60 protein-coding genes and 1 pseudogene (1 of these 61 only partly in view) are annotated in these 55197 nt (G+C 71.7%); 37 read left to right on the top strand and 24 right to left on the bottom strand.

Annotated features, from left to right (window positions below; genetic code table 11):
• A pseudogene (locus tag K8U61_RS25660) lies at positions 1-174 on the top strand (IS30 family transposase); the annotation flags it as partial.
• A 71-nt stretch (positions 175-245) separates the two neighbouring features.
• Here the strand turns inward: K8U61_RS25660 and K8U61_RS15490 are convergent.
• The 4 genes from K8U61_RS15490 to K8U61_RS15505 are packed head-to-tail and all read right to left on the bottom strand — an operon-like array spanning position 246 to position 5151.
• Complete coding sequence (locus K8U61_RS15490; RefSeq protein ID WP_224123948.1) at positions 246-1901, bottom strand: DNA repair helicase XPB; 1656 nt, start codon at positions 1899-1901, stop codon at positions 246-248.
• A gap of 17 nt (positions 1902-1918) precedes the next feature.
• Complete coding sequence (locus K8U61_RS15495) at positions 1919-2323, bottom strand: VOC family protein (protein ID WP_224123949.1); 405 nt, start codon at positions 2321-2323, stop codon at positions 1919-1921.
• Between the two features lie 10 nt (positions 2324-2333).
• Positions 2334-2858, bottom strand: coding sequence for a CGNR zinc finger domain-containing protein (locus K8U61_RS15500; protein WP_224123950.1), 525 nt, complete (start codon positions 2856-2858; stop codon positions 2334-2336).
• Between the two features lie 22 nt (positions 2859-2880).
• Positions 2881-5151, bottom strand: coding sequence for a helicase-associated domain-containing protein (locus tag K8U61_RS15505; RefSeq protein ID WP_224123951.1), 2271 nt, complete (start codon positions 5149-5151; stop codon positions 2881-2883).
• Positions 5152-5190: 39 nt separating this feature from the next.
• On the opposite strand from K8U61_RS15505, the gene K8U61_RS15510 reads away from it, so the two are divergent.
• The 9 genes from K8U61_RS15510 to K8U61_RS15550 all read left to right on the top strand — a co-directional run bounded on the left by K8U61_RS15510 (position 5191) and on the right by K8U61_RS15550 (position 15728).
• Positions 5191-6015 carry a PP2C family protein-serine/threonine phosphatase gene (locus K8U61_RS15510; RefSeq protein WP_224123952.1) on the top strand — a complete coding sequence of 275 codons (825 nt, stop codon included), beginning with the start codon at positions 5191-5193 and terminating at the stop codon, positions 6013-6015.
• A complete protein-coding gene (locus K8U61_RS25525; protein ID WP_224123953.1) occupies positions 6012-7115 on the top strand; it encodes an FHA domain-containing protein in 1104 nt (367 codons plus the stop codon). Before K8U61_RS15510 ends, K8U61_RS25525 begins: the two co-directional genes overlap by 4 nt.
• A complete protein-coding gene (locus tag K8U61_RS15520; protein WP_224123954.1) occupies positions 7112-8329 on the top strand; it encodes an RDD family protein in 1218 nt (405 codons plus the stop codon). The genes K8U61_RS25525 and K8U61_RS15520 overlap by 4 nt, the downstream gene beginning before the upstream one ends.
• A gap of 230 nt (positions 8330-8559) precedes the next feature.
• The gene (locus K8U61_RS15525; RefSeq protein WP_224123955.1) at positions 8560-10872 is read left to right on the top strand and encodes an immune inhibitor A domain-containing protein; all 2313 of its coding nucleotides are present in this window, start codon (positions 8560-8562) and stop codon (positions 10870-10872) included.
• Between the two features lie 91 nt (positions 10873-10963).
• Positions 10964-11374 (top strand): SRPBCC family protein, encoded by a 411-nt coding sequence (locus K8U61_RS15530; RefSeq protein WP_224123956.1) that lies wholly within the window; start codon positions 10964-10966, stop codon positions 11372-11374.
• 66 nt (positions 11375-11440) lie between these two features.
• Positions 11441-12001 (top strand): dihydrofolate reductase family protein, encoded by a 561-nt coding sequence (locus tag K8U61_RS15535; RefSeq protein ID WP_224123957.1) that lies wholly within the window; start codon positions 11441-11443, stop codon positions 11999-12001.
• Between the two features lie 235 nt (positions 12002-12236).
• The gene (locus K8U61_RS15540) at positions 12237-13844 is read left to right on the top strand and encodes an AMP-binding protein (protein WP_224123958.1); all 1608 of its coding nucleotides are present in this window, start codon (positions 12237-12239) and stop codon (positions 13842-13844) included.
• 17 nt (positions 13845-13861) lie between these two features.
• Positions 13862-15277, top strand: coding sequence for an ATP-dependent sacrificial sulfur transferase LarE (gene larE, locus K8U61_RS15545; protein WP_224123959.1), 1416 nt, complete (start codon positions 13862-13864; stop codon positions 15275-15277).
• Between the two features lie 55 nt (positions 15278-15332).
• Complete coding sequence (locus K8U61_RS15550; RefSeq protein ID WP_224123960.1) at positions 15333-15728, top strand: cold-shock protein; 396 nt, start codon at positions 15333-15335, stop codon at positions 15726-15728.
• Position 15729: 1 nt separating this feature from the next.
• On the opposite strand, the gene K8U61_RS15555 is transcribed toward K8U61_RS15550, so the two are convergent.
• Positions 15730-16458 (bottom strand): PASTA domain-containing protein, encoded by a 729-nt coding sequence (locus K8U61_RS15555; protein ID WP_224123961.1) that lies wholly within the window; start codon positions 16456-16458, stop codon positions 15730-15732.
• A gap of 27 nt (positions 16459-16485) precedes the next feature.
• Positions 16486-17907 (bottom strand): MFS transporter, encoded by a 1422-nt coding sequence (locus tag K8U61_RS15560; protein ID WP_224123962.1) that lies wholly within the window; start codon positions 17905-17907, stop codon positions 16486-16488.
• Between the two features lie 69 nt (positions 17908-17976).
• On the opposite strand from K8U61_RS15560, the gene K8U61_RS15565 reads away from it, so the two are divergent.
• Positions 17977-18753, top strand: a complete 777-nt coding sequence (locus K8U61_RS15565) for a DUF3027 domain-containing protein (protein ID WP_224123963.1) — start codon at positions 17977-17979, stop codon at positions 18751-18753.
• Here K8U61_RS15565 and K8U61_RS15570 read toward each other — a convergent pair.
• Positions 18750-19070: a DUF2530 domain-containing protein gene (locus K8U61_RS15570; RefSeq protein ID WP_224123964.1), complete on the bottom strand. Its 321-nt coding sequence runs from the start codon at positions 19068-19070 to the stop codon at positions 18750-18752. The two genes, K8U61_RS15565 and K8U61_RS15570, sit on opposite strands and share 4 nt — an antisense overlap.
• 211 nt (positions 19071-19281) lie before the next feature.
• On the opposite strand from K8U61_RS15570, the gene K8U61_RS15575 reads away from it, so the two are divergent.
• From K8U61_RS15575 to K8U61_RS15615, 9 genes are all read left to right on the top strand, one after another.
• The gene (locus K8U61_RS15575) at positions 19282-20715 is read left to right on the top strand and encodes an NCS2 family permease (protein ID WP_372454274.1); all 1434 of its coding nucleotides are present in this window, start codon (positions 19282-19284) and stop codon (positions 20713-20715) included.
• 74 nt (positions 20716-20789) lie between these two features.
• Complete coding sequence (locus K8U61_RS15580; protein ID WP_224123966.1) at positions 20790-21239, top strand: MarR family winged helix-turn-helix transcriptional regulator; 450 nt, start codon at positions 20790-20792, stop codon at positions 21237-21239.
• A gap of 10 nt (positions 21240-21249) precedes the next feature.
• A complete protein-coding gene (locus K8U61_RS15585) occupies positions 21250-22623 on the top strand; it encodes an MFS transporter (protein ID WP_224123967.1) in 1374 nt (457 codons plus the stop codon).
• Between the two features lie 133 nt (positions 22624-22756).
• Positions 22757-23131 (top strand): 30S ribosomal protein S12, encoded by a 375-nt coding sequence (gene rpsL, locus K8U61_RS15590; protein ID WP_011757353.1) that lies wholly within the window; start codon positions 22757-22759, stop codon positions 23129-23131.
• Between the two features lies 1 nt (position 23132).
• Entirely contained in the window at positions 23133-23603 is a 471-nt protein-coding gene (gene rpsG, locus K8U61_RS15595; RefSeq protein WP_224123968.1) for a 30S ribosomal protein S7, read from the top strand.
• Positions 23604-23677: 74 nt separating this feature from the next.
• Positions 23678-25789, top strand: coding sequence for an elongation factor G (fusA, locus tag K8U61_RS15600; protein ID WP_308043185.1), 2112 nt, complete (start codon positions 23678-23680; stop codon positions 25787-25789).
• A gap of 72 nt (positions 25790-25861) precedes the next feature.
• Positions 25862-27055: an elongation factor Tu gene (tuf, locus tag K8U61_RS15605; protein ID WP_224123969.1), complete on the top strand. Its 1194-nt coding sequence runs from the start codon at positions 25862-25864 to the stop codon at positions 27053-27055.
• 282 nt (positions 27056-27337) lie between these two features.
• A complete protein-coding gene (gene ilvA, locus K8U61_RS15610; RefSeq protein ID WP_224123970.1) occupies positions 27338-28591 on the top strand; it encodes a threonine ammonia-lyase IlvA in 1254 nt (417 codons plus the stop codon).
• 35 nt (positions 28592-28626) lie between these two features.
• Complete coding sequence (locus K8U61_RS15615; protein WP_224123971.1) at positions 28627-28956, top strand: hypothetical protein; 330 nt, start codon at positions 28627-28629, stop codon at positions 28954-28956.
• Positions 28957-28975: 19 nt separating this feature from the next.
• Here K8U61_RS15615 and K8U61_RS15620 read toward each other — a convergent pair whose 3' ends face one another.
• Positions 28976-30316: an aspartate aminotransferase family protein gene (locus K8U61_RS15620; protein ID WP_263427274.1), complete on the bottom strand. Its 1341-nt coding sequence runs from the start codon at positions 30314-30316 to the stop codon at positions 28976-28978.
• Here K8U61_RS15620 and trmB point away from each other — a divergent pair.
• Complete coding sequence (trmB, locus tag K8U61_RS15625; RefSeq protein WP_224123973.1) at positions 30315-31067, top strand: tRNA (guanosine(46)-N7)-methyltransferase TrmB; 753 nt, start codon at positions 30315-30317, stop codon at positions 31065-31067. The genes K8U61_RS15620 and trmB overlap by 2 nt on opposite strands.
• Here the strand turns inward: trmB and K8U61_RS15630 are convergent.
• Positions 31033-32052, bottom strand: a complete 1020-nt coding sequence (locus tag K8U61_RS15630; protein ID WP_224123974.1) for a LacI family DNA-binding transcriptional regulator — start codon at positions 32050-32052, stop codon at positions 31033-31035. The genes trmB and K8U61_RS15630 overlap by 35 nt on opposite strands.
• 71 nt (positions 32053-32123) lie before the next feature.
• On the opposite strand from K8U61_RS15630, the gene K8U61_RS15635 reads away from it, so the two are divergent.
• Positions 32124-33512 carry a GH1 family beta-glucosidase gene (locus K8U61_RS15635; RefSeq protein WP_224123975.1) on the top strand — a complete coding sequence of 463 codons (1389 nt, stop codon included), beginning with the start codon at positions 32124-32126 and terminating at the stop codon, positions 33510-33512.
• Positions 33513-33534: 22 nt separating this feature from the next.
• Here K8U61_RS15635 and K8U61_RS15640 read toward each other — a convergent pair whose 3' ends face one another.
• The 7 genes from K8U61_RS15640 to K8U61_RS15670 all read right to left on the bottom strand — a co-directional run bounded on the left by K8U61_RS15640 (position 33535) and on the right by K8U61_RS15670 (position 39717).
• On the bottom strand, positions 33535-34470 hold the full coding sequence (locus K8U61_RS15640) for a carbohydrate ABC transporter permease (protein WP_224123976.1): 936 nt from the start codon (positions 34468-34470) through the stop codon (positions 33535-33537).
• Positions 34467-35435: a carbohydrate ABC transporter permease gene (locus K8U61_RS15645; RefSeq protein ID WP_224123977.1), complete on the bottom strand. Its 969-nt coding sequence runs from the start codon at positions 35433-35435 to the stop codon at positions 34467-34469. The genes K8U61_RS15640 and K8U61_RS15645 overlap by 4 nt, the downstream gene beginning before the upstream one ends.
• Before the next feature lie 107 nt (positions 35436-35542).
• Positions 35543-36901, bottom strand: a complete 1359-nt coding sequence (locus K8U61_RS15650) for an ABC transporter substrate-binding protein (protein ID WP_224123978.1) — start codon at positions 36899-36901, stop codon at positions 35543-35545.
• A 365-nt stretch (positions 36902-37266) separates the two neighbouring features.
• Positions 37267-37977: a tetratricopeptide repeat protein gene (locus K8U61_RS15655; protein WP_224123979.1), complete on the bottom strand. Its 711-nt coding sequence runs from the start codon at positions 37975-37977 to the stop codon at positions 37267-37269.
• 26 nt (positions 37978-38003) lie between these two features.
• A complete protein-coding gene (locus K8U61_RS15660; protein ID WP_224123980.1) occupies positions 38004-38432 on the bottom strand; it encodes a VOC family protein in 429 nt (142 codons plus the stop codon).
• 9 nt (positions 38433-38441) lie between these two features.
• On the bottom strand, positions 38442-38903 hold the full coding sequence (locus tag K8U61_RS15665; protein ID WP_224123981.1) for a helix-turn-helix domain-containing protein: 462 nt from the start codon (positions 38901-38903) through the stop codon (positions 38442-38444).
• Positions 38904-38910: 7 nt separating this feature from the next.
• The gene (locus tag K8U61_RS15670; RefSeq protein ID WP_224123982.1) at positions 38911-39717 is read right to left on the bottom strand and encodes an RDD family protein; all 807 of its coding nucleotides are present in this window, start codon (positions 39715-39717) and stop codon (positions 38911-38913) included.
• A 42-nt stretch (positions 39718-39759) separates the two neighbouring features.
• Between K8U61_RS15670 and K8U61_RS15675 the strand changes: the two genes are divergently transcribed.
• Positions 39760-40755 carry a stage II sporulation protein M gene (locus K8U61_RS15675; protein WP_224123983.1) on the top strand — a complete coding sequence of 332 codons (996 nt, stop codon included), beginning with the start codon at positions 39760-39762 and terminating at the stop codon, positions 40753-40755.
• 108 nt (positions 40756-40863) lie between these two features.
• Here K8U61_RS15675 and K8U61_RS15680 read toward each other — a convergent pair whose 3' ends face one another.
• The 8 genes from K8U61_RS15680 to K8U61_RS15715 form a co-directional block, all read right to left on the bottom strand.
• On the bottom strand, positions 40864-41439 hold the full coding sequence (locus K8U61_RS15680) for a DUF1097 domain-containing protein (protein ID WP_224123984.1): 576 nt from the start codon (positions 41437-41439) through the stop codon (positions 40864-40866).
• Positions 41436-42713, bottom strand: coding sequence for an amidohydrolase family protein (locus tag K8U61_RS15685; protein WP_224123985.1), 1278 nt, complete (start codon positions 42711-42713; stop codon positions 41436-41438). The genes K8U61_RS15680 and K8U61_RS15685 overlap by 4 nt, the downstream gene beginning before the upstream one ends.
• Positions 42714-42803: 90 nt before the next feature.
• Positions 42804-44096, bottom strand: coding sequence for a DUF58 domain-containing protein (locus K8U61_RS15690; protein WP_224123986.1), 1293 nt, complete (start codon positions 44094-44096; stop codon positions 42804-42806).
• Complete coding sequence (locus K8U61_RS15695; RefSeq protein ID WP_224123987.1) at positions 44096-45067, bottom strand: AAA family ATPase; 972 nt, start codon at positions 45065-45067, stop codon at positions 44096-44098. The genes K8U61_RS15690 and K8U61_RS15695 overlap by 1 nt, the downstream gene beginning before the upstream one ends.
• On the bottom strand, positions 45064-46212 hold the full coding sequence (locus K8U61_RS15700) for a DUF4350 domain-containing protein (protein WP_224123988.1): 1149 nt from the start codon (positions 46210-46212) through the stop codon (positions 45064-45066). Before K8U61_RS15700 ends, K8U61_RS15695 begins: the two co-directional genes overlap by 4 nt.
• Complete coding sequence (locus K8U61_RS15705; RefSeq protein WP_224123989.1) at positions 46209-46805, bottom strand: DUF4129 domain-containing protein; 597 nt, start codon at positions 46803-46805, stop codon at positions 46209-46211. The genes K8U61_RS15700 and K8U61_RS15705 overlap by 4 nt, the downstream gene beginning before the upstream one ends.
• Entirely contained in the window at positions 46802-47779 is a 978-nt protein-coding gene (locus K8U61_RS15710) for a hypothetical protein (protein WP_224123990.1), read from the bottom strand. Before K8U61_RS15710 ends, K8U61_RS15705 begins: the two co-directional genes overlap by 4 nt.
• A 132-nt stretch (positions 47780-47911) precedes the next feature.
• Complete coding sequence (locus K8U61_RS15715; RefSeq protein WP_224123991.1) at positions 47912-48412, bottom strand: carboxymuconolactone decarboxylase family protein; 501 nt, start codon at positions 48410-48412, stop codon at positions 47912-47914.
• A gap of 472 nt (positions 48413-48884) precedes the next feature.
• Here K8U61_RS15715 and rpsJ point away from each other — a divergent pair, with 472 nt between their 5' ends.
• From rpsJ to rplE, 14 genes are all read left to right on the top strand, one after another.
• Entirely contained in the window at positions 48885-49193 is a 309-nt protein-coding gene (gene rpsJ, locus K8U61_RS15720; protein WP_008360994.1) for a 30S ribosomal protein S10, read from the top strand.
• A 10-nt stretch (positions 49194-49203) separates the two neighbouring features.
• The gene (gene rplC, locus K8U61_RS15725; RefSeq protein WP_224123992.1) at positions 49204-49866 is read left to right on the top strand and encodes a 50S ribosomal protein L3; all 663 of its coding nucleotides are present in this window, start codon (positions 49204-49206) and stop codon (positions 49864-49866) included.
• A gap of 80 nt (positions 49867-49946) precedes the next feature.
• Positions 49947-50555: a 50S ribosomal protein L4, sunset domain variant gene (gene rplD / locus K8U61_RS15730; protein WP_443680303.1), complete on the top strand. Its 609-nt coding sequence runs from the start codon at positions 49947-49949 to the stop codon at positions 50553-50555.
• On the top strand, positions 50552-50857 hold the full coding sequence (gene rplW / locus K8U61_RS15735; RefSeq protein ID WP_224123994.1) for a 50S ribosomal protein L23: 306 nt from the start codon (positions 50552-50554) through the stop codon (positions 50855-50857). Before rplD ends, rplW begins: the two co-directional genes overlap by 4 nt.
• 28 nt (positions 50858-50885) lie before the next feature.
• On the top strand, positions 50886-51722 hold the full coding sequence (rplB, locus tag K8U61_RS15740) for a 50S ribosomal protein L2 (protein ID WP_224123995.1): 837 nt from the start codon (positions 50886-50888) through the stop codon (positions 51720-51722).
• A 5-nt stretch (positions 51723-51727) separates the two neighbouring features.
• Entirely contained in the window at positions 51728-52009 is a 282-nt protein-coding gene (rpsS, locus tag K8U61_RS15745) for a 30S ribosomal protein S19 (protein WP_224123996.1), read from the top strand.
• Entirely contained in the window at positions 52006-52431 is a 426-nt protein-coding gene (rplV, locus tag K8U61_RS15750) for a 50S ribosomal protein L22 (RefSeq protein ID WP_224123997.1), read from the top strand. The genes rpsS and rplV overlap by 4 nt, the downstream gene beginning before the upstream one ends.
• Positions 52431-53267 carry a 30S ribosomal protein S3 gene (rpsC, locus tag K8U61_RS15755; RefSeq protein ID WP_224123998.1) on the top strand — a complete coding sequence of 279 codons (837 nt, stop codon included), beginning with the start codon at positions 52431-52433 and terminating at the stop codon, positions 53265-53267. The genes rplV and rpsC overlap by 1 nt, the downstream gene beginning before the upstream one ends.
• 5 nt (positions 53268-53272) lie before the next feature.
• A complete protein-coding gene (rplP, locus tag K8U61_RS15760; RefSeq protein ID WP_224123999.1) occupies positions 53273-53692 on the top strand; it encodes a 50S ribosomal protein L16 in 420 nt (139 codons plus the stop codon).
• Positions 53689-53934 carry a 50S ribosomal protein L29 gene (rpmC, locus tag K8U61_RS15765; protein WP_443680304.1) on the top strand — a complete coding sequence of 82 codons (246 nt, stop codon included), beginning with the start codon at positions 53689-53691 and terminating at the stop codon, positions 53932-53934. Before rplP ends, rpmC begins: the two co-directional genes overlap by 4 nt.
• Positions 53931-54200 (top strand): 30S ribosomal protein S17, encoded by a 270-nt coding sequence (gene rpsQ, locus K8U61_RS15770; RefSeq protein WP_224124000.1) that lies wholly within the window; start codon positions 53931-53933, stop codon positions 54198-54200. Before rpmC ends, rpsQ begins: the two co-directional genes overlap by 4 nt.
• Before the next feature lie 68 nt (positions 54201-54268).
• The gene (gene rplN / locus K8U61_RS15775) at positions 54269-54637 is read left to right on the top strand and encodes a 50S ribosomal protein L14 (protein WP_011757324.1); all 369 of its coding nucleotides are present in this window, start codon (positions 54269-54271) and stop codon (positions 54635-54637) included.
• 3 nt (positions 54638-54640) lie between these two features.
• Complete coding sequence (gene rplX / locus K8U61_RS15780; RefSeq protein ID WP_224124001.1) at positions 54641-55003, top strand: 50S ribosomal protein L24; 363 nt, start codon at positions 54641-54643, stop codon at positions 55001-55003.
• Positions 55003-55197, top strand: partial view of a 50S ribosomal protein L5 gene (gene rplE, locus K8U61_RS15785; RefSeq protein ID WP_224124002.1) — the 5' portion only. It continues 384 nt past the right edge of the window; only the first 195 of its 579 coding nucleotides appear in the window; its start codon is at positions 55003-55005; the stop codon falls past the right edge of the window. Before rplX ends, rplE begins: the two co-directional genes overlap by 1 nt.

Here is a 55197-nt window from a genome sequence, read left to right on the forward strand (position 1 = left end):
ACCAACCGGCTGCTCCGGCACTGGCTGACCAAGGGCACCGACCTGTCCCGGTTCAGCGCCGCTGACCTCCGCCGGATCGCCGCCAGCCTCAACGCCCGACCCCGCCCTACCCTGGACATGAAGACCCGAGCCCAAGCGCTGGACGAGCTGCTGACCAACCCGGCAGCAGCATGACCGTGGTTGCTAAGACCAGTTGACCTCGCCGCCGGAACCACAGCCATTTCGTCAGGTACGACGGTCAGGCGTCAGGCGCCGACATCCTCCGCGTCCACGATCCGGTAGGCGTAGCCCTGCTCGGCCAGGAACCGCTGACGGTTGGCGGCGAAGTCGGCGTCGACGGTGTCGCGGGAGACGATCGTGTAGAAGTGGGCGGTCTTGCCCTCGGACTTCGGGCGCAGCAGCCGGCCGAGGCGCTGGGCCTCCTCCTGCCGTGAGCCGTAGGAGCCGGACACCTGGATCGCGACCTCGGCGGAGGGCAGGTCGATGGAGAAGTTCGCGACCTTCGAGACCACCAGCAGCCCGACCTCGCCGGAGCGGAACGCGTCGAAGAGTCGCTGCCGCTCCTTCACCGACGTCTCGCCCTTGATCACCGGGGCGTCGAGGGCGGCGGCCAGCTCGTCGAGCTGCTCGATGTACTGCCCGATCACCAGCGTCGGCTGCCCCGGGTGCGAGGCGACCAGCGACTCCACCACCGAGATCTTGTGGTGGGTGCAGGACGCCAGGCGGTAGCGCTCCTCCGGCTCGGCGGTCGCGTAGGTCAGCCGCTCCGAGGACGGCAGGGTCACCCGCACCTCGACGCAGTCGGCCGGCGCGATCCAGCCCTGCGCCTCGATGTCCTTCCAGGGCGCGTCGTAGCGCTTCGGCCCGATCAGCGAGAAGACGTCGCCCTCCCGGCCGTCCTCGCGCACCAGCGTCGCGGTCAGGCCGAGCCGTCGCCGCGCCTGCAGGTCCGCGGTCATCCGGAAGATCGGCGCCGGCAGCAGGTGCACCTCGTCGTAGACGATGAGGCCCCAGTCGCGGGCGTCGAGCAGCTCGAGGTGCGGGTAGACGCCCTTCCGCTTGGTCGTCAGCACCTGGTACGTCGCGATGGTGACCGGCCGGATCTCCTTGACCGAGCCGGAGTACTCGCCGATCTCGTCCGCGGTGAGCGTCGTACGACGGACCAGCTCGTCCTTCCACTGGCGGGCCGAGACGGTGTTGGTGACCAGGATCAGCGTGGTCGCCTTCGCCTCGGCCATCGCGGCCGCGCCGACCAGGGTCTTGCCGGCGCCGCAGGGCAGCACGACGACGCCGGATCCGCCGTGCCAGAAGGAGTCCGCGGCCTCGCGCTGGTAGGAGCGCAGCTGCCACTCGGACTCGTCGAGGAAGATCGGGTGCGCCTCGCCGTCGACGTAGCCGGCGTAGTCCTCGGCCGGCCAGCCCAGCTTGAGCAGCGCCTGCTTGAGGTTGCCGCGCTCCGAGCCGTGCACGACGACCGCCCAGTGGTCGGGCAGAGCGGGGTCGATGCGCTCGCCGATCATGCCGGCGACCTTCTTGGCGCGCAGCACCTCCTCGAGCACGGGCCGGTCGTTGGAGACCAGCACGAGGCCGTGGATCGGGTGCTTCTCCAGCCGCAGCCGGCCGTAGCGGGCCATCGTCTCGGCGACGTCGACGAGCAGCGCGTGCGGGACGGCGTAGCGGCTGTACTCCAGCAGCGTGTCGACGACCTGCTCGGCGTCGTGGCCGGCGGCGCGGGCGTTCCAGAGTCCGAGCGGCGTCAGCCGGTAGGTGTGGATGTGCTCGGGGGAGCGCTCCAGCTCCGCGAACGGCGCGATCGCCTTGCGGCAGTCGTCGGCGCGCTCGTGGTCGACCTCGAGCAGCAGCGTCTTGTCCGACTGGACGATGAGGGGGCCGTCGTTCACCTGAGAAAGGGTACGGATCAGGTGTAGAGGCAGAAGAGGTGTCCGTCGGGGTCGATCATCACCCGCACGGTCGACTGCGGCTGGTGCGGGTGCTCGACGGCGCCCATCTCCTCCGCGGACGCGACGGCCAGCGTGAGGTCGTCGACCTCGAAGTCGAGGTGCATGCCCAGCTGCTGGGCGCCCGGGACGTTGGGCCACACCGGCGGCACGAAGTCCGGGGCCAGCTGGAAGCCGAGGTAGGCGACGCCCTCGTCCGGCCCGATGGTCACCCAGCCCTCGGTCTCGGTCGCGAGCTTCCAGTCGAGCAGCTCGGCGTAGAACCTGGCCAGCCGACCGGGGTCCGGGGTGTCGAGGACGACACCCCACCAGTCCGTCCGCGACCAGCGATCGGTGCGCTGGTCCCCCCGAGAGCGTCCGTGCATGCTCCCGACCTTAAGCCCCCGCGACGGCCTTCCGGCGAGCCCGGTACGCCGCGACGTTGGCCCGCGAGGAGCACCGCTCCGAGCAGTAGCGGCGCGACTGGTTGGGGGAGACGTCGACGAACGCGTTGTCGCACGTCGAGGACTCGCAGATGCCGAGCCGGTGCGGTCCGAGGTCGCAGACGACCGAGGCCAGGCCGAGCAGCGACTCGGCGACCAGCAGCTCCGCGACGCTCTCGCTGTCGGACGCGACGTGCAGGTGCAGGTCGGCGTCGTGGTCGGAGATCCGCGGGGTGATCGGGTGCCGCGCCATCAGCTCGTTGAGGAGCCCGACGACCGACGCGTCGTCCTCGTCGGTGCCGGCCTGGAAGACCGGGCGGAGCTCACGCTGGAACTTCCGCAGCAGCATGCAGTCGCGGTCGGTCGCCCGCTCCTGCAGGTGCGGGCGCGCGGCGAGGTACGACGCGAGCCCCTCGACCTGGGACAGGTCCGCGTTCAGGAGCCCGGCCGAGCCCTCGGCGTACCGGATGAAGTCCACGTTTCAATCATACGAGCGGGACCTATGCGTCAGCCGGCACCGCACGCACCGTGGTGATCCGGTGGACCGCGAAGGTCCGGGTGTCGTCGCTGCGGTGGTCGTGGGCGGTGAGGGTGCCGCCCTCGAGCGCGACCGGGTCGACCAGCCGGTCGGTGCTCGTGCCGTGGTTGTCGACGTAGCCGATCAGCACGGACTCGCCCGCCTCGATCGCCTCCCGCAGCGCGGCCATCGAGCCGCTCGGGCTCAGTGTCGTCGTCGCCTGCGCGGGACGTCCGGACTCGGCGCGGTCGCCGGCCCGGATCGCGGTCACCACCTGGGCCACGCGCGCGGTCTCGCGGGCGGCGGCGACCGACCGGCCGCGCTGCTCCTTCGGCGTGCGCGCCCGCAGCAGGTCGGGTCGCGCGACGTGGACGGTGCCGTAGGCCGCCTCGACCACCGGCGCGACGCCGAGGTCGCGCAGCCGGGGCAGCAGCACGTCGAGCGGGGTGCTCGACACCAGCACCGTCGGGGCGATCCGGCGCAGCCCGAGCGTGCCCGCCTTCGGGTGGTGCAGCAGCTCGGTCAGCGCCGTGTCGTCGTCGGCGCGCAGGAACGCCTCGGCATGGCCGACCCGGATGGTGCCGAAGGTGCGGGCGGTGTCGTCGACCAGGTAGCTCAGTGGCTGCGGGACCGGCGTGCGGGAGACCGAGCCGACGAAGTCGTGCACCTCCGCGGCGGTCCAGCCGGTGTCGAAGGCGCGGCGCACCGACTCCGGCGTGAAGCGGTAGACCGTCGCGCCGCCGCGCGACTCGACGTCGGCGACCAGCTGGAGCCGCCGGGCGAGCTGCGACTCCAGCGGGCCGGGCGCGATCGCCGTGAGGTCGGCCTGGAGCAGCACGTGGTCGACCGGCGGCGGCAGCAGGGCGGCCAGCGCCGCGGCCGCGTCGTCGCCGCGGTCGTCGAGCAGCGTGGCGGCGTACGACGCGAGGCCGCCGAGCGCCGAGACGCCGAGCGCCGTGGCCTCGTCGAGTGCCCAGACGACCTGGTCGGCGCGGGTGCGGGGCCGGCGCGGCCGGCGCCACTCGAGCTGTGCCACCACCGACGGCACGCCGGTGCCGGTGGCCAGCACCTCGCCCACGGGCAGGGTGCGCAGCGCGTCGAGGGCCATCCGGCGGGCCTCGACCTGGTGCGGCGAGGCGAGCTCGGGGGCCAGGGCGTTCCACACCTTGCCGGCCGGGTCGCGGCCGCCGACCAGGCCGGACATCCGCGGGCTGTCGAGCCAGGCGCGGACCAGCGTCAGCCAGCGCTCGGCGGTCGGGGCCGCCGTCCAGCGGTCGAAGGCGTCGGTGGGGATCCAGCAGGGCGTGCCGTCGGGCGCGGCGGCGGTCGAGAGCAGGCCGGCCGCCGAGGCGACCTCGACGAGCAGCGCGGCGGTCGGCTCGTCCACGTGCAGGTCCACGGCGGTCGCCCGCAGGTCCCGGACGCCGAGCCCGCCGCTGCGCAGGGCCGTGGGCGGGTGCAGGCCCCACTGGTCCAGCACGAGCTCGACGCGGCGTACGGCCTCGAAGGCCGCGCCGGCTGCGGCCCGGTCGACCAGCGACGGCTCCCGCGCCGAGGTCGCGACGGCCGGAGGCTCGTCGACCGGGTCGGCCGTGGTGCGGCCGCCGCGCAGGGCGATCCCGACCTCGCCGGGCAGCACCACGCCGGCACCGCCGCGCGGGAGCAGCAGTCGGCGGGCCAGCAGCTCCTCGGCCGGCGTCTCGGCGTCCTCGGGCAGCACGGTCTGCCGCGCGGTGCCGCTGGTGGCGGTGCCACCCGACGCGAGCACGTGGTCCAGCAGCCCGCGGGCGGCGGGACTGAGCTCGTCGAGCATCCGGCGTACGACGGCGGGGGCGGGCGCCTCGGGCGACACGGGGTGCAGCCCGCTGGTGCCGGGGCTGCCGGGCGGCAGCGCCTCGGCGACGGTGCTCAGCGGCCGCAGGCCCTGCGTGCTCTCCCAGGCGAGCACGAGGTCGACCAGCCGGTCGGCCGCCTCCAGGACGGCCGAGGGGGTGGCGCGCACGACCTCGGCAAGGCCCTCGCGGCTGGTTTGGCCGACCACGACGAGGGCATCTAGGACACAGAGCTCGAACCGGGTCAGCTGGTCGAGCGCGCGGAGGACAGAGGAGCGGGTGGCTGCGCGCGACGCGAGCTGCCCGGAGTCATGAGGGGCCGGGGTGGCGAGATCGGGACGTTCACGGAGGAGACGGGACAGCCGCTCGTCCGACCAGCTGCGCAGCTGGTCGGCGAGGGTGCGGTGCCCGGTGGTGGCCATCCCTCCCAAATTACCGGTCCGGTCCCCGGAGCCCGGTCGATGAGCGCGGTCGAGCTGCACCACGGCGCCCGCACCGACGTCGGGCTCGTCCGTGAGGTCAACGAGGACGCCTTCCTCGCGGCCCCGCCGGTCTTCGTCGTCGCCGACGGCATGGGCGGGCACGACGGTGGCGACGTCGCGAGCGCGATCGTGGTCGAGGAGTTCGCCCGGCTGGCCGACGAGGGCTACGACCCGCGTCGCGGTGCCGAGGTCGTCGAGACCACGCTGCGCACCTGCCAGGAGCGGGTCTCGGAGTTCGCCGCGGCCCAGCGGGCCCGGGGCGTCGATCCCCGCTTCCACGCCGGGACCACCGTCGTCGTCGCCCTCCTCGTCGAGGACGAGGAGGGCCCGAAGTGGCTGCTCGCCAACATCGGCGACTCCCGCATCTACCGCTTCACCGACCGCGTCCTGGAGCAGGTGAGCGTCGACCACAGCCTCGTGCAGGAGCTGGTCGACGCCGGCGCGATCACCCACGACGACGCGGCGGTGCATCCCGAGCGGCACGTGATCACCCGTGCCATCGGCGACCCCGAGCACGCCGTCGCCGACTACTTCCTGCTGCCGCTGTCCTCGGTGGAGCGCCTGGTCCTCTGCTCGGACGGCGTCACCGGGATGGTCGACGACGAGACGCTCGCGCTGCTCCTGGCCGACAGCGAGGACCCGCGTGACGCCGCCGACCGGATGGTCGACGCCGCACTCGCGGCCGGTGGCAGGGACAACGCCACGGCGGTGGTCGTCGATGTGGTGGGATTGGTCACCGACAGCGAATACGACTCCGCCCGCCAGCGCCTGAGTCTCGAGCAGAAGCTGGGAGCCCTGCCGTGAACGACGTCCGCGACCGCGCCTGGTCCGTCCGCCGAGGAGAGTGGTTCGGGGTCTTCGGCGCCCGGGCAGCCGTGGTGCTGCCGCCCACCGAGAAGGCTCGGGTCGCGGCCCTCTGGGAGCTGGTCGACGAGGGCGCGGGCTTCGACGAGACCCTCGACGCGCTCATCTCGGCCGGCCTGCGCGACCTGCCCGGCTTCGTCCTGGTCAGCACCGAGGACGACCGCACCCGGGTGGTCATCCGCGGCGCCGCCCGCGCTCACTTCGCGACCGGCGACGACGTGGTGCACGTCGAGGGCGACGGCGAGACCACCTGGGTCGAGCGCACCCTCAGCGACGTGACCCGGGTGCGGATCGAGGTCGCCGACGGCACCGGCGGCGACGACCTGCTGGTCGACACGGGACTGGTGCGCCTGGCGGCAGCCGAGCTCCCGGCCGTGGTCGCCGCGCCCACGGAAGCCGTCGCCGAGCCGCTCACGACACCGCTGCTCGAGCCGGAGCCGGAGCCGGAGCCCGAGCCGGAGCCGGAGCCGGAGCCCGAGTCGGAGCCGGAGCCCGAGCCCGAGCCGGAGCCGGAGCCGGAGCCCGAGCCGGTGCCGATCCCCCCGCCGCCGGCGAGCCCGCCCCCGGCCCCGCCGGCGCTCGGCGATCGCGACGGCGACACCCGCACCGGTGACCTGAACCCGGACCAGTTCGTGCGGCAGCCGCCGGGCATCCCCGGTCAACCGCCGGCGCCGAGCATCACCGCGCGGCCGGTCGCGCGGCTGGTCATCTCCAACGGCGAGACCGTCGACGTCGACCGTGCCGTTCTCATCGGCCGGGCGCCCGAGGCCCGTCGCTTCAGCTCGGACGAGCAGCCGCGCCTGGTCACGGTCCCGAGCCCGCAGCAGGAGATCTCCTCGACCCACCTCGAGATCCGCCCCGGCTCCGGCGCGGACCACGGCTCGGCGGTCGTCACCGACCTCGGCTCGACCAACGGCACCCTGCTCGTCCAGCCGGGGCTGCCCCCGGAGAGCCTCAAGGTCGGCATCGCCGTCCAGCTCATCCCCGGCGCGGTCGTCGACCTCGGTGACGGGATCACCATCCAGGTCGCCAACGCATGACCACGCCGGCCTTCCCCGCCACGCGACCGGTCGCCGAGCTCGATCGGCGCTTCTACGCGTTCGCGCTCGACCGCGCCCTGACGTGGGGCTGTGCGGCGGTCGTCGCGGCCGCGACCTCCCAGGTGCTGTCCGGCTCCCGCGTCCTCGGCGCCCTCGTCGCCGGGGTCGTCGTGCTGGTCCTGGTCGGCGCCGCGATCGCGGTCGGGCTCGGCCTGCGTGGCACCACGCCGGGCATGACGGCCACCCAGCTCCGGGTGGTGCGGGAGGACAGCGGCACCCCGATCGGCGTCGGTCCGGCCCTGGTGCGCCAGCTGGTGCTGGGGATCGCCGGACTCCCGACCTTCGGCTTCGGGCTCGGCGCGCTCGCCTGGACCGCCGTGATGGACCCGAGCGGACGCCGCCGTGGCTGGCACGACCAGCGCGCCCACTCCATCGTGCTCGACCTGCGCCCGGTCGTCGCCGAGGAGCCGGTCGCCGAGGAGGGGCCGCGCCACGTCGTCAACCTGACGGCGATGCGGCTCGTCCCGGCTCCCCCCCCATCGCCGGTCGCCGCCCCGCGCCGATCGCCCCGGCCGCCCGCCGGACCGCCGCCCGCCGCGCCGCCCACGCCCGCCGCCGCAGCGCCGGCCGCGCCGGCGGTCGACGTACCGGCGGCGCCCGTCCCGCAGCCGGCGCCGCCGACCCCGGTCCCCGCGCCCGCTCCGGTCGGCCGGCACGCCGCACCCGCGACCCCCGCCCCGGCGGCGCGCCAGCAGCTGGGCTACCCGCTCGTGCCCGAGCCGGCGCCGGAGCCGGCCGCCGCCCCCGCAGCCCCCGCCGCCCGGGTCGGCCCGGCCCACTCGACCGCGGAGCGCACCGTCATGCGCGGCGACCGCACCCTGGCCCGCTGGCGGGTCACCTTCGACTCCGGCGAGACGTTCGTGGTCGAGGGCCTCGCCCTGGTCGGTCGCCGTCCCGAGCCGCGCAAGGGCGAGCCCGTCCGGCATGTCGTCCCGCTGCGCTCGGAGGACATGTCCCTGTCCAAGACCCATGCGCAGTTCCAGGTCGCCGAGGACGGCGTCCTGGTCGTCATGGACCGCGGCTCGACCAACGGCTCGATCCTGGTCCGCCAGGGCGTGCCGCGGGAGCTCTCGGCCGGCAAGCCGGCCACGCTGGTCGACGGTGACCGGGTCCGATTCGGCGACCGCGAGATGACCGTCAGCCGCGAATCCTGAGGATTCGCTGAGTAACGGTCTGGTAACGAGCGGACCGTCGCTCTTCCCGAGCGGGTGCTTCTGAGGTTCGACTGCTCCTCCGTCCTTGCGGAGATCTCGGCCCCGCGATCCGGTGCTGAGTGCTGCGCATGGGTACTCGGGCGCGATCCGCGCCCCGACACATCGGAGGAAGCACCTTGAGAAGGACCCGTGTCGCCGCTGCGGCTCTCGCAGCGATCTCGGCGACGTCTGTGGCGCTCACGCTCACCACCACCCAGGCCGGAGCGGCGCCAGCTCCGTCGGCCACCCCTGCGGTGGACGGCAGCACCTCGTTCGGCGACTCGATCGAGTCGCCCCTCACCCAGAAGTACGACGCCCTGCGGCAGGAGGCCCTGCAGCAGCGGCTGCGCTCCGGTGGCAAGGGCGCGGTCGAGAAGCTCGGCAAGGGCCGGTACGCCAAGGTCGCGCAGACCGGCACCGACCGGATCTTCGTCGTCCTCGCGGAGTTCGGCGACACCCGCCACTCGGCGTACCCGGACGACCCGGACACCGGTGCCCAGCGCTTCGACGGCCCGATGCACAACCAGATCCCGAAGCCCGACCGCAAGGTCGACAACTCGACGCTGTGGGAGAAGAACTACAGCCGGTCGTACTTCGAGAACATGTACTTCAACCGGATGAAGAAGTTCTACGAGCAGCAGTCCGGCGGCACCTACTCCATCGACGGCGACGTGACCGAGTGGGTCAAGGTGCCCTTCAACGAGGCGCGCTACGGCAACAACAACTGCGGCGACAACGTCTGCAACAGCACGTGGTTCCTGATCCGCGACGCGCTCGCGGAGTGGACGCAGATGAAGCTCGACGCGGGTTGGGACATGGCCAAGATCCAGGCCTACCTCAAGACCTTCGACAAGCAGGACCGCTACGACTTCGACGGCGACGGCAACTTCAACGAGCCGGACGGCTACATCGACCACTTCCAGATCGTCCACGCGGGCGGCGACGAGGCGGACGGCGACCCGATCTACGGCACCGACGCGATCTGGAGCCACCGCTGGAACGCCCAGATCGAGCCCTACGGCACCGGCCCCGAGGGCGGCGCGCCCATCGGCGGCGTCAACGTCGGTGAGGGCGGTCCGAGCGACGGCGGCGCCGTGCAGATCCCGGACAACCCGACCGGCGTCTGGGTCAACGACTACACGATCCAGCCCGAGAACGGCGGCCTGAGCGTCTTCGCCCACGAGTTCGGCCACGACCTCGGCCTGCCCGACCTCTACGACACCAACGGCGGCAGCAACAGCGTCGAGCACTGGTCGCTGATGTCGCAGTCGCGCGGCACCCTGCCCTCCGACGACGGGATCGGCGACCAGCCGCAGCCGTTCGGCGCCTGGGACAAGTACCAGCTCGGCTGGCTCGACTACGACGTCGCCCGCGCGGGCCGTCCGGGCACCTACAAGCTGCGCCCGAACGCCTCGACCTCCGGGTCCGCGGCCAACGGCCTGATCGTGCTGCTGCCGGACAAGCAGGTCACCGAGGACCTCGGCGAGCCCTGCTCGACGTGCGGGTCGCGCTACTTCTACAGCGACAAGGGTGACGACCTGGACAACACCGCGACCCTCGAGGTCGACGGCGGCGGTGCGCTCACCGCGAAGGTCAACTACGAGATCGAGGACGGCTTCGACTACGCCTTCCTCGAGGCGACCAGCGACGGGGAGACCTGGACGCCGGTGGAGACCAACCTCAGCTACACCGAGGAGGACCAGAGCGGCTTCAACGACTCCGGCTTCGGGCTCTCCGGCACCACCGACGGCGAGTGGGTCGACCTGACCGCGGACGTCCCGGACGGCACCACCGCGATCCGCTGGCGCTACCGGACCGACGGCGGCTACGCGCTCTCGGGCTTCCGGGTCGACGAGGTCACCCTCGACGGCACCCCGATCGGCACCGCCGAGACCGACGACGAGGGTTGGGACCTCGACGGCTTCTACACGACCACCGGCTCGGAGGAGCGGTCCTACCTCAACGCCTACTTCGTCGACAACCGGCAGTACGTCGGGCGCGACAAGGTGCTCGGCCACGTCTACAACTTCGGCCGGATCAACAGCGCGAAGCGCTCCAACTGGGTCGACTTCTTCAAGTACCAGCCCGGCGCGCTGATCTCCTACTGGGACACGTCGTACACCGACAACAACGTCGGCGACCACCCCGGTGGCGGCGAGATCCTGCCCGTGGACGCGCACCCGGAGTTCCAGCACGCCCCCGACGGGACGCTGCTGCGGACGAAGATCATGACGTCCGACTCGACGTTCTCCCTCACGAGGACGAAGGCTCAGCAGATGCACTACCTGAGCAAGCCGTACACCCTCAAGGGCCAGCGCGCGGTGCCGACGTTCGACGACACCCTCGACTGGTGGTTCGACAGCGACGAGCACGGCTCGGGCCAGCACGTCGGCACCTACCAGCCCGGCTGGTTCAGCGTCGACGTCCCGAAGACCGGCACCACCATCTCGGTGGCCAAGGTCGCGAAGAACGGCGTGATGACGGTGAAGGTCGGCAAGTCCTGACCGGCGCCCACGCCTGATCCACGGGGCCCGTCCCTCCCTCCGTCGCCGGAGGGGGTGGCGGGCCCCGGTGCGTCGTCCTAGATTGCCTGTCATGTCCTTCGAGTACGAGCACACCGTCACCACGACCGCGAGCCCGGAGGACGTCTGGGCACTGTGGAGCGACGTCGGCAGCTGGCACTGCTGGGATCCCGCGGTCGAGCGGGTGGCGCTCGAGGGCCACTTCGCCGAGGGCGCGGCCGGCACCCTGTGCCTGGCCGGCGGCGTCGAGGCGCCGTTCATGCTCGAGATCGTCGAGCCGCACGCCCGCTACCTCGACCGGCTCACCATCGGTGACCTGGTCATCCGCATCGACCACCAGGTCACCGCCACCGACGGCGGCGCCCAGGTCCTGGTGCGGACCACCGTCGAGGGCGACGGGGCCGCCGACATCGGCCCGATGGTCACCGGCGACACCCCCAAGGCGCTCGAGGCGCTGATCGGGCTGGCCGAGCAGCAGTCCTGAGCGTCGCTGTCGTATCCGGGTCCGCCCGTTCGTGGAACGGGTGACACCCCCACGAGAGGACCCGACATGCGCACCCTGGTCACCACCCACTTCACCTCCCTCGACGGCGTCGCCGAGGCGCCCGGCGGCGAGGAGGGCTACGCCCACTCGGGCTGGACCTTCGCCTTCGAGGCCGGCGCCGCGGCGTACGAGCGCAAGGGTCGGGAGCAGGAGGAGGCGGCCGCCTTCCTCATGGGAGGTCGCTCCTACGACGCCTTCTCGCAGGTCTGGCCGACGATGGACTACTTCGCCGGCTGGAACGCCATGCCCAAGTACGTCGTCTCCTCGACCGTCACCGACCCGCAGTGGGCGAACACGACCGTGCTGACCTCGCTCGACGACGTCGCGGCGCTCAAGGCGGGCGACGGCGGCCCGATCTTCGTGCAGGGCAGCATGCTGCTCACCCAGAGCCTGCTGAAGGCCGGGCTCGTGGACGAGATGCGGCTGATGGTCTTCCCGGTCGTCCTGGGCAGCGGCCGCGGCATCTACCCGACCGACGCCGAGCACCGGGTGACCTTCTCCCTGGCCGAGAGCACGACGTACGACAGCGGCGTGCAGTACCAGGTCCTCCGCACCCTCGGTGGTTGAGGAAGGACGACGTCCTGTCCCGACATCAGCCAACGCGCGACCAACGCGCCGAGGCGTAGGTTCGCCGCATGGAGCAGTCCTCAGGCCGTCATCCCCGCCCCGCGCCCTGCTGCGCGCCGCCGTGCGCGCACGCTGGCGGCGTTGTCGTCGGTCGACGGGGTATCCACCCCGCCTTCCCTCCTCCGCCTTGCCAGCGCACACGTCTGACGACGCTCGCGACGGACGGGGGGCGACGATGACGGCCTACGCCGCCGGAGACACCCACCCGCCGCTGCTCGAGGAGACCATCGGCGCCAACTTCGAGCGGACCGTCGCGGCGCACCCGGACCGTGAGGCGCTGGTCGAGGTCGCGTCCGGCCGGCGCTGGACCTGGGCCGAGCTCGACCGCGACGTCGACGCCCTGGCGATCGGGCTGATCCGGTCCGGCATCGGCAAGGGCGACCGGGTCGGGATCTGGTCGCCCAACTGCGCGGAGTGGACGCTCACGCAGTACGCCACGGCCAAGATCGGGGCGGTCCTGGTCAACATCAACCCGGCGTACCGCACCCACGAGCTGTCCTACGCGCTCAACCAGTCCGGGACCAAGCTGCTGATCTCGGCGCCGTCGTTCAAGACCAGCGACTACCGGGCGATGATCGAGGAGGTCGTCGACCAGACCCCGGTCGAGCAGGTGCTCTACCTCGGCTCACCGGAGTGGACCGACCACAACGTCTCCGACCCGGGCGTCACCCTCGCCGAGCTGATGACGTGGACCCTCGAGCCGGGCGACCCGATCAACATCCAGTACACCTCCGGCACCACGGGCTACCCCAAGGGCGCCACGCTCAGCCACCGCAACATCCTCAACAACGGCTACTTCACCACCGAGCTGATCAGCTTCACCGAGGAGGACCGGCTGTGCATCCCGGTGCCCTTCTACCACTGCTTCGGCATGGTGATGGGCAACCTCGGCTGCACCACCCACGGCGCCACGATGGTGATCCCGGCGCCGGGCTTCGACCCCGAGATCACGCTGCGCGCGGTCGCCGAGGAGCGGTGCACGGCGGTCTACGGCGTGCCGACGATGTTCATCGCGATGCAGAACCACCCGAGCTTCGTCGACCACGACCTCTCCTCGCTGCGCACCGGGATCATGGCCGGCTCGATCTGCCCGGTCGAGGTGATGAAGCGCTGCGTCAACGACATGCACATGGCCGAGGTGTCGATCGCCTACGGCATGACGGAGACCAGCCCCGTCTCCTGCCAGACCCGCGTCGACGACGACCTCGAGCGTCGTACCGAGACCATCGGCCGGGTCCACCCGCACGTCGAGGTCAAGGTCGTCGACCCGGTCACGGGGGAGACCCTCGAGCGCGGCGAGGCCGGCGAGCTCTGCACGCGCGGCTACTCCGTGATGCTCGGCTACTGGGACGACCCCGACAAGACCGACGAGGCCATCGACGCCGACGGCTGGATGCACACCGGCGACCTGGCCGTGATGCGCGAGGACGGCTACTGCAACATCGTCGGCCGGATCAAGGACATGGTCATCCGCGGCGGCGAGAACATCTACCCGCGCGAGATCGAGGAGTTCCTCTACCAGCACCCCGACGTCGAGGACGTCCAGGTGATCGGCGTCCCCGACGAGAAGTACGGCGAGGAGCTCTGCGCCTGGATCAAGATGCGCGCCGGCGCCGACCCCCTCGACGCCGACGCGGTCCGCGCCTACGCCACCGGCCGCCTGGCCCACTACAAGATCCCCCGCTACGTGCTGGTCGTCGAGGAGTTCCCGATGACCGTCACCGGCAAGGTCCGCAAGGTCCAGATGCGCGAGGAGACCGCCCAGCAGCTCGGTCTCGGGTGACCACCTAGGCTGGCCCCATGCCAGATCAGCTCGTCGTGGGGTTCGACCTCGACATGACGCTGATCGACACCGCGCCGGGCTTCCGCGACGTGCTGGCCGCGCTGGGCGCGGAGCTCGAGGTCGAGTTCCCGGTCGAGGAGATGACCAAGCGGCTCGGGCCGCCGCTCGACATGCTGCTCGAGCCCTACCTCGACGCCGAGGCGATCCCGGCCGCGGGCGACCGCTTCCGCGCGCTCTACCCCGACCACGCGATCGCCGGCACGCCGGCGTTCGCGGGTGCCCACGACGCCCTGGCCGCCGTACGCCGGCACGGCGGCCGGGTGGTGGTGGTCACCGGCAAGTACGCCCCCAACGCCCAGCTCCACCTCGACCACCTCGGCCTCGACCACGACCTGCTCGAGGGCTGGGTCTGGGGCGTCGGCAAGGCCGACGTGCTGCGTCGCGAGGGCGCCAGCGTCTACGTCGGGGACCACGTCCACGACGTCGAGGGCGCGCTGGCCGCGGGGGCGCTCAGCGTCTCGGTGCTCACCGGCGGCTGCACCCGCGCGGAGCTCGAGGCCGCGGGCACCCACGTGATCCTCGACAGCCTCACCGACCTCCCGGCCTGGCTCGACGAGCACGTCCTCGACCTGCGCCTGGCCGCGCTCGAGGCCGACCTGCGCGAGCGGGAGTCCGTGCTGGTCGCCTACAGCGGCGGGGCGGACAGCGCGATGCTGCTGGCCGCCGCCGTCCGCGCACTCGGCCCCGGCAACGTCGCCGCCGCGACCGGCTACTCCCACGCGCTGCCGATGTCCGAGCGCGACCCCGCCCGCGAGTTCGCGGCGAGCCTCGGCGTCGAGGTGCTCACCCCCGAGACCCACGAGATGGACCGCGAGGGCTACCGCGCCAACGGCGGCGACCGCTGCTACTTCTGCAAGGCCGAGCTGCTCGACGTCCTCACCCCGATCGCGGCCGAGCGCGGGCTCGCCCACGTCGCCACCGGCACCAACGCCGACGACGCGGTCGCGGGCTTCCGCCCCGGCATCCGCGCGGCCGCCGAGCGGGGCGCGATCGCGCCGCTGCGCGACGCCGGGCTGACCAAGGCCCAGGTCCGTGCCGCCTCGCTGCGGTGGGACCTGCCCACGTGGGACAAGCCCGCCGCCGCCTGCCTCTCCTCGCGGATCGCGTACGGCGTCGAGGTCACCCCGCAGCGGCTCGGCCGCGTCGAGCGGGCCGAGGTCGCCGCCCGGGCCGCGCTCGCCGACGCCGGGCTGGTCAACCTCCGGGTCCGCGACCTCGGCGACCGCGCCTCCGTCGAGGTCGACGCCGCCCTGCTGCCGCTCGCCCCGGACGTCGAGGCGGTCGTGCTCGCCGGCGTACGCGATGCCGGCTTCGGGGCCGCCGAGGTCGATGCCCGCGGATTCCGTTCGGGTTCGATGAACGAAGCCCTCTAGACTCTGTCGGCGCGGCACCGCCGCAGCATCCGCCAAGCAAGAAGAGGTCAGACCCGTGCCCACTGGCAAGGTGAAGTGGTACGACGCCGAGAAGGGCTTCGGCTTCCTGTCGCAGGAGGACGGCCCCGACGTCTACGTGCGCGCCGAGGCGCTGCCCGAGGGCACCACCGCCCTCAAGGCGGGCACGCGCGTCGAGTTCGGCATCGCCCAGGGCCGCAAGGGTGAGCAGGCGCTGCAGGTGCGGGTCCTCGACAAGCAGCAGTCCGTCGCGCGCAACCAGCGCGACGCCAAGCGCAAGAAGCCCGACGAGATGGCCCCGATCGTCGAGGACCTGATCCGGGTGCTCGACCAGGTCGGCGAGTCCTACCGCCACGGCCGCCACCCGGAGCGCAGCGAGGGCCGAGCCGTCGCCAAGCTGCTCCGCGCGCTCGCCGACGAGCTCGAGAGCTGACTCATCCGGCGACGGTGACGGTCACCGTCGCGCCCTCGTCGACCACGCTGCCCAGCGCCGGCTCGACCTCGAGCAGGCTCCCCGGCGTCAGGTCCTCGGCCGGGATGGTCGCGACCTCGACCTGCAGCCCGGCGTCCTCGAGCGCGCGGGTGAGGTGGTCGACGTACGCCGGCTCGGCACCCCAGGTGGGCGTGGTCCCGTGGATGTCGAGCGGGACGGTCGTCCGTCCGTCCGGCAGGATCCGCAGCGAGTCGCGGATCTCCTGGTAGTCGCCGTCCGCCTCGTCGGCGATCGTCACGGCGAGCACGACGTGCTCGGACGGGACGGCGAAGACGTGGCGGCACACGTCCGGGATCCACGCGTCGCAGCCGTCGAGCTCGACCACCTCGCGCCCGTCGACCGCGCCGGCCGGGTCCATCTGCGTGAGCAGGTGCTCGGCGTACCCGTGCTCGGCGTCGAGCACCGCGAGCGTCGAGGCCTCGCGGACCTCGGAGCGAGCCGGCACGTCGGCACAGTCGGCGACGGCGCCGGAGTCCCAGTAGACGGTGTCCTCCACCGGGAGGAGGCACCGGGTCTCGCCGGTGGTCCACCAGTCCGGTACGGCGACGACGACCCGGCCCGAGCCGACCCAGCGGGTGCCGTCGGGTGCCTCGGCCTCGGTCGAGTCGCCCCCGCAGGCGACCAGGAGCAGGCCGGCCGTGGCGACCAGGGCGACGAGCGGGATCCTCATGCCGGGATGGACGGCGCCCGGGCCGGGTCAGTTCCCGGTCGCCACCTGACGCGCCATCCGGCGCGGGGTCCGGGTGAGGACGAAGGCGCCCCACGCGACCAGCACGCCGACCGCGACCCCCAGGCCGAGCCGCGGCGGGTCCAGCGGCATCGCGATGCCGATGAAGCCACCGATGACCCAGGCCAGCTGGAGCGTGGTGTCGCTGCGCGCGAACGCGCTGGCCTGCACGCGGTGGGGTACGTCGCGCTGGATGGTCGCGTCGAGGGAGAACTTCGCCAGGGCCTGGCCGAGCCCGGCCACCAGGCCGAGCAGCACCAGCGCGACCACGCCGTACAGGAGGAAGGCGAAGACGGCGACACCGATGTCGGCGACCATCACGCCCGTCACCGTGACGGCGGGGTTGATCTTCTTCAGCACCGAGGCCGCGACCACGCCGAGGAAGTTGCCGGCGGCGGCACCGCCGACCACCAGCGCGGTCAGGACCTCGACGCTCCAGCCGTCGAGCGGGTTCTCGCGCAGCTGGAAGGCCATGAACATGATGAGGAAGCCCGACAGCCACCGGGGCGCGCAGTTGGCGCGGAGGCCGTAGGCGACCGCGGGCGGGATCCGCATGCTGCCGGTCCGGGCCCCGCTCTCGGCGCCCTCACGGAGCAGCAGGTCGCCCTCGCCCTCGCTCGAGTCGACCCGCGAGGGGAGTCGGATCGCGCCGATCGTGGCGGCCACGAAGAGCAGGAAGGCGTAGCGCAGCACCCACTCGGGGCCGGCCAGCGAGGCCAGGCCGGCGATCGGGGCGGAGACCGCGACGCCGACGATGCCGGACATCGACACCCGCCCGTTGGCCTTCACGAGCGTGAAGTCCTCCGGCAGCAGGCGGGGTACGGCGGCCGCGCGGGTCACGCCGTACGCCTTGGACGCGACGAGCACGCCCAGCGCGGCCGGGAAGAGCCAGACCGACTCGGTGACCACGGCGCCGGCCAGCACCCAGCAGAGGAACGCCCGGATGGCCATCGTCGCGCCGATCGCCCACCGGCGGCCGTGCGCGAAGCGGTCGAGGAAGGGGCCGATCAGCGGCGCCACGATCGCGAAGGGCAGCATCGTCAGGCCGAGGAAGAGCGCGACCTGGCCGCGCGCCTCGCCCGACGGCACGGTGAAGAAGAGGGTGCCGGCCAGGGAGATCGCCACCGCGGCGTCGCCGGCGGTGTTGAAGAAGTGCATCTGGATCAGCCGGGACAGGCCGGACTCGCCCGCGCCCTGGGCCTCGGCCGCACGCCGCGCCTGGCGCATCGTGTAGCGGCCGGCCCGGCCGGTCGCGCGCGCCGTCGCGCCGAGCCCGCGGGCCACCTTGGCGCCCCGTCCCTCCTCGGTCGCGTCCGCCCCGGCGCGCGTCTCCGGGTGCGGGTCGCGCCAGCGCTGCTCGTCGCTCGACGAGGCGGAGGGCGGGGTGCTCATGTCCCCATCCTGCCTGCTGTGGCCTGACCCGACCTGACATCACCACGGCCCATGGGTCATCATTTCCCCGTGATCACCACCGCACGCCCGAAGCCCGACTCCGCCGCGGTCGCGGCCGTCGACGTCGCGCGCGCCGCCCTGGTCGCCGAGGTGGACCCCGCCGACGTCGGCGACCACCTCGGCCACGTCGTCGAGGGCGAGCGGGTCGTCACCCACCTCTTCGCCTGCGCACGCTCCGGGTACGTCGGCTGGCAGTGGTCGGTCACCGTGGCCCGGGCGAGCCGCGCCAAGGAGGTCACCGTCGACGAGGTCGTCCTCGTCCCGGGCGAGGGCGCGATCGTGGCCCCGGCCTGGGTGCCCTACCGCGAGCGGATCAAGCCGGGCGACCTGTCGCCGGGCGACCTGCTCCCCGTCGACGACGACGACCCGCGGCTGGTCCCGACGTACTCCTTCGGCGACGACCCGCTCGACGCCGACGACAAGGCGCAGGTCCGCGCGGTCGCGAAGGACCTCGGCCTCGGCCGGGTCCGCACCCTCTCCGTCGAGGGCCGTGACCTCGCCGCGCAGCGCTGGTACGACGGCGACGGCGGCCCCGAGTCGCAGCTCGCCCGCTCGGCCCCGGACCAGTGCACGACCTGCGGCTTCCTGATGCGGATCGCCGGCCCGCTGGCCGAGACCTTCGGCGTCTGCGCCAACGGCGACGCCAACGACGACGGCCGGATCGTGTCCCTCGACCACGGCTGCGGCGCCCACTCCGAGGTGCGGCTGGCCAAGCGGCACGAGCCGCAGCCGCTGCCGGAGCCGGTCTTCGACACGATCACGCCCGACGAGCTCGAGTCGCTCTAGACGATCGGCTCGTCCGGGCCACCTGGGTCGCCCGGGTCCTCGACGCCCGCGAGCCGGGCCACCCGCCGGCGACGGCAGTACTCCAGGCCGCACAGCCCCAGGCCGAAGCCGGCCAGGCAGGTCCACAGCCACCACACGTGGCCCGAGTCCTCGAGCCGACCGTAGAACGGCAGCAGGCCGAGGAAGCCGAGCAGCCACAGCGCCGAGCCGACCTCGACGGTCCGTACGCCGTCGACGTCGAGCGGCTCCACGTCGGCGACGAAGAAGGTGCGGTTGCCGATCTCGTGCGTCATCGGCCGGTCGTCCTGCGGCTCCACCCGACCCACGCTACGGCACGGCTCCTTGTCCGGGAGCGCCTGCTCCGCAGGCCCGCGCATCCGACCTGGCTGCGTTGTCGGCGACTCGACGGGCCTCCGGCCCGCCTTCGCCCCTCCGCCTTGCCAGCCCGGCGCGCGAGCCCGCTCGCGACGGCGCCGGACGAGGACCCGCGCTGGTCGACCGCCCGCCACGATGGGATGCTGGGCGATCGTGAGCATCGACCGCCTGTTCCTGATCTCCCAGCGTGGCTCGACCGTCGGACGGGAGGTGCGAGGCGGCTTCGTCACCTTCTTCACGATGGCCTACATCATCGTGCTCAACCCGCTGATCCTCGGCTTCGCCCAGGACGCCGACGGCCACTACCTCGGTGGCGGCGGTGAGCCGAACCTCGCGATGATCGCCGCCGGTACGTCGCTCGTGGCCGGCGTGATGACCATCCTCATGGGTCTGGTCGCCAACTACCCGATGGCACTCGCCACCGGCCTCGGCCTCAACGCGTTCGTGGCGTTCTCCATCGCCACCCAGATGACCTGGGCCGACGCGATGGGCCTGGTGGTGATCGAGGGCCTGGTGATCCTGGTGCTGGTGCTCACCGGCTTCCGGGAGGCGGTCTTCCACGCCGTACCCGCCCAGCTCAAGATCGCGATCTCGGTCGGCATCGGCCTCTTCATCGCGCTGATCGGCTTCGTCGACTCCGGCTTCGTCCACCGCATCCCGGACGCCGCCAACACCACCGTCCCCGTCCAGCTCGGCGCGACCGGCCAGCTGTCCGGTTGGCCGGTGCTGGTCTTCGCGGTCGGCCTCGCACTGGTCATCGTGCTGTGGGTCAAGAAGGTCCGCGGCGCGATCCTCATCTCGATCATCGCCACGACGGTCCTGGCGATCGTCGTCGAGGCGATCGCCGACCTGGGCGCCGCCTCGGCGGACAACCCGAAGGGCTGGAGCCTCAACGTCCCCGCGTGGCCGGACAAGGTCTTCGACTCCCCGGACTTCGGCACCGTCGGCCACTTCAGCCTGCTCGGCTCCTTCGACCGGGTCGGCGTCGTGACCGCACTGCTCCTGGTCTTCACGCTCCTGCTCGCCGACTTCTTCGACACGATGGGCACGATGACCGCGATCGGCGCCGAGGCCGGGCTGCTGCAGGAGGACGGCACCCCGCCCAACACCCGCCGGATCCTGGTCGTCGACTCACTCGCCGCGGCCGCCGGTGGCGCCGCGGGCGTCTCGTCGAACACCTCCTACATCGAGTCGGCCTCCGGCGTGGGCGAGGGCGCCCGCACCGGCCTCGCCTCGGTCGTCACCGGGCTGCTCTTCCTGGTGTCGGTCTTCGCGGCGCCGCTGGTCGCGATCATTCCGTCCGAGGCGGCCGTGCCCGCGCTGGTCCTGGTCGGCTTCCTGATGATGCAGCAGGTCCGCGGCATCGACTGGAACGACCTGGAGATCGCCATCCCGGCGTTCCTCACCATCGTCCTGATGCCCTTCACCTACTCGATCACCGTCGGCATCGGCGCCGGCTTCCTCGCCTACGTGCTGATCAAGATCGCCACGGGCAAGGTCGGCTCGATCCACCCGCTCCTGTGGGTGATCTCCGCGCTCTTCCTCGTCTACTTCTTCATCAACCCGCTCACCAGCTGGCTCACCTGACGCCGACCCGGCAGCGACCTTCGGCCGGGTCGGCGCCGGAATAGTTAGCACAGGTAATGAGTTATGCTAACGATATGCCCACCGTGGAGAGCGCCGTCCGGACGGACGCAGGACTTGCCGCCGAGCTGCGGCTCAGCGTCATGCGCCTGCGCCGGCGGCTGGCCAACGAGCGCCACCCGGACAACGAGCTGAGCATCGCCCAGATGGGCGTGCTCGGCGTCCTCGCCCGTCGCGGCGCCCTGACCCTGGGCGAGCTCGCCGCCGCCGAACGCGTGCAGCCGCCCTCCATGACCCGCACGGTCAACTGCCTCCAGGAGTCCGGCGACGTCGTACGCCGCCCGCACGAGACCGACGGTCGCCAGGTCGTCGTCGAGCTCTCCGACCAGGGTCGTGAGCGCGTGCTCGCCGACCGCGACCGCCGCGACGCCTGGCTCGCCCAGCGCCTGGTCGAGCTCTCGCCCCAGGAGCGCGACGTGCTCCGCCGGGCCGCCCCACTTCTCGAAGCCCTCGCCCAGAAGGACTGATCACCACCACATGAGCCCCACCTTCCGCGCCCTCCGCATCCCCAACTACCGGCTCTACTTCGCCGGCAGCGTGGTGTCGAACGTCGGCACCTGGATGCAGCGCGTGGCACAGGACTGGCTGGTGCTCCACCTCCCCGGCAACAGCGGCACCGAGCTCGGCATCACCACCGGACTGCAGTTCCTCCCGGTGCTGCTGCTCAGCCCGTACGCCGGGGTGGTCGCCGACCGCTTCCCCAAGCGCCGGCTGCTCCAGGTGACTCAGGCGACGATGGCGCTGGCCGCGCTGATCCTGGGTCTGGTCGCCGTCCTCGGGGTCGCCGAGACCTGGATGGTCTACGCCATCGCGTTCGTCTTCGGCATCGGCGCCGCCTTCGACGCGCCCGCCCGGCAGTCCTTCGTCTCCGAGATGGTCGGCCAGGACGACCTCACCAACGCCGTCGGCCTCAACTCCGCGGCCTTCAACGCGGCCCGCGTGCTCGGCCCGGCGCTCGCCGGCCTGATGATCGGCGCCCTGGGCGGCGGCGCCGAGGCCACCGGGTGGGTGATCCTGGTCAACGCGGTCTCCTACATCGCGGTGATCGCCCAGCTCGAGCGGATGAACACCGCCCGCCTGTCCTCGCCGGAGCCGCGGGGCCGCCGGCCCGGGATGATCGTGGAGGGCGTCCGCTACGTCCGGAGCCAGCCGAAGATGGTGATGATCCTGATCATCGTGTTCTTCGCCGGCACCTTCGGCATGAACTTCCAGATCACCTCCGCGCTGATGGCCACCGAGGTCTTCGGCAAGGGCGCGGGGGAGTACGGCATCCTCGGCTCGGCCCTCGCGGTCGGCTCGCTGACCGGCGCCCTGCTGGCGGCCCGCCGGGTCCGGATCCGGCTGCGCCTGCTCGTGGCGGCCGCGATCGGCTTCGGGGTGGCCGAGATCGTGGCCGGGCTGCTCCCGTCGTACGTCGCGTTCGCGCTCTTCTGCCCGCTGATCGGCTTCTGCACCCTCACCATGCTCAACTCCGCCAACGCGACCATGCAGCTGGAGTCGCCGCCGGAGATCCGGGGCCGGGTGATGGCCTTCTACTTCACGATCGTGATGGGCGGGACGCCCATCGGCGCCCCCATCATCGGCTGGGTCGGCCAGCACCTCGGAGCCCGCTGGACCTTCATCCTCGGCGGGGTCCTCACCATCGCCGGCGTACTCTTGGCACTAGCCGTGTTCGCCCGCATGCGAGGCGGTGCTCGCAGCGTTTTGACCGGTGTTGGGCACCCGAGTAACCTCTTTCCTCGTGTCTGGGACAACCCAGCCACTGCGCGTGCCCGGAATCAGTCGGGGGAACAGGACCCCGTCTCCGGCGCGGAAAGCCCAGTCGACGAGACCCTCGCCGGGTCCCGCTGACAGCGGCGGTAGGGCGACACGCCCGACCTCGGGGGCGAGCAGGGGCTGGTGGCGAACGCACCACCCGGACGCGGCAACACCACCGTGCGGGTAGAGCGCCCGTACTGAGAGTGACAAGAAGGGGAACCACTCGGTGCCCACCATTCAGCAGCTGGTCCGCAAGGGCCGCCAGGACAAGGTGTCGAAGAACAAGACGCCTGCCCTGAAGGGGTCTCCGCAGCGCCGTGGCGTCTGCACCCGCGTCTACACCACCACCCCGAAGAAGCCGAACTCCGCCCTCCGCAAGGTCGCCCGTGTGCGCCTCTCGAGCGGCGTCGAGGTCACGGCCTACATCCCGGGTGTCGGTCACAACCTCCAGGAGCACTCGATCGTGCTCGTCCGCGGCGGCCGGGTGAAGGACCTCCCCGGTGTCCGCTACAAGATCATCCGCGGCACGCTCGACACCCAGGGCGTGAAGAACCGCAAGCAGGCTCGCAGCCGCTACGGCGCCAAGAAGGAGAAGAGCTGACATGCCGCGCAAGGGTCCGGCCCCGAAGCGGCCGATCGACGTCGACCCGGTCTACGGGTCGCAGCTGGTCACCCAGCTCGTCTCCAAGGTGCTGAAGGACGGCAAGAAGCAGGTCGCCCAGCGCATCGTCTACACCGCCCTCGAGGGCTGCCGCGAGAAGACCGGCACCGACCCGGTCGTCACGCTCAAGCGCGCGCTCGACAACGTCAAGCCCGCCATCGAGGTCAAGTCCCGCCGCGTCGGCGGCGCGACGTACCAGGTCCCGATCGAGGTCAAGGGCACGCGCGGCACCACGCTCGCGCTGCGCTGGCTGGTCGGCTACGCCCAGGACCGTCGCGAGAAGACGATGTCCGAGCGCCTCATGAACGAGATCCTCGACGCTTCCAACGGCCTCGGTGCCGCGGTGAAGAAGCGCGAGGACACCCACAAGATGGCCGAGTCCAACAAGGCCTTCGCGCACTACCGCTGGTGACCACGGGCGCGGGCGACGACCGTCGCCCGCGCTCCCACCCGGAACTTCCGACTTTCTAAGGAACGCTGAACACAGTGGCTGTCGACATCACCACGGACCTCAACAAGGTCCGCAACATCGGCATCATGGCGCACATCGACGCCGGTAAGACCACCACCACCGAGCGCATCCTGTTCTACACCGGCATCACCTACAAGATCGGTGAGGTCCACGAGGGCGCTGCCACGATGGACTGGATGGAGCAGGAGCAGGAGCGCGGCATCACCATCACGTCCGCCGCGACGACCTGCTGGTGGAAGAACCACCAGATCAACATCATCGACACCCCCGGTCACGTCGACTTCACCGCCGAGGTCGAGCGCTCGCTGCGCGTCCTCGACGGCGCCGTCGCCGTCTTCGACGGCGTGGCCGGCGTCGAGCCGCAGACCATGACCGTGTGGCGGCAGGCCAACAAGTACTCCGTGCCCCGGATGTGCTTCGTGAACAAGCTCGACCGCACCGGCGCGGACTTCTTCCGCTGCGTGGACATGATGGTCGAGCGCCTCAACTCCACCCCGCTCGTCCTCCAGCTGCCGATCGGCGCGGAGGCCGACTTCCTCGGTGTCGTCGACCTGGTCGGCATGCGTGCCCTGACCTGGCGCGGCGAGACCAAGATGGGTGAGGACTACGAGGTCGAGGAGATCCCCGCGGACATGGCCGAGCAGGCCGCCGAGTACCGCGAGAAGTTCCTCGAGACCCTCGCCGAGGCCGACGACGCCGTCATGGAGAAGTACCTCGAGGGCGAGGACTTCACCGTCGAGGAGCTCGAGGCCGCGATCCGTCGCGCCACCCTGGCCGACAAGCTCAACCCGGTCCTGTGCGGCACCGCGTTCAAGAACAAGGGCGTCCAGCCCCTGCTCGACGCGGTCGTGAAGTTCCTGCCGTCGCCGCTCGACATCGACGCGATCATCGGCCACAAGCCGGGCGACGAGGAGACCGAGATCTCCCGCAAGCCCGCCGACGACGAGCCGTTCTCCGGCCTGGCCTACAAGATCGCCTCGGACCCGCACCTCGGCAAGCTGATCTACGTCCGCGTCTACTCGGGCAAGCTCGAGGCCGGCTCGACCGTGGTCAACTCGGTCAACGGCAAGAAGGAGCGGATCGGCAAGGTCTACCAGATGCACGCCAACAAGCGTGAGGAGATCGCGTCGGTCGGCGCCGGCCAGATCGTGGCCGTCATGGGTCTGAAGGACACCAAGACCGGTCACACCCTGAGCGACCCGAACAACCAGGTCGTCCTCGAGTCGATGACGTTCCCGGCCCCGGTGATCGAGGTCGCGATCGAGCCCAAGACCAAGGGCGACCAGGAGAAGCTCTCCCTCGCGATCCAGCGTCTCTCCGACGAGGACCCGACCTTCACGGTCAAGACCGACGAGGAGACCGGCCAGACCATCATCGCCGGCATGGGCGAGCTCCACCTGGAGATCCTGGTCGACCGGATGAAGCGCGAGTTCCGCGTCGAGGCCACCGTCGGCAAGCCGCAGGTCGCCTACCGCGAGACCATCCGCCGCGAGGTCAAGAACCACAGCTACACGCACAAGAAGCAGACCGGTGGTTCGGGTCAGTTCGCGAAGGTCGTCATCTCGGTCGAGCCGAGCATCGACCCGGAGACCGGCACCGGCGCCGGCTACGAGTTCGTCAACAACGTCACCGGTGGTCGCGTCCCGCGCGAGTACATCCCGTCGGTGGACCAGGGCGCCCAGGAGGCCATGGAGTTCGGTGTTCTCGCCGGCTACCCGATGGTCGACGTGAAGGTCGCGCTCGAGGACGGCGCCTACCACGACGTCGACTCCTCCGAGCTCGCGTTCAAGATCGCCGGCAACGCGGCCTTCAAGGAGGCCGTCCGCCAGGCGAAGCCCGTGCTGCTCGAGCCGATGTTCGCCGTGGAGGTGACGACGCCGGAGACCTTCCTCGGCACCGTCATCGGCGACATCAACAGCCGACGCGGCCAGATCCAGGCACAGGAGGAGCGTCACGGTGACATGGTCATCAACGCCCTCGTGCCGCTGTCCGAGATGTTCGGGTACGTTGGCGACCTGAGGTCCAAGACCTCGGGCCAGGCTTCGTACTCGATGGAGTTCGACTCGTACGCCGAGGTTCCCACGAACATCGCCGACGAGATCATCAAGAAGGTCCGCGGCGAGTAGTCGCCCGAGGCCCTCGGCAGTAACACCCAGCAAGTACGAGTCAAGTAACAACCCACACCAGGAGGAGCCCCAGTGGCTAAGGCGAAGTTCGAGCGGACCAAGCCGCACGTCAACATCGGCACGATCGGTCACATCGACCACGGCAAGACCACCCTGACTGCCGCGATCACCAAGGTCCTGCACGACAAGTACCCGGACCTGAACCCGTTCACGCCGTTCGACGAGATCGACAAGGCTCCCGAGGAGCGTCAGCGCGGTATCACCATCTCGATCGCGCACGTCGAGTACCAGACCGAGGCGCGCCACTACGCGCACGTCGACTGCCCCGGTCACGCCGACTACATCAAGAACATGATCACCGGCGCGGCCCAGATGGACGGCGCGATCCTCGTGGTCGCCGCCACCGACGGCCCGATGCCGCAGACCCGTGAGCACGTGCTGCTCGCCCGCCAGGTCGGCGTGCCCGCCCTGGTCGTCGCCCTGAACAAGTGCGACATGGTCGACGACGAGGAGCTCATCGAGCTCGTCGAGATGGAGGTGCGCGAGCTCCTCTCCGAGTACGAGTTCCCGGGCGACGACATCCCGGTCGTGCGCGTGGCGGCCTTCCCGGCCCTCAACGGCGACGCCAAGTGGGGCGAGTCCGTCCTCGAGCTCATGAACGCGGTCGACGAGTACATCCCGACCCCGGAGCGCGAGACCGACAAGCCGTTCCTGATGCCGGTCGAGGACGTCTTCACGATCACCGGTCGTGGCACCGTCATCACCGGTCGCATCGAGCGCGGCATCGTCAAGGTCGGCGAGGAGGTCGAGATCGTCGGCATCCGCGAGGGTTCGCAGAAGTCGACCGTCACCGGCGTCGAGATGTTCCGCAAGCTGCTCGACGAGGGCCAGGCGGGCGAGAACGTCGGTCTGCTCCTCCGCGGCACCAAGCGCGAGGACGTCGAGCGCGGCATGGTCGTCATCAAGCCGGGCACCACGACCCCGCACACCAACTTCGAGGCCTCGGTCTACATCCTCTCGAAGGAGGAGGGCGGCCGTCACACGCCGTTCTTCAACAACTACCGCCCGCAGTTCTACTTCCGTACCACCGACGTGACCGGCGTCGTGACCCTCCCCGAGGGCACCGAGATGGTCATGCCGGGCGACAACACGGAGATGGCCGTCGAGCTGATCCAGCCGATCGCCATGGACGAGGGTCTCCGCTTCGCGATCCGTGAGGGTGGCCGCACCGTCGGCGCCGGCCGGGTCACCAAGATCACCAAGTGATCTGACCTAGAAGCAACCAGCGCGGCCCCGGACCTCACGGTCCGGGGCCGTTCTGCATCTCCTGCCCCATGCGTCTGTCGTTTCATCACGGGATGAGGGCGAAGCGTCACTTCCCACGATGAGTTCAGCGAGGGGAGTGACGCTTCATCAAGGGGTGAAGGCGCACCGACACCCCTGCAGGTCCACCCTCATCCCTTGATGAAGCTGCGGCGAGTGAGGCAGGCGAGGCACGAGCCCCAGCCCGCTGCCGTCGACACTGGCGCGGACGCATAGGGTCGGGCTGTGCCGGGACCAGTCGATGCAGCAGCAGTGGAGGCCGCGGCCGAGGTGCTGCGCCCCGTCGTACGCCGCACCGAGCTCGAGCACAGCGAGCGGCTCAGCGGGGTCGTCGGCGCGACGGTCCTGCTCAAGCGCGAGAACCGGCAGCTCACGCGGTCCTACAAGGTGCGCGGCGCCTTCCACCTGATCAGCGGCCTCACCGACGAGGAGCGCGCCCGCGGCGTCGTGTGCGCGAGCGCGGGCAACCACGGGCAGGGCCTGGCGTGGAGCTGTGCGCGGCTCGGGGTGCGCGGCCGGGTCTACGTGCCCGGCAACACGCCCCGGCAGAAGCGGCAGCGCATCCTGGCGCTCGGCCAGGGGCTCGTCGAGCTCGTCGTCGAGGGGAGCACGTACGACGTCGCCGGCGCGGCCGCGCACGCCGACTCCGAGCGCACCGGTGCGGTCTACGTGCCGCCGTTCGACGACCCGCGCACCATCGCCGGGCAGGGCACGATCGCGCCCGAGCTGGTCGAGCAGGCGCCCGGCCCGCTGCACACCGTCGTCGTCCCGGTGGGCGGCGGCGGCCTGGTCGCCGGGCTCGCCGTCTGGCTGCGCGAACGGCACCCGGGTGTCCGCATCGTCGGGGTCGAGCCGGACGGCGCGGCGAGCATGACCGCCGCGCTCGCCGCCGGTGGGCCGGTGGCACTCGAGGAGGTCGACACCTTCGTCGACGGTGCGGCGGTGGGCCGGGTGGGTGAGGTGACCTACCCGATCGTCCGCGACCTGGTCGACGAGGTCGTGACGGTCGAGGCCGGCGCGGTCTGCACCGAGATGCTCGACCTCTACCAGGTCGAGGGCATCATCGCGGAGCCCGCCGGCGCGCTCGCGAGCGCCGCCGTCCGCGAGCTCGCGGGCACCTTCCCGGCCGACGCCCTCGTCGCCTGCATCGTCTCCGGCGGCAACAACGACGTGAGCCGGTACGGCGAGATCGTCGAGCGCTCGCTGGTCCACCAGGGCCTGCGCCACTACTTCCTGGTGTCCTTCCCCCAGGAGCCCGGTGCGCTGCGGCACTTCCTCGCCGACGTGCTCGCCGACGGCGAGGACATCGTGGTCTTCGACTACGTCAAGAAGAACAACCGGGAGACCGGCCCGGCGCTGGTCGGCATCGAGCTCGAGGCCGCCGCTGGCCTCGCGGGCCTGCTCGACCGGATGGACGCCAGCCCGCTCACCATCGAGCGGGTCCCGCCCGGCTCGCCGCTCTTCACGTTCCTCATGTGACGAGGCGCGACCGACCGATCTGGCACGATGCCCGGGTGAGCCAGCAGCCGCCTCCGCCGTACGGCTATCCGCAGCAGCCCTACTACGGGCCGCCGCCGGACCACCCCCAGGCCACGACCGTGCTCGTGCTCGGCATCCTGGGTCTGGTGGTCTGCCAGGTGATCTCGCCGGTCGCCTGGGTGATGGGCAACCGGGTGCTCCGCGAGATCGACGCGAGCGGCGGCCAGCTCGGCGGCCGCAGCAACGTCAACGCCGGCCGGATCTGCGGCATCATCGGCACGATCCTGATCGGGATCTCGCTGCTCGTCCTGGTCGGCTTCCTCGGCATCTTCGTCGTCGCGGGCGTCGCCGGCTCCGTCGGCTGAGCCCGGCCGGCCTCCCGGATCAGCCGAGCGCGGCGACCGCCTCGGCGAAGACCTCCGTGTGCCGGTCGACGTCGGCCTCGGTGTGCGCCGGGGAGAAGAGCGCCATGTTGTGGAAGGGCGTCAGGAGCACGCCGCGGTTGAGGCACCACAGGTGCAGCAGCGACTCCAGCTCCTCGTCGACGGCGGCCGCCGCGGCCGCGCCGTCGCGGGGCGGCGGGCAGAACCAGTACTCCGCCCGGCACCCGAGGCGCTGCACGTGCCAGGGCAGGCCGGCGTCGGCGATGACCCCGGAGACGCCGGCGGCGAAGCGCTCCGCCAGGGGTACGGCCACCGCGAAGTCCTCCTCGCGCAGGCAGGTCGACAGCGTGGCCCGGATCGCGGCCAGCGCGAGCGCGTTGCCGGTCAGCGTGCCGCCGACCCCGGCGACGTCGATCTCGTGCCCGAGCATCGGGCCGGAGAGCCGGTCGGCGACCTCGGCACTCATGCCGTAGGCCGCGCAGGGGATGCCGCCGCCGATCGGCTTGCCGACCACGAGGAAGTCGGGCTCGAGGTCCCACGCGACGGTCGCGCCGCCCGGACCGGTGCACAGCGTGTGGGTCTCGTCGTTGACGAGGAGCACGCCGTGCCGCCGGGTGATCTCGCGGACGCCCTCGAGGTAGCCCGGCTCGGGCAGCACGATGCCGATGTTGGTGAGCGCCGGCTCCATCAGCAGGCACGCGACGTCTCCCTCGGCGAGCCGCCGGTCGAGCGCGTCGAGGTCGTTGAAGGGCACCACGGCGGTGGTCTCGGAGACCGGCACCTGCGGGCCCAGTGCCCCGGGCCGCGGGACCACCCGGTCGCCGTCGAGCACGGCCAGCGTCTCGTCGACGGTGCCGTGGTAGCACCAGTCCATGACGGCGATCCGCGGTCGGCCGGTCAGGTGACGGGCGAAGCGGAGCACGAAGCGGTTGGCGTCGGTCGCCGACATCGCCAGCTGCCACGACGGGAGCCCGAAGCGCCGGGCCAGCTCCTCGCCGACCCAGACGGCGTCGGCCGACGGCAGCATCGTGGTGATCCCGCGGGTCGCCCGCTCGGTGAGCGCCGCGGTGACCTGCGGCAGCGCGTGACCGGTCATCGCACCGGTGTCGCCGAGGCAGAGGTCGACGTACTCCACGCCGTCGACGTCGGTGAGCCGCGCCCCGGACGCGGAGTCGAAGAACACCGGGAACCGGCCCGGCCACCTCGTCATCCACGGCATCGGGACGCCGGCGAGCAGCGGGCCGCGGGCGGCCTCGGCGAGCTCGGCGGAGCGGGGGTGGCTGCTGACGAAGCGGTCCTCCTCCTGGGAGAGGAGGGCGGCGATGCGGGAGCGGTCGACCATGGCAGCGAAGATAGTCCTCATGCCCGACGACCACGTGCGACCGGCGCGCCCGCACCACAAGCTGACCGACGACGGCCGCCGGATGCGCGAGGTCCTCACCTACTCCCGGAGGGGGAGCCGGTTCACCCCGCGCCAGGCCGAGGCCTGGGACGCGTACGCCGAGCGGTGGTGGGTCCCCGACGAGGCGGTCGACACCCCGGGCTTCTCGCTGCCGGGTCTCTTCGGCCGGGAGGCGCCGCTGCTGGTCGAGATCGGCGCCGGGATCGGGGAGTCGACGGCCGAGCTGGCCCAGGCACGGCCGGACCACGACGTCGTCGCCTTCGAGGTCTGGCGGCCCGGCGTGGCCGACACCCTCGGCCGGATCGGCGAGGCGGGGCTCACCAACGTGCGGATGCTCAGCGTCGACGCGGTGTGGTCGATGGAGCACCTCGTCGCCGAGGGGAGCCTGGCCGGCCTGTGGGTCTTCTTCCCCGACCCGTGGCACAAGAAGCGCCACCACAAGCGCCGCCTGGTCAACCCGGACTTCGCGCGGCTCGCTGCGAGCCGTCTCGCGCCCGGGGCGGAGTGGCGACTGGCCACCGACTGGGCCGACTACGCCGAGCACATGGTCGAGGTGCTCGACGCCGAGCCGCTGCTCGAGGGCGGTGTCGTCGAGCGCTGGGCCGAGCGGCCGGTGACCAGGTTCGAGCGCAAGGGCCTCGCGGCCGGCCGCACGATCACCGACCTGCTGTACCGACGTACGGCGCCGTAGTCCGCCGGACCAGCAGCTCGGTGGGCAGGATCACCTGCTCGGGCTTCCACTCGGAGGTGTCGAGCGCGCAGAGCACCTGCCGGGCCGCGACCCGGCCCTGCTCGTCGGCGGACTGCGCCACGGTGGTGAGGTCGAAGTAGCCGGCCATCTCGTGGTCGTCGATGCCGATCACGGAGACGTCCTCGGGCACTTCCAGCCCGAGCTGGTGGGCCGCGCGCAGCACGCCGATCGCCATCTCGTCGGAGGCCGCGAAGACCGCGGTCGGCCGGTCGGGCAGGCTCAGCAGCGCCCGGCCCGCCCGCAGGCCGCCCGCGACGGTGAACTCGCCGTCCTCCTCCAGCGCCGGGTCGTGAGGGAGGCCGTGGTCGGCGAGGGTACGGCGGTAGCCCGCCAGCCGAGCGGTCGGCGCGGTGAAGTCGAGGACACCCTCGGTGGCCCCGCCGATGTAGGCGATCCGCCGGTGTCCGAGGTCGGCGAGGTGCCGGGTCGCCGCGGCGGCGGCCTCGACGTCGTCGATGCGGACGGTGGCCCACCCGGGGATGTCCGCGCCCACGATGATCACCGGCCGGCCGAGCGCGGAGAGGCGGGTCAGCTCGTCCTCGGTCGGGGTCAGGCTGAGCACGAGCACGGCGTCGACGCGCTTGGTGAGCAGGCTGGTCTCGAAGACCCGGTGCCGGGCGTCCGGGTCGCCGCCGAGGTTGTAGAGGAGCAGGTCGTAGCCGTGCTCGCGGAGCACCTGCTCGGCACCGTGGACCACCGTGGCGAAGAACCACCGGGTCACGAACGGCACCACCACCGCGACTGTGCGGGTCTGCCCGCTGGCCAGGCCGGCGGCGCTGGGGGAGGGCACGTAGCCGAGCCGGCGCGCGGCCTCCATGACCCGCTGCCGGGTCTCGTCGGTGACCCCGGGCAGGCCGCGCAGCGCGCGCGAGACGGTCGCGGTGGACATCTCCACCTCGCGGGCCACGTCCTTGATGCCGGTCATGAGCGGCGGCTCCGGTGACCAGAGTGCGGGAGCGCTCCCACTTTCGCGGTACAGACGTTACGGTGGGTCCCATGAGCCTGCGCCCCACCCGCCACCTGCCCGACGGATCGACCCTCGCCTTCGGCGCCGCCGCGGCGTCGTACCAGATCGAGGGGGCGACCGACGAGGACGGCCGCGGACCCTCGATCTGGGACACCTTCGCCGCGCGTCCGGGCAGCACCCGCGACGGCCGCGACGGGTCGGTCGCCTGCGACTCCTACCACCGCTACGACGAGGACATCGCCCTCGTCGCCGGTCTCGGCCGCGGCTCGTGGTACCGCTTCTCCGTCGCCTGGTCGCGGATCCTGCCCGAGGGCACCGGCCGCGTGGAGACGCGCGGGCTGGACTACTACGACCGCTTCGTCGACGCCGCGCTCGCCCAGGGTGTGCAGCCGACCGGGACGCTCTACCACTGGGACCTCCCGCAGACGCTGGAGGACCGGGGCGGCTGGCTCGAGCGGAGCACCGCCGAGGCGTTCGCCGACTACGCGATGATCGTCCACGAGCGGCTCGGCGACCGCGTGCAGGTGTGGGCGACGCACAACGAGCCGTGGTGCGCGGCCTACCTGGGCTACTCCGCCGGCATCCACGCGCCGGGCCGCAAGGAGGGCGACGCCGGACACCGGGCCGCCCACCACCTCAACCTCGCCCACGGCCTGGCCGCGGCGCGGCTCCACGACGCCGGGGTGACCGACCTCGGCATCGCGCTCAACCTCGCGCCGTACTGGCCGGAGACCCCGGAGGCGGCCGGCGCCGCCGACGAGCTCGACGCGGTCCGCAACCGGGTCTGGCTCGGGCCCCTGGTCGACGGGGCGTACGACGAGGGCCTGCTGCGCGTCGCACCGGTGCTCGCCGACCCGGCGCTGGTCCGCGACGGCGACCTCGACCTGGTCCGCGACTCGGTCGAGTGGATCGGCATCAACTACTACACGCCGTTCCGCCCGACGCTCGCCGACCCGACGCTGACGGTCCACCCCGAGGTGGAGGCCTACCCCGGCGTGACGCCGGTGTCGTTCGTCGTGCGTGAGCCGCGCACCGACATCGGCTGGGAGGTCGACGACAGCGGGCTGGAGGCGATCCTGCTGCAGACCCACGAGCGCACCGGCGGGGTGCCGATGGTGATCACCGAGAACGGCGCCGCGTGCCCCGACGACACCCTCGTCGAGGGTGCCGCCGGGGAGGTCGACGACCAGGACCGGATCGACTACCTCCGCGACCACATCGCCGCCACCGAGCGGGCCCGGAGCGCCGGAGCCGACGTCCGGGCCTACCTGGTGTGGACCCTGCTCGACAACTTCGAGTGGGCGGAGGGCTACACGAAGACCTTCGGGATCGTGCACGTCGACCCGAAGGACCTCACCCGGACGCCCAAGGCCTCCTACCACTGGCTGGCCGGGCACATCGCCTCCGCCTCGTCCTGATCGACCGGGGCCTGCCGGCCGGTCAGCCCTTCACGCTGCCGGCCAGCAGACCGCGGACGAAGTAGCGCTGCAGGGACAGGAAGACGACCAGCGGGATCACCAGGGAGATGAACGCGCCCGACGCGAGCAGCTGCCAGTCCTGACCGCGTTCGCCGACCAGGTTGACGAGCTTGACCGTCAGCGGCTGGACCTCGGGCGAGCTGAAGACCAGCGCGACGAGCAGGTCGTTCCAGACCCAGAGGAACTGGAAGATCCCGAACGCCGCGATCGCCGGCATCATCAGCGGCAGCATGATCCGGCTGAAGATCTGCACGTGGCCGGCGCCGTCGACCCGGGCCGACTCGATCAGCTCGCCGGGGATCTCCCGCATGAAGTTGTGCAGCAGGAAGATCGCGACGGGCAGCGCGAAGATCGTGTGCGAGAGCCACAGCTCGTAGAGGCCGCCGGCTGGTGCGTCGCGGCCCGCGAGCGGCATCAGGTTGAAGGGCGGGTCGACGTACAGGCTGAGCAGCGGCACCAGCGTCACCTGGATCGGCACGATCTGGAGCGCGAAGACGGCGACGAAGAGGACGTCGCGGCCCTTGAACTTCATCCAGGCGAAGGCGTACGCCGCCAGGGTCGCGAGGCTGATCGGGATCAGCACCGCGGGGATCGTGATGACGATCGAGTTGATGACGTTGGTGCTCAGGCCGGTGTTGCTGGACCCGCCGCTGAACGCGTCCTGGTAGTTCTTCAGCGTGAAGCTCGGGTCGGTGAAGACGTTCCACCAGCCGTTGGACTTCACGTCGGCCTCGGGCCGGAAGGACGAGATGAACAGGCCCGCCGTCGGGATCGTCCAGAGGATGGCGATCACCACGGCGATCGCCGAGGCGATCCGGCCGGTGAGGCCCTCGCGGGCCGCCGCCGCGGCGGACACCGGCGCGGCGGTCGTGGGGGTGGTGGGGTCGGCGGCGCTCATCGGCCCTCCAGCTTTCGCATCTGGCGAATGTTGTAGATGACGACCGGGGTGACCAGCAGGAAGATGACGACCGCGATCGTGGTGGCCAGGCCCTGGTTACCGGAGACGAAGTTCTGTCGGTAGAACTCGTAGGCCAGGACGCTGGTGTTGAAGTTGCCGCCCGTGGCGGTCTGGACGATGTCGAAGACCTTGAGGGTCGCGATCGTGATCGTGGTGAGCACGACGATCAGCGAGGGGCGGATGCTCGGGACGGTGATGTGCCGGAAGAGCTTCCAGCCGCCGACGCCGTCGAGGCGCGCGGCCTCCACGATGTCGTCCGGGATGCCCTTGATCGAGGCCGACAGCAGCGTCATCGCGAAGCCGGACTGGATCCAGACCAGGATCACGATCAGGAAGAAGGTGTTCCAGGGGTCCTCGAGGAGGAAGTTGAAGGTGTCGAGGTGCAGCCACACGAGGACCTGGTTGAGCAGGCCGATCTGGTCCTGCTCGTTCGAGCGGTAGGCGTAGACGAACTTCCAGATGATCGAGGCCGCGACCATCGAGATCGCGATCGGCAGGAACATCAGGGCCTTGGCGAACTTCTCGAACCGGGCCCGGTCGACGAGCACGGCGTACACGAGCCCGATGCCGGTGGAGAGGATCGGGGTGAGGACCACCCACAGGAGCGTGTTGCGCAGCACCGTGAGCTGCTGCTTGTCGGTGAAGAGGTCCTTGTAGTTGTCGAGTCCGACCCAGGGCGGGTCGAAGGTCTGCGCGCCGTGGAAGGACTGCCAGACGGTGACGATGGCGGGGTAGAGGAGGCCCACTCCGATGAGCAGGAGCGAGGGCCCGAGGAAGGCGGCGGCCTGGATGCGCTCGCCCGATCGGGAGCGCAGGCGTTGGGTGACCAGCAGGATGACCGCGATCACCGCGTAGAAGATGACGACCGCGATCACCATCTGGATCAACTTGTCGGATGTGCTCATGTCCTACCTGTCCTGGGTCAGTGGAACGTGCGGGCCTCGACGCCCGCCCGAGGACGGCAGCGGGGCGGAACCCCTGGTTGGGTTCCGCCCCGGTGCCTTTCAGCCCGTCAGCTGGGCCAGGAGTTCTCGATGTTGGTGAGAGCGTCGGACGTGCTCTCGCCGGTGATCCAGGCGGTCATCTCCGTCCAGAAGGTGCCGGCGCCGACGGCGCTGGGCATCTGGTCGGAACCGTCGAAGCGGAAGGTCGCGTCGGGGTCCTGGAAGATCTCCGCGGAGAGCTTGTCGATCGGGCTCGACAGGTTGGCGGAGTCGAGGCCGGTGTTGGCGCTCACCCAGCCGCCGCCCGGCGTGGCCTTGGCCTTCTCGTTGGCCCAGACGTCGGTCGAGAGGTAGGTCTGGAAGGCCTGGACCTCGGGACGGTCGTCGAACGCGGCCACGAACTCGCCGGCGCCGAGGACCGGCTTGCCGAACTGGTCGTTGGTCGGCGGGAGGTAGAACGCGAAGACGTCGCCGTCCTCGGTCACCTTGGTGCCCTCGGGCCACTGGGCGGCGTAGAAGGACGCCATCCGCATCATGCCGCAGTCGCCCTTGAGGATCGGGGTGCCCGCGTCCTGGAAGGCCGTGGTGGCGATGGAGTCGACGTCACCGAAGCCGCCGTTGACGTACTTGGGGTCCTTGAGGATCGCGCCGACCTTGTCGAGCGCGGTCGCGACGACGTCGTCGTTGAAGGGGATCTCGTGGTTGACCCACTGGTCGTAGACGTCCGGGCCGGCGTCACGCAGGAGCACGTCCTCCAGCCAGTCGGTGGCCGGCCAGCCGGTCGCGGTGCCGGACTCGATGCCCGCGCACCAGGGCTTGATGCCCGTGGCGGCGATCTGGTCGGTCAGCTTCATCATGTCGTCCCAGGTCTCCGGGATGTCCCACCCGTTGTCCTTGAACATCTTCGGGGAGTACCAGACGAACGACTTCACGCTCGCGCCCAGCGGGGCTGCGTAGAACGTGCCGTCGACCGTGCCGTAGCTCTTCCAGTCCTCGCCGAACCACTTGTCGACGTTGTCGCTGACCTGCGAGGGGGCCTCGACGACCGCGCCGGAGCCGACCAGGGTCTTGAGGAGGCCCGGCTGCGGGATGTAGGCGATGTCGGGGGCGTTGCCGGCCTTGACCCGGACCGAGAGCTGGGTCTCGAACTGGTCGGAGCCTTCGTACTTGACCGCGGCGCCGGTGCAGGTGGTGAAGAGCTTGTAGGAGTCCTCCTGCGCCTGCTGCTCCGGCGGGAGGATCGAGGTGTAGATCGAGACGCTCTTGCCGCTCAGGTCACCGAAGTCGGCGAGCTGCTCGAGTCCGGAGCACTCGGACTTGTCCGCTCCGGGCCAGGTGCCGCTGGCCTCGCCGCCGCCGTCGCTGTCGCTGCTCGCACAGCCGGCGAGGACGATGCCCGCGGTCACGAGGGAGGCGGCTACCGCCATCCCTCGGCGCGTGTTGCGTGATCGCATGGATGTATCCCTCTCTGCGTTGTCAGCAGGTCCGTCCAGGTCCGCGTGCCCCGAAACCCGCTCCGTCGGGACTGATGCAAACGTTTACGTGGATCGCCGTCAAGGACCGTCGGTCACAATTCTGTAACGCGCGTCACATTTTCGTGGGAACGCTCCCACAACGGGACGAACCGTATCGCCTCCGGGCCTGCACCGGACGATCTCCCGCGCCTCTCCGGCAACTGTCCAGCCGGTCTGCACCGCTGCGGACGCCGATGGACGTCCGGCAGAGCCCGCGATCGGCCGCAGGAATTGCGGATGACGGCCGCGATCGGGCCGAGATCGGCGGTCGCGAGGAGTCAGTCCTCGAGCAGCGCGAGCTCCTCGTCGACGTGCGGATCGCTCGCACCGGCGGCCTCCAGGTCGGCCTTGAGGGCCCGCTGCATGGTCAGCGCGTCGGCCCGGTGGCCGAGGTTGCGCAGCGACCAGGCGACCATCCAGCGCGCCACCCGGGTGCGCTCGTCCTCGCCGATCCGCTCGCGCGCGACGAGGGCCTGCTCGAAGACCGCGAGCGCGCCGGCGAAGTCGCCGGCGTCGGCGTGCACCATGCCGATGTTGGTCAGCAACGAGGCGTCCCAGTCGCGCGCCTCGGGGTCGGCCGAGCGGCCGGCGAGCTCGAGCGCGCGCTCGTTGACCGCGATCCGCTCCTCGGCCGGGACGACGAGCGCGACCATGTGGACGGCGTCGACACGGACGGCGTCGAGCCCGGCGTCGCGGGCCGCCGCCTCGGCCGCCTCGAAGTGCGGCAGCGCCGCCTCCTCCTCGCCCGCCGAGCGCAGCAGCCGCCCGCGCTCGAGGGAGACGTGGGCGGCCACCTCGTCGCTCGGCACAGCCAGGTCGTCGAGCAGCGCGTGGCCCTCGTCGTACCGCTCCTGGAGGCCGAGGGCCCGCGCCGCCTGGGTGAGGAGGACGATCCGTTCGTCGCCCTCCGCCTCGTCGGCGGCCGCTCGGAAGCGCACCTCGGAGCCGGCCGGGTCGTCGAAGTCCCACAGGTCGCGGAGGCGAGTCATGCCTCCATGGTGACCGAGCGGGTGTTTCAGGCGAAGTCGGCGGCGGTGAACTCTCGGCGCTCGACCAGCACGATCCAGTTGCCGGAGTTGTCGCGGCAGAGCGCCTCGACGCCGTACGGCCGCTCCTCCGGCTTCTGGAGGAACTCCACGCCGCGCGCGCTCAGCTCCTCGTAGGTCTGCTGGCAGTCGTCGACGTTCATGCCCAGCCCGTTGAGGCCGCCGCTGGCCCGCTCACGCTGCATGGCGGCGACGAACTCCTCGGAGAACGGCGGGCCGGGCTGGGTGAGGTGGATGGCGAGCTCGGGCTGGCTGGGGTGGTTGACGGTGCACCAGCGGTAGCCCTCGCCGAGGGTGATGTCGTCCTTGAGCTCGAAGCCGAGGACGTCGACGTAGAAGTCGCGGGAGGCGTCGATGTCGTCGACGAAGACCGATGCGATGGCGATGTTGGTGATCATGCGGCCACGCTAGGAGCCCGCGGCTCCGGCCCGCTTCTCCTGGCTTGCGGGGTCCGGGGCGGCCCGTTCGGCCAGCCCCCACTGGAAGATGTAGCAGCCGGGGATGCGGGGCGCGCCCGCCTCGGCGTACCGCCGCTGGAAGTCGCTGGGCGTCTCGCCGACCAGCTCGCGGAACCGGCTGCTGAAGGAGCCGAGGCTCGAGAAGCCCACCGCGTGGCAGACCTCGGTGACGGTGAGGTTGGTGGCGCGGAGCAGGTCCTGGGCGCGCTCGACCCGGCGCTCGGAGACGTACGTCGCGGGCGTGCGGCCGTAGGTCGCCTTGAAGAGGCGCTGGAAGTGGAACCTGCTCAGCCCGGCGATCGCCGCCAGCGTCTCGAGGTCGAGGTGCTCGGTGTAGTGGCGGTCGGCGTGGTCGCGGGCGCGGCGCAGGTGGACCAGGACGTCGCCCGGTGCCCGCGCGGGGGTGGTCATCGCGTGGTCACCTCGACGTCAGCCGGGCGCGGAGCGCGGACTCGCGGGCCAGCCGGGCCGCGTCGCGCTCGCGTCGCGAGGCGACGACCGCCGCGAGGAACGCCTCCGGCGGGGTGCCGGGCGGCGGCGCGGGGGCGACGTACTGGCTGACCGCGGTGGCGAGCCGCTCGCCGAGCGCGGCGCGCGAGGCCGGGTCGATCTGGGGGAGGCGGCCGAGGAACTGGCGGACCGCGAGGGCCAGGCCCGTGGGCAGCGAGGCCATGTCCGCGGCCGCGGCCCAGGCGGCGAGCGGCGGCGGCATCACTGCGGGCGCGGCCAGACGCAGCTTCACCCGCTCCCGCACGACGTACGTGCCGGCGGCGTAGTCGCCGAGCCGCTTGCCGCGGGAGCTCAGCAGGGCCGAGAAGAAGGCCGGGCTGACGGCGAACAGATAGATCTCGACGACCCCGACGAGAGCCCGGACGAAGGCGTGCTGGAAGGAGATCGGCCCGGCGTCGTCGCGGACCACGCGCAGGCCCATCGCGAGCTTGCCGAGGGAGCGGCCACGGGTCAGCGTCTCCAGGGTGGCCGGGAAGGCGACCAGGCTGACGATGAGCGCGGCCAGGGTCGCGACCTCCACGAGCGCCTGGTCGCTCTGCGCCGCCGCGACGACCAGTGCGATCGTCAGGACGACGAAGAGGATGAGGGCGGCCAGGACGTCGAGCAGGCCCGAGACCATCCGCGCGCCGAGGCCGGCCGCGGGCAGGTCGAGGGCGACGGCCTCGCCGGTGACGAGGTCGTCGTCGGTGAGCGTCGCGAACTCCGGCACCGCCACGCTCGCCAGTCTAGGAGGGCATTCGCCTCCTAGGGTGTGGTCATGGACCTGGACGCCTACGTCGCCGCGCACGCGGGGGAGTGGGCGCGCCTGGAGCAGCTCACCCGCACCCGCCGGCTCACCGGGGCCCAGGCCGACGAGTTGGTGGAGCGCTACCAGCAGGTGGCGACCCACCTGTCGGTGGTCCGCACCTCCGCGCCGGACCCGTCCCTGGTCGCGCACCTGTCCTCGGTCCTCGCACGCGCCCGCACGAAGGCGGCCGGCACCCGGACCAGCACCTGGGGCGGCGTACGTCGCTTCTTCCTGATGCGCTTCCCGGCCGCGCTGTACCGGCTGCGGCGGTGGTGGCTCGGGACGCTCGCGGCCAACGTGGTCGTCACCGCCGTGATGATGCTGTGGCTGCTCGACCACCCGAACGTCGAGCAGAGCCTGCTCTCGCCCCACCAGGTCGACCAGCTCGTGCAGCACGACTTCGAGGACTACTACAGCGAGTACGCCGCCAGTCACTTCGCGGCGCAGGTGTGGGTCAACAACGCCTGGGTGAGCGCGCTCTGCCTCGCGCTCGGGGTGTTCGGCCTGCCGGTCGTCTTCCTGCTCTTCAACAACATCACGAACCTGGCGGTCATCGGGTCGATCATGATCCGGCACGGCCACGCCGGGCACTTCTGGGGACTGATCCTGCCCCACGGACTGCTCGAGCTGACGGCGGTGTTCGTGGCCGGCGGCGTCGGCCTCCGGCTCTTCTGGTCGTGGGTCGAGCCCGGCTCGCTCACCCGCGCCCAGTCGCTGGCCCGGGAGGGCCGCACCGCCGGCACCGTCGCGCTCGGCCTGGTGGCCGTGCTGTTCGTGAGCGGGCTGATCGAGGCGTTCGTGACCCCGTCCCCGCTGCCCACCTGGGCCCGGATCGGCATCGGTGTCCTGGCCGAGTCGGTCTTCCTCGCCTACGTCTTCGTCCTCGGTCGAGACGCCTACCACCGCGGCGAGACCGGCGACCTCGACGCGTCGCTGCTCGAGGACCGGGTCGCGACCCGCGCCTAGCGGCGGGTTTCCCCGGCCGCCCGGGGAAACCCGCCGGCGCGCGGCAGGCCGACCGGCGTGTCGGGCCGGGTTGGGGGGACCACCCCGGCTCTCGGCGGGGTGGGGCGGTCAGCTCCGGGCGACCTCGGGTACCTGCTCGGAGGCCTGCGCGCCTGCCGGCGGTACGTCGTCCGAGGTCGCGACCGACCCGTCCAGCCAGGTCGCGGCAATCGCGAAGACCGGGCCGAGGGCGTTCATCGCGACCACGGCGACCCAGGCCGCCCAGGCGTTGCCCGGCGCCCAGCCGAAGCCGCCGTAGAAGGTCGCGAAGTAGGACGCGAAGCCCAGGAACATCGCCGGCACGAGGTGCAGCAGCCGCGTGCGGCCGGCGTACATCAGGGCGGTGTTGACGAGGAGGATCAGCGCCGCGAGCACGACGTCCATCGCCAGCTGCGAGTCGCCGAGGGCGGTGCCGACCCGGTCGTCGAGGAGCACGATCACCAGCGCGAAGGTGGACCCCGCGGGCATCGCCGCCCCCATGCTGCGCAGCACGTCGGGGCGCGGGCCGCCGGCGAGGTAGGTGCCGGCCCAGCCGATGAAGATCGCCCACGGCGGCAGGTGGAGCGCGGTGCCGCCGATGAAGGCGGTCGTCGCGGCGAGGATCGAGGCGGTCACCTCGTGGGGGAGGGAGCGGAGCCGGTTCATGCGGAGGTCCTCTCGTGCAGGGTGGTGCCGGTCGAGGGGTCGTGGAGCGCGGTGGACCGGGTGGTCTCGGCGACGACGCGGCCGCGCTTGAGCACCCACCGCCGCGGCGCGCGGTCGAGCAGCGCCGCGACGGGGTCGGTGGCGTCGAGGACGACGAGGTCGGCGGCCGCACCGGGCCGCAGGCCGTACGACGCGTCGATGCCGGCGATCCGCGCGGCCTCGGTGGTGGCCATGTCGACGACGCGCGCGAGGTCGTCGGGGCTGCCGAGGTGGGCGACCTGGGCCAGGAAGAGACCGGTCTCGAGCAGGTCGGCGTTGCCGAAGGGCGTGAACGCGTTGCGCACGTTGTTGCTGGAGTACGACGCCCGCACCCCGGCCGCCCACAGCGCGTGGAGCGGCGCGAGCCCGCGTCGTACCCGACTGGTGTCGGCGCGGCCGCCGAGGTGGAGGTCGGTGTGCGGCAGCAGCACCACGGCGACGTCCGCGGCGGCCAGCTCGCCGAGGGTGCGGTCGAGGGCGTCGCGCTCGAGGCTGCCGAGCGCGGTCATGTGGCCGAGGCTGACCCGGCCCTCGAGACCGCGCTCCCGGACCGCGGCGGCGATGGCGCCGGCCATCGCGAAGCGCGGGTCGCCGGGGTCGTCGCCGAAGTCGGCGTGCAGGTCGAGGGGCAGGCCGTGCCGCTCGGCGAGGTCGAGCAGCAGCCCGACCTGCCGTTCGCTGTCGGCGCGGTCGGCCTCGTTGTAGGTGCATCCGCCGATCACGTCGGCCCCGTGCCGGACCGCGCGCTCGAGCAGGCGGAGGGTTCCGGGCGCCTGGATGACGCCCTCCTGCGGGAAGGCGACGATCTGCAGGTCGATCCGGCCGGCGTACTCCGCCCGCAGGTCGGCGAGCACCTCGACGCCGAGCGTGCCGACGATCGGGTCCACGTCCGGGTGCGCGCGCACCAGGGTGGTGCCGTTCGCGATCGCCGCCTCGAGGACGCGCCGGGCCCGGGCCGCGATGCCCTCGGCCGCGAAGTCCGCCTTGAGCCGACCGGTGACCGCGATCGCCCCGGCGAGCGTCCCGTCCGGGTTGGGGGCGAGGTCGTCGAGGTGCGCCTTGTCGAGGTGCAGGTGCGTCTCGACCAGCCCCGGCAGCACCAGTCGGCCGGCCACGTCGAGGTCGCCGGGAGCCGCTGCGCCCGTGGCCGGCGAGATCTCGACGATGCGCCCGTCGGCGATCCGCAGGTCGACGAGCTGGTCGTGGCCGAGGGTGCGGGCGTGGGTCAGGCGCATCACTCCACGCAAGCGGCCCGGTGTTTCCCGCGGGTTTCGATCAGTGGTCTAGACCGCTACGGCACTCCTCGATGACGACAGGAGCGCCGTTCAGAGCAGTCCGCGCGCCTTGAGGGCGAGGTAGTGGTCGGCGAGCGCCGGGGGCAGCTGCTCGGCGTCGGCGTCGACCACGTCGACGCCGAGGGCCCGCAGCATCCCGGCGGTGTGCAGCCGCCTGCCGAGCGAGCGGTGGGCGGCGGCCGCGTCGTACACCTCGTCGAGGGTGCCGTGCGCGGCCGCGAGCTGCTCGAGCGCGGGATCGCGGACCGAGGCGACGACCACCCGGTGGTGGGCGGTGAGCGCGGGCAGCACCGGGAGCAGGCCCTCCTCGACGGCGGACGGCTCGAGCGGGGTGAGCAGCACGACGAGCGCGCGCTGTCGGCCGAGTCCGGTCACCGCCCCGGCGAGCGCGGCCCAGTCGGCCTCGACGATCACCGGCTCGAGGTCCGCCATCGCCTCCTGGAGCGTGCCCGCGACGCCGCGGGACCGGGCTGCGCGGACCCGGCTGCGGACCCGGCGGTCGCCTGCGACGAAGTCGACCCGGTCGCCGGCCCGGGCGGCGAGGGCCGCGAGCAGGAGGGCGGCGTCCATCGCCGAGTCGAGGCGGGGTACGTCGCCGACCCGGCCGGCCGACGTGCGCGACGTGTCGAGGACCAGCACCACCCGGCGATCACGCTCCGGCTGCCAGGTGCGCACCACGACGGTGCGGTTGCGGGCGCTCGCACGCCAGTCGATCGAGCGGACGTCGTCGCCGCGGACGTACTCCCGCAGCGAGTCGAACTCCGTCCCCTGCCCGCGCACGCGCACCGCCGCGCGTCCGTCGAGCTCGCGCAGCCGCGCCAGTCGGCTCGGCAGGTGCTTGCGCGACTCGAAGGGCGGCAGCGACCGGAGCGTGCCGGGGACCGGCCGGGTCCGCTGGCGCGCGGCCAGGCCGAGCGGGCCGCGGAGTCGGACGGTGACCCCGAGCGCGCGGAGGTCGCCGCGGCGGCGGGGGAGCAGCGTGGTCTGCAGCACGGCCCGGGCACCCGGGGCGAGCGCGAGCCGGTGCCGGTCGCCCTCGGGGCCGGCGCTCGGCTGCCACGAGTCCCGCAGGACGCCGCGGACCCGGCGGCGGCCCTGGTTGCCGACCAGCAGCCGGGTCGAGGCCGGGTGCCCGAGCCGGACCGTGCCGACCGGTGGGCGCTCCACCACCACCGTCGCGGGCGACGGCGCCAGCGCGAGGTCGACGGCCACCAGGAGCAGGACGGCGAGGACCCAGAGCCAGACCGTGCCCTGCTCGGGTCGCAGCACGACCGCCGCCACCCCGAGGAGCAGCAGCAGCGGGACCCGGCCGGTGATCGCCACTAGCGCGGCACCGGGACCGATCCGAGCGCCGAGGCCAGCACCTGGGCGACCTGGACGCCCTCGAGCTCGGCCTCCGGACGCAGCCCGAGGCGGTGCACGAGGGTCGCGTGGGCGAGGGCCTTCACGTCGTCGGGCGTGACGAAGTCGCGGCCGGTCAGCCAGGCCCACGCCCGGGCGGAGTGGAGCAGCGCGGTCGCGCCGCGCGGGCTGACGCCGAGGCTGAGCGAGGGCGACTCGCGGGTGGCGCGGGCGATGTCGACGATGTAGCCCGCGACCTCCGGGCTGACCTGCACGCGCCCGACCGCGGCGCGGCCGGCGGCGATGTCGCCGGGACCGGCGACCGGCGTGATCCCGGCGCCCGCGACGTCGCGCGGGTCGAAGCCGTCGGCATGGCGGCGCAGGATCTCCAGCTCGGCCGCCCGGTCGGGCACCGGCAGCACGACCTTGAGGAGGAAGCGGTCCAGCTGCGCCTCGGGGAGCGGGTAGGTGCCTTCGTACTCGACCGGGTTCTGCGTCGCCGCCACGAGGAAGGGCTGCGGGAGCGGACGCGAGACACCGTCGACGGACACCGTGCCCTCCTCCATCGCCTCGAGCAGCGCGGACTGGGTCTTGGGTGGGGTCCGGTTGATCTCGTCGGCGAGCAGGAGGTGGGTGAAGATCGGACCCTCGCGGAAGGACAGCTCGCCCTGCCGGCTGTCGATCACCATCGAGCCGGTGATGTCGCCCGGCATCAGGTCGGGGGTGAACTGCACCCGGCGGGTGTCGACCGCGAGCGCGGCGGCCAGGCTGCGCACCAGGAGTGTCTTGGCCACCCCGGGCACGCCCTCCATCAGCACGTGCCCACCGCAGAGCAGCGCGACCAGCAGGCCGGACACCGCGGCGTCCTGGCCGACGACGGCCTTGGCGACCTCGGTGCGTACGGCGGTCAGTCGCTCGCGGGCCTCGTCGTGCTCCCCAACGGTCTCGGTCATGGGCGGCGTACCTCCTCGTCGAGCTCGGCCAGGCGTTCGGCGAGCGTGATCAGGTCGTGGTCGGTGGCGGGTGCCGGTGCGGTGGGACCCACCAGGGCGGCGATCTCGTCCACGGATCGGCCGGTGTGCCGGGCGAGGTCGCGGACGAGCGTGTCGGGGTCGGGCCGGGAGCCGAGCCGGAGCCGGTCGGCCGCCCGGGCCCGGGCCGCTCCGCGCAGGATGGCGGCGGCGTGCGCGCGGTCGCCGGCCTTGCGGTAGAGCCGGCCACGGCTGCGCGTGGTCTCGATGGCCCGGACCACCACCGGCAGCGGCTCGACGGCGAGCGGCCCGAGCCGCCGCGCCCGCCAGACCATGAGTGCCAGGACGGCGACCGCAGCCAGCCAGAGGGCCGGGCGCAGCCAGGACGGGAGCAGGGTCTGCAGGCTGACGCCGTCGTCGGCGACGAGGTCGTCGAGGCTCGGGACGTACCAGACGAGGCGGTCGCGACCGCCGAGCAGCCGCAGCGCGACCGCGGCGTTGTCAGCGCGGAGCACCTGGTCGTTGCTCAGCGCCTCTCCCGCGCCGAGCAGCCAGAGGTCCGGGCGCGGCTCCGCCAGCAGCGCGCCCGAGCCGCCGCGGAAGCAGCCGCCGTCGACGTCGTACTCGACCCCGTCGTCGACGGCCACCGCCAGCCCGGAGTACGACGGGTCCGCACAGCCGGCGGCGACGGCGTCGTCGAACGTGACCGCCTGCGGATCCGCACGCAGCCCGAGGGCGCGGGTCGGGCCCCGGCCCGGCTCGGTCAGCACGAGCCGTGCTCCGCGCGTGTGGTCGACGAGCCGGTCGAGCGTGCTCTGCCCGAGCTGGTCGGTCGAGGTCACCAGGACGGTGGTGTCGGCGCCGACCTCGGTGTCGTCGAGCGCGTCCGCGCTGCGCACGACCGTCACGTCGACGCCCTGGTCCTCCAGCACCCGCGCGACGGCCTGGGCGCCGGCGGGGTCGGGGTTGTCGGGGTCGAGCGCCGCGGACCGGACGCCGGCGCCGCCGGCCAGCAGCACGACGAGCACCGCGACGGCGAGGCCGATGCCCACGACCAGCGTGGACCGGTGGCGGCGCAGCCGACCGCCCCGCTTCGCGGGCGCCTCCGGCGTCAGGGTCGCGGTCACGACCACCCCCGCAGCACGTCGTCGAGCTCGAGCACGTCGCTCGCCTGGGCGGGGGTCGCCGGCCGGTCGCCGTAGAGCACCTGGTCGAAGAGGGCGGCGGTGCCCGCGACCCGGCCCCGGGCCTCCGGGTGCGCGGCGCCCACGGCGACGGCGACCTCGTGGGCGGTCGCACCGGGCAGGTCGTCGACGTATCCCTGCTCGGCCTGCCGGACCGCGAGGGCGCGGAAGCCGTCGACGACAGCGTCGCCGGCCCGACCCTCGGCGAGGGCACGCTCGGCCCGCCGGCGGAGCTCCTCGGCGCCGACGGTGCGGTCCTCGACCACCGCGCCCGGCCGTCCGGCCGCCCGCGCCGTACGACGGGCGCGGCCGAGCAACCAGGCGAGCGCGAGCCCGAGGGCGAGGAAGGCCACCATCGCCGCGAAGGCCGACACGGGCGGTGACTGCGACGCTCCGTGGATCGCGCCGTTGACCAGTCGGACGAGCGCGTCGTAGAGCTGCTGGAGCACGTCGCGCTGGTGGTACTCCGGGTGCGCGAGCTCGCCGCGGAGCAGCGCGTGCGCCTCGTCGGGGGAGGGGTCGAGCGGCGGCGTCACCGCGCGGTGATCCCGGCCTGGGCCATCAGCTCGACGTCGTAGGCCTCCTTGCGCATCCGCTGGTCGAGGTACTGCAGCGACGTGACCGCGGCGGTGAACGGCGCCACGAACGCCGACGACACGACGGTGCCGAGCGACTGGAGGACCACGAAGACCAGCACGGTGAAGCGGCTGTCGGGAAAGGCGAGCGGGATCACCTGGGCGCCGATCGAGAAGGGCACCGCGAGCAGGGACGCCGCGATCTGGGTGATCAGCGCGGTCAGCAGCGCGATCCCGAAGGTCCTCCAGAACTGCCGGCGGGTCAGCGCCCACCCGCGACCGATCGCCCCCGGGACCCGGGTGCGCTCGACCATCAGCGCCGGCACGGGCAGGTAGAACACCCGGATCCAGAGCCAGCTGAGGAGGGCGAGCACCGCCGGCACCGTGACGACGCCGAAGAGGACGATCGCCACGAGCGGCAGGGCCAGGACGACCACGACCCAGGCCGCGGCGTACAGGAGCACGATGCCGAGGCCGATGAGGGCCAGCAGCAGCGAGAGCCCGACCAGCCGCCAGCGCGAGCCGCGGGTCGCGGCCCAGGCCTCGCCCAGCGAGAGCCGGCGCCCGATCGCCGCCGCCGCGGTCACGTGGGCGACCATCCCGGTGACGAAGAGGAGCCCGATCGACTGCAGCACCGTGCCGAGCCCCAACGACCCGAACGCGCCGATGTAGCCGATCGTCTCGGCGGTGCTCACGTTGCCGTCGGACTGGTCCAGCGACAGGTCGACGAGCCCGGTCAGGATCGCGGTGACGACGATGGGGATCGCCATCGCCGCGCCGGTGACCAGTACGGCGGACCCGACGGTCGCGCGCGGGTTGAACCGGATGATCCGGAAGGCCGCGTCGTAGATGTCACCGAGGCCGAGCGGCCGCAGCGGCATCGCGCCGGGCTTGTGCGCCGCGCCGAGCATCCCGGGCTGGGGCGTCCACCCCACAGGCGGCGGCGCCCACCCGGCGGGTGACGGCGGTGGCGGCGCCCACGCGTGCGGAGCCGGCTCGGGTGGCGGGGTCCACCCGGGCGGTGGTGGGTACGACGGGCCGCCCGACATAGCGGCAACCGTAGAGCGTCAGCTGGTCGCGCGCTCGGCGAAGTGGCTCGGCAGCGCGCACGCGGTGTCGAGCTCGAGCACCCGGTTGAGCCGGCCGAAGGCCATCCACGACCCGATGCACATCGACAGCTCGACGATCTCGCGGTCGGTGTAGTGGGCGCGCATCCGGGTCCAGAAGCCCTCGTCGATGCCGTGGTGGTCCAGGGCGTAGCGCTCGGCGTACTCCGCGGCCAGCCGGGTCCGGTCGTCGAAGGCCGGCGTGGTGCGCCACTGCTCGACCGCCTCGGCGAAGCCGTCCTCGACCGTCACCCCGTCGCGCTCGGTGCGCCAGTCCTGGCAGAAGATGCACCCGTTGACCTGGGCGATCCGCAGCCGCGCTGCCTCGAACTCCCGCAGCCCGAGCGTGGAGTGCTCGTAGACGCTGGTGGAGAAGCGGGAGGCGGGGATGCCGATCTCGGGCACCATCTCCCCCCACACGTACATGATGGGATCCTTGTCCTCCGGCACCTCGACGATCACCGCAGCACCTCCTTCCGGGCCCCGGCGACCGCTCGGATAGCGCTCGAATAGAACGTGTTCTCGGACCCTGGCACGGGACCTTATCCGAGGGTCGGGACCTCGGCGAGGTTTCGATTTTGCTCCCCGCCCGATCTCTGCCAAGATAGTCCGGTTGCTTCGGCGGGTTGCCGGGGTGCGACACACATCTTGACTTCTGAATCGCGTCTCCCGATGGACACCTCCATCAGAGTGCTCAGTGGTCTGGCGTGCAGCCGCACCGAACCTGGAGACCCGATTCGTCCGACTGTGTGAAAGCTGAGTCGGACGCCACCAACACCAGCGAGATCCCGAGCGGTCCGTGTTTGTGCCCAGTGCGCGACACGCCCGACCGCGGGGGTCGGGCCGGAGGGGTGGGGAAGCGACCGGGACCGACTCAACCGGAGGACGTCCCGCACAGCACGCGGTACTGAACGAGTGAGGACGAGAGAGACCTATGGCGGGACAGAAGATCCGCATCAGGCTCAAGGCCTATGACCACGAGGTGATCGACACCTCGGCGCGCAAGATCGTGGACACGGTCACCCGCACGGGTGCCAAGGTCGCCGGCCCGGTGCCGCTGCCGACCGAGAAGAACGTGTACTGCGTGATCCGCTCGCCGCACAAGTACAAGGACTCCCGCGAGCACTTCGAGATGCGCACGCACAAGCGCCTCATCGACATCATCGACCCCACGCCGAAGACCGTCGACTCGCTGATGCGCCTCGACCTTCCTGCCGGCGTCGACATCGAGATCAAGCTCTGAGGTTCTGGACATGAGCACTTTCGAACGCAACGTGAAGGGCCTGCTGGGCACCAAGCTCGGCATGACCCAGGTCTGGGACGACAACAACCGCGTCGTCCCCGTGACCGTCATCGACGCCTCCGCCAACGTGGTGACGCAGGTCCGCACGCCCGAGACCGACGGCTACAACGCCGTCCAGGTCGGGTACGGCGAGATCGACGGCCGCAAGGTGACCAAGCCGCAGGCCGGTCACTTCGGCAAGGCCGGCACCACGCCGCGCCGCCACCTGGTCGAGATCCGCACCGCCCTCGCCACGGACTACACCGTCGGCCAGGAGCTGGCCGTCGACACCTTCGCCGCCGGCGAGGAGATCGACGTGACCGGCACCAGCAAGGGCAAGGGCTTCGCCGGCACGATGAAGCGTCACGGCTTCGCCGGCGTCTCCGCCTCGCACGGTGCGCACCGCAACCACCGCAAGCCGGGTTCGATCGGCGCGTGCGCCACCCCGGGTCGCGTGTTCAAGGGCGTCCGCATGGCCGGCCGGATGGGTAGCGACACCGTCACCACCCAGAACGTCACCGTGCACGCTGTCGACACCGAGAAGGGCCTGATCCTCCTCAAGGGCGCCGTCCCCGGCCCCAAGGGTGGTCTCGTGGTCCTCCGCTCGGCCGCCAAGAAGACGCAGGAGGTCTGAGCATGGCTACCACCGAGAAGCCCGCCGCCAAGAAGACCGCCGCGAAGAAGACCGCCGCGAAGAAGACCACCGCCGCCAAGGTGGCCAAGGTCGACCTTCCCGCCGAGATCTTCGACGTCGAGGTCAACGTCCCGCTGATCCACCAGGTCGTCGTGGCCCAGCAGGCCGCCGCGCGCCAGGGCACCCACGCCACCAAGACCCGCGGCGAGGTCCGCGGCGGTGGCAAGAAGCCCTACAAGCAGAAGGGCACCGGTCGCGCCCGCCAGGGTTCGACCCGCGCCCCGCAGTTCGCCGGCGGTGGCACCGTCCACGGCCCGCAGCCGCGCAGCTACGACCAGCGCACCCCCAAGAAGATGAAGGCCGCCGCCCTGCGCGGTGCCCTCTCCGACCGGGCGCGCAACGACCGCATCCACGTCGTCGAGTCGCTGATCGCCGCGGAGACCCCCTCGACCAAGTCGGCCCTGGCCGCCCTGGCGTCGATCTCCGAGCGCACCAACTTCCTCGTCGTGCTCGAGCGCACCGACTCCGTCACCTGGCTGTCGCTGCGCAACGCCCCCGAGGTGCACATCGTGGCCGTTGACCAGCTCAACACCTACGACGTGCTCGCGTCGGACGACGTGGTCTTCACCCAGGGCGCCTACGACGTCTTCGTGAACGGCAAGGCCAAGACCGAGGAGGCTGCCCAGTGAGCACCCTGCACAAGGACCACCGCGACATCCTGCTCGCGCCGGTCGTGTCCGAGAAGAGCTACAGCCTGCTCGACGCGAACAAGTACACCTTCCTGGTGCACCCGGACGCGAACAAGACCGAGATCAAGATCGCGGTCGAGAAGGTGTTCAACGTCAAGGTGACGTCGGTCAACACCATCAACCGCCCGGGCAAGACCCGTCGGACCCGCAACGGCATCGGCAAGCGCAAGGACACCAAGCGCGCCATCGTCAGCCTGGCCGAGGGCGACCGCATCGACATCTTCGGAGGTCCGGTCTCCTGACCGGGCGTGGAACGAGGACTGAAGACACATGGCTATCCGTAAGTACAAGCCGACTACCCCGGGCCGCCGCGGCTCGTCGGTCGCCGACTTCGTCGAGATCACCCGGACCACTCCGGAGAAGTCCCTGACGCGTCCGCTGCCGAAGAAGGGTGGCCGCAACAACCAGGGCCGGATCACCACCCGGCACCAGGGTGGCGGTCACAAGCGCGCCTACCGGATCATCGACTTCCGTCGCTACGACAAGGACGGCGTCCCGGCGAAGGTCGCGCACATCGAGTACGACCCCAACCGCACCGCGCGCATCGCGCTGCTGCACTACGCCGACGGCGAGAAGCGCTACATCATCGCGCCGAAGGACCTGGCGCAGGGCACGCGGGTGGAGTCCGGCCCCAACGCCGACATCAAGCCCGGCAACAACCTGCCGCTGCGCAACATCCCCGTCGGTACGACGATCCACGCCGTGGAGCTGCGTCCGGGCGGCGGCGCGAAGATCGCCCGCTCGGCCGGCAACAGCGCCCAGCTGGTCGCTCGTGAGGGCTCGCGCGCCACGCTGCGTCTGCCCTCGGGCGAGATGCGGTTCGTCGACGTGCGCTGCCGCGCCACCGTGGGCGAGGTCGGCAACGCCGAGCAGTCGAACATCAACTGGGGCAAGGCCGGCCGCATGCGGTGGAAGGGCAAGCGCCCGACCGTCCGTGGTGTGGTCATGAACCCGGTCGACCACCCGCACGGTGGTGGCGAGGGCAAGACCTCCGGTGGTCGCCACCCGGTCTCGCCGTGGGGCAAGCCCGAGGGCCGGACGCGCAAGCGCAAGGCCAGCGACAAGATGATCATCCGCCGTCGCAAGTCCGGCAAGGGTAGGAAGTAACTGACATGCCTCGCAGCCTGAAGAAGGGCCCCTTCGTCGACGACCACCTTCAGAAGAAGGTGGACGCCGAGAACGACAAGGGCACCCACAACGTCATCAAGACCTGGTCGCGCCGCTCCATGATCGTCCCGGACATGATCGGCCACACGATCGCGGTCCACGACGGTCGCAAGCACGTGCCGGTGTTCGTCACCGACGCGATGGTCGGCCACAAGCTGGGCGAGTTCGCCCCGACCCGCACCTACCGCGGGCACGTCAAGGAAGACCGGAAGGGACGCCGTCGATGAGCACCACCGACCGCCAGCGCGTGAGCGCCCGCCGCGAGTCGCTGCTCGGTGACCAGCCGGGCGCCTTCGCGAGCGCCCGCTACGCGCGGATCACCCCGATGAAGGCCCGCCGTGTCGTCGACATGGTCCGTGGTCTCCCCGTCGACGAGGCCCTGTCGCTGCTGCAGTTCGCGCCGCAGGCCGCCTCCGAGACCGTCTACAAGGTGCTGGAGAGCGCCATCGCCAACGCCGAGACCACCGAGGGTCTCGACCGCGGCGACCTGGTCGTCGCCAACGGCCAGGTGGACGAGGGCCCGACCATGAAGCGCTGGCGCCCCCGCGCCCAGGGCCGCGCGACCCGCATCAACAAGCGCACGAGCCACATCACGCTGGTCGTGCAGCCGGCCGACGCCGTCGCGCCGAAGAAGGGTGGAAAGAAGTAATGGGTCAGAAGATCAACCCGAACGGCTTCCGCCTCGGCATCTCGACCGACCACAAGAGCCGTTGGTACGCCGACAAGCTCTACAAGTCGTACGTCGGCGAGGACGTCGCCATCCGCAAGCTGCTCTCCAAGGGCATGGAGCGGGCCGGCATCGCCAAGGTGGAGATCGAGCGCACCCGTGACCGGGTCCGCGTCGACATCCACACCGCGCGTCCGGGCATCGTCATCGGTCGCCGTGGCGCCGAGGCCGACCGCATCCGCGGCGAGCTCGAGAAGCTCACCGGCAAGCAGGTCCAGCTGAACATCCTCGAGGTCAAGAACCCCGAGATCGACGCGCAGCTGGTCGCCCAGGGTGTCGCCGAGCAGCTCTCCGGCCGCGTGCAGTTCCGCCGCGCCATGCGCAAGGCGATGCAGACCTCGATGCGCTCCGGTGCCAAGGGCATCCGGATCCAGTGCTCCGGCCGCCTCAACGGCGCCGAGATGTCGCGCACCGAGTTCTACCGCGAGGGTCGCGTGCCGCTGCACACCCTGCGTGCCGACATCGACTACGGCTTCTACGAGGCCCGCACGACCTTCGGCCGGATCGGCGTGAAGGTCTGGATCTACAAGGGCGAGGTCGCCGGCACCCGTGCCGAGCGTCAGGCCCAGGCCGCCGCCCGCGCCGGTGTCCCCGGTCGCGGTGGTCGCCCCCAGCGTGGTGGCGAGCGTGGCGGCGACCGCCCGAGCCGCGGCTCGCGCGGTGACCGCCCGACGCGCGCCGACCGCGGCGCCGAGGCCCCGGCCACCGAGGCCCCCGCCGAGGCTGCTGCCCCGGCCGAGACCCCGAAGGAGGGCTGACCGACATGCTGATGCCCCGTCGTGTCAAGCACCGCAAGCAGCACCACCCCAAGCGGACCGGTGCGGCCAAGGGTGGCACGAAGCTCGCCTTCGGCGACTTCGGCATCCAGGCGGTCGAGGGTCACTACGTGACCAACCGCCAGATCGAGTCGGCGCGTATCGCGATGACCCGTCACATCAAGCGTGGCGGCAAGGTCTGGATCAACATCTACCCGGACCGCCCGCTGACCAAGAAGCCCGCCGAGACCCGCATGGGTTCCGGTAAGGGCTCGCCCGAGTGGTGGGTCGCGAACGTCAAGCCGGGTCGTGTCATGTTCGAACTCTCCGGTGTTTCCGAGGACATCGCTCGCGAGGCCATGCGTCGCGCGATGCACAAGCTCCCGATGAAGTGCCGCTTCGTCTCCCGTGAGGCAGGTGAATTCTGATGGCGACCAAGGCTCACGAGCTCGACGAGCTGAACGCCGTGGACCTCGAGGCGAAGCTGCGCGAGGCCAAGGAGGAGCTCTTCAACCTCCGCTTCCAGGCGGCCACCGGCCAGCTGGAGAGCCACGGCCGGCTCCGTACGGTCAAGAAGGACATCGCCCGGATCTACACCGTGGTGCGCGAGCGCGAGCTCGGCATCCGCGTGGCCCCGGGTCAGGACAGCAACAAGGATGGTGACGCATGAGCGAGCAGACCGCTGCGCGGAACGCCCGCAAGGTCCGTGAGGGCCTGGTCGTCAGCGACAAGATGGACAAGACCGTGGTCGTGTCCGTCGAGGACCGCGTCAAGCACGCGCTGTACGGCAAGGTCATGCGCCGCACGAGCAAGCTCAAGGCGCACGACGAGCAGAACGACTGCGGCGTCGGCGACCGGGTCCTGATCATGGAGACCCGTCCGCTGTCGGCCACCAAGCGCTGGCGCGTCGTCGAGATCCTCGAGCGCGCGAAGTAATTCACCCGTTCGGCCAGGCTCACCGCCCGCTGAGGCGATGAGAACCGGCACGACAACCAGGAGAAGAAATGATTCAGCAGGAGTCGCGACTCAAGGTCGCCGACAACACCGGTGCGAAGGAGATCCTCTGCATCCGTGTTCTCGGCGGCTCGGGTCGTCGCTACGCCGGGATCGGCGACGTCATCGTCGCCACCGTGAAGGACGCGATCCCCGGCGGCAACGTGAAGAAGGGTGACGTCGTCAAGGCGGTCGTCGTGCGCACCGTCAAGGAGCGTCGTCGCCCGGACGGTTCGTACATCCGCTTCGACGAGAACGCCGCCGTGATCCTCAAGAACGACGGTGAGCCGCGAGGCACCCGCATTTTCGGCCCCGTGGGCCGCGAGCTGCGCGAGAAGAAGTTCATGAAGATCATCTCGCTCGCGCCGGAGGTGCTCTGACTCATGGGCAAGAGCGTGAACATCAAGAAGGGCGACACCGTCAAGGTGATCGCCGGCAAGGACAAGGGCGCCGAGGGCAAGGTCATCAAGGTGCTCCGTGAGGAGCAGCGGGTGATCGTCGAGGGTGTCAACCGCATCAAGCGGCACACCAAGGTCGTCAACCAGGGCGGTCGCGCCGGCACCACCGGCGGCATCATCACCGCCGAGGCCCCGATCCACGTCTCCAACGTGATGCTCGTCGAGGGTGACGGCGTCACCCGCGTCGGCTTCCGCCGTGACGAGGTCACCAAGCGGCGTCCGGACGGCTCGACGTACACCTCGACGCGCAGCGTCCGCATCTCGCGCAAGACCGGCAAGGACATCTGATGACCGAGACCCAGACCACCGCCTCCGCCGCGGTGACCCCGCGTCTGAAGACCCGCTACCGCGAGGAGATCCTCCCCGCGCTGAAGAGCGAGTTCGAGATCGCCAACGTCATGCAGGTTCCCGGCCTGACCAAGATCGTGGTCAACATGGGTGTCGGCGAGGCCGCGCGCGACTCGAAGCTGATCGAGGGTGCG

It is taken from the genome of Nocardioides mangrovi, from assembly GCF_020073815.1.
GTDB lineage: Bacteria > Actinomycetota > Actinomycetes > Propionibacteriales > Nocardioidaceae > Nocardioides > Nocardioides mangrovi.

Excerpts from the sequence above, each read along its gene's own strand:
- rplB (WP_224123995.1), top strand. The coding sequence starts at position 50,886 with ATGGCTATCCGTAAGTACAAGCCGACTACCCCGGGCCGCCGCGGCTCG.
- K8U61_RS15560 (WP_224123962.1), bottom strand. The coding sequence starts at position 17,907 with ATGAGCACCCCGCCCTCCGCCTCGTCGAGCGACGAGCAGCGCTGGCGC.
- rpsJ (WP_008360994.1), top strand. The coding sequence starts at position 48,885 with ATGGCGGGACAGAAGATCCGCATCAGGCTCAAGGCCTATGACCACGAG.
- K8U61_RS15505 (WP_224123951.1), bottom strand. The coding sequence starts at position 5,151 with ATGGCCACCACCGGGCACCGCACCCTCGCCGACCAGCTGCGCAGCTGG.
- K8U61_RS15540 (WP_224123958.1), top strand. The coding sequence starts at position 12,237 with ATGACGGCCTACGCCGCCGGAGACACCCACCCGCCGCTGCTCGAGGAG.
- rpsG (WP_224123968.1), top strand. The coding sequence starts at position 23,133 with ATGCCGCGCAAGGGTCCGGCCCCGAAGCGGCCGATCGACGTCGACCCG.
- trmB (WP_224123973.1), top strand. The coding sequence starts at position 30,315 with ATGGCAGCGAAGATAGTCCTCATGCCCGACGACCACGTGCGACCGGCG.
- K8U61_RS15660 (WP_224123980.1), bottom strand. The coding sequence starts at position 38,432 with ATGATCACCAACATCGCCATCGCATCGGTCTTCGTCGACGACATCGAC.
- K8U61_RS15520 (WP_224123954.1), top strand. The coding sequence starts at position 7,112 with ATGACCACGCCGGCCTTCCCCGCCACGCGACCGGTCGCCGAGCTCGAT.
- K8U61_RS15495 (WP_224123949.1), bottom strand. The coding sequence starts at position 2,323 with ATGCACGGACGCTCTCGGGGGGACCAGCGCACCGATCGCTGGTCGCGG.
- K8U61_RS15535 (WP_224123957.1), top strand. The coding sequence starts at position 11,441 with ATGCGCACCCTGGTCACCACCCACTTCACCTCCCTCGACGGCGTCGCC.
- K8U61_RS15530 (WP_224123956.1), top strand. The coding sequence starts at position 10,964 with ATGTCCTTCGAGTACGAGCACACCGTCACCACGACCGCGAGCCCGGAG.
- K8U61_RS15680 (WP_224123984.1), bottom strand. The coding sequence starts at position 41,439 with ATGAACCGGCTCCGCTCCCTCCCCCACGAGGTGACCGCCTCGATCCTC.
- K8U61_RS15555 (WP_224123961.1), bottom strand. The coding sequence starts at position 16,458 with ATGAGGATCCCGCTCGTCGCCCTGGTCGCCACGGCCGGCCTGCTCCTG.
- K8U61_RS15695 (WP_224123987.1), bottom strand. The coding sequence starts at position 45,067 with ATGACCGAGACCGTTGGGGAGCACGACGAGGCCCGCGAGCGACTGACC.
- K8U61_RS15640 (WP_224123976.1), bottom strand. The coding sequence starts at position 34,470 with ATGAGCGCCGCCGACCCCACCACCCCCACGACCGCCGCGCCGGTGTCC.
- rplN (WP_011757324.1), top strand. The coding sequence starts at position 54,269 with ATGATTCAGCAGGAGTCGCGACTCAAGGTCGCCGACAACACCGGTGCG.
- rpsC (WP_224123998.1), top strand. The coding sequence starts at position 52,431 with ATGGGTCAGAAGATCAACCCGAACGGCTTCCGCCTCGGCATCTCGACC.
- rplP (WP_224123999.1), top strand. The coding sequence starts at position 53,273 with ATGCTGATGCCCCGTCGTGTCAAGCACCGCAAGCAGCACCACCCCAAG.
- K8U61_RS15650 (WP_224123978.1), bottom strand. The coding sequence starts at position 36,901 with ATGGCGGTAGCCGCCTCCCTCGTGACCGCGGGCATCGTCCTCGCCGGC.
- K8U61_RS15675 (WP_224123983.1), top strand. The coding sequence starts at position 39,760 with ATGGACCTGGACGCCTACGTCGCCGCGCACGCGGGGGAGTGGGCGCGC.
- rplV (WP_224123997.1), top strand. The coding sequence starts at position 52,006 with ATGAGCACCACCGACCGCCAGCGCGTGAGCGCCCGCCGCGAGTCGCTG.
- larE (WP_224123959.1), top strand. The coding sequence starts at position 13,862 with ATGCCAGATCAGCTCGTCGTGGGGTTCGACCTCGACATGACGCTGATC.
- rplC (WP_224123992.1), top strand. The coding sequence starts at position 49,204 with ATGAGCACTTTCGAACGCAACGTGAAGGGCCTGCTGGGCACCAAGCTC.
- rpsS (WP_224123996.1), top strand. The coding sequence starts at position 51,728 with ATGCCTCGCAGCCTGAAGAAGGGCCCCTTCGTCGACGACCACCTTCAG.
- K8U61_RS15580 (WP_224123966.1), top strand. The coding sequence starts at position 20,790 with ATGCCCACCGTGGAGAGCGCCGTCCGGACGGACGCAGGACTTGCCGCC.
- K8U61_RS15510 (WP_224123952.1), top strand. The coding sequence starts at position 5,191 with ATGAGCGCGGTCGAGCTGCACCACGGCGCCCGCACCGACGTCGGGCTC.
- K8U61_RS15665 (WP_224123981.1), bottom strand. The coding sequence starts at position 38,903 with ATGACCACCCCCGCGCGGGCACCGGGCGACGTCCTGGTCCACCTGCGC.
- K8U61_RS15585 (WP_224123967.1), top strand. The coding sequence starts at position 21,250 with ATGAGCCCCACCTTCCGCGCCCTCCGCATCCCCAACTACCGGCTCTAC.
- K8U61_RS15635 (WP_224123975.1), top strand. The coding sequence starts at position 32,124 with ATGAGCCTGCGCCCCACCCGCCACCTGCCCGACGGATCGACCCTCGCC.
- rplX (WP_224124001.1), top strand. The coding sequence starts at position 54,641 with ATGGGCAAGAGCGTGAACATCAAGAAGGGCGACACCGTCAAGGTGATC.
- K8U61_RS15645 (WP_224123977.1), bottom strand. The coding sequence starts at position 35,435 with ATGAGCACATCCGACAAGTTGATCCAGATGGTGATCGCGGTCGTCATC.
- K8U61_RS15685 (WP_224123985.1), bottom strand. The coding sequence starts at position 42,713 with ATGCGCCTGACCCACGCCCGCACCCTCGGCCACGACCAGCTCGTCGAC.
- rpsQ (WP_224124000.1), top strand. The coding sequence starts at position 53,931 with ATGAGCGAGCAGACCGCTGCGCGGAACGCCCGCAAGGTCCGTGAGGGC.
- K8U61_RS15630 (WP_224123974.1), bottom strand. The coding sequence starts at position 32,052 with ATGACCGGCATCAAGGACGTGGCCCGCGAGGTGGAGATGTCCACCGCG.
- K8U61_RS15655 (WP_224123979.1), bottom strand. The coding sequence starts at position 37,977 with ATGACTCGCCTCCGCGACCTGTGGGACTTCGACGACCCGGCCGGCTCC.
- K8U61_RS15620 (WP_263427274.1), bottom strand. The coding sequence starts at position 30,316 with ATGGTCGACCGCTCCCGCATCGCCGCCCTCCTCTCCCAGGAGGAGGAC.